General features: G+C 67.7%; 54 protein-coding genes (1 of these 54 running past the window's edge). 26 read left to right on the forward strand and 28 right to left on the reverse strand.

Going from position 1 to position 54,482, the window contains the following annotated elements; genetic code table 11:
* Positions 1-134: 134 nt before the first annotated feature.
* The 3 genes from CQ039_RS08515 to CQ039_RS08525 are packed head-to-tail and all read right to left on the reverse strand — an operon-like array spanning position 135 to position 2,957.
* Entirely contained in the window at positions 135-476 is a 342-nt protein-coding gene (locus tag CQ039_RS08515; protein ID WP_105564568.1) for a UBP-type zinc finger domain-containing protein, read from the reverse strand.
* Between the two features lie 16 nt (positions 477-492).
* Positions 493-2,190, reverse strand: coding sequence for a GMC family oxidoreductase (locus CQ039_RS08520; protein WP_199183573.1), 1,698 nt, complete (start codon positions 2,188-2,190; stop codon positions 493-495).
* The gene (locus CQ039_RS08525) at positions 2,187-2,957 is read right to left on the reverse strand and encodes an SDR family oxidoreductase (protein ID WP_105564571.1); all 771 of its coding nucleotides are present in this window, start codon (positions 2,955-2,957) and stop codon (positions 2,187-2,189) included. Before CQ039_RS08525 ends, CQ039_RS08520 begins: the two co-directional genes overlap by 4 nt.
* Positions 2,958-3,510: 553 nt before the next feature.
* Here CQ039_RS08525 and CQ039_RS08530 point away from each other — a divergent pair.
* Both CQ039_RS08530 and CQ039_RS08535 read left to right on the forward strand, forming a co-directional pair.
* Positions 3,511-6,447 (forward strand): TonB-dependent siderophore receptor, encoded by a 2,937-nt coding sequence (locus CQ039_RS08530; RefSeq protein WP_105564566.1) that lies wholly within the window; start codon positions 3,511-3,513, stop codon positions 6,445-6,447.
* Positions 6,448-6,564: 117 nt separating this feature from the next.
* On the forward strand, positions 6,565-7,356 hold the full coding sequence (locus CQ039_RS08535) for a hypothetical protein (protein WP_105564565.1): 792 nt from the start codon (positions 6,565-6,567) through the stop codon (positions 7,354-7,356).
* Between the two features lie 75 nt (positions 7,357-7,431).
* On the opposite strand, the gene CQ039_RS08540 is transcribed toward CQ039_RS08535, so the two are convergent.
* Positions 7,432-7,917, reverse strand: coding sequence for an SRPBCC domain-containing protein (locus CQ039_RS08540; protein WP_105564564.1), 486 nt, complete (start codon positions 7,915-7,917; stop codon positions 7,432-7,434).
* Positions 7,918-7,969: 52 nt separating this feature from the next.
* On the opposite strand from CQ039_RS08540, the gene CQ039_RS08545 reads away from it, so the two are divergent.
* Positions 7,970-8,299: a helix-turn-helix transcriptional regulator gene (locus CQ039_RS08545; RefSeq protein ID WP_105564563.1), complete on the forward strand. Its 330-nt coding sequence runs from the start codon at positions 7,970-7,972 to the stop codon at positions 8,297-8,299.
* 19 nt (positions 8,300-8,318) lie between these two features.
* On the opposite strand, the gene CQ039_RS08550 is transcribed toward CQ039_RS08545, so the two are convergent.
* From CQ039_RS08550 to CQ039_RS08570, 5 genes are all read right to left on the reverse strand, one after another.
* Entirely contained in the window at positions 8,319-8,612 is a 294-nt protein-coding gene (locus CQ039_RS08550) for an HPr family phosphocarrier protein (protein ID WP_105564562.1), read from the reverse strand.
* The gene (locus CQ039_RS08555) at positions 8,609-9,013 is read right to left on the reverse strand and encodes a PTS sugar transporter subunit IIA (RefSeq protein WP_105564561.1); all 405 of its coding nucleotides are present in this window, start codon (positions 9,011-9,013) and stop codon (positions 8,609-8,611) included. Before CQ039_RS08555 ends, CQ039_RS08550 begins: the two co-directional genes overlap by 4 nt.
* Before the next feature lie 108 nt (positions 9,014-9,121).
* Positions 9,122-9,553 carry an HPr kinase/phosphorylase gene (locus CQ039_RS08560; RefSeq protein ID WP_105564560.1) on the reverse strand — a complete coding sequence of 144 codons (432 nt, stop codon included), beginning with the start codon at positions 9,551-9,553 and terminating at the stop codon, positions 9,122-9,124.
* Positions 9,550-11,160: an ATP-binding protein gene (locus tag CQ039_RS08565; protein WP_105564559.1), complete on the reverse strand. Its 1,611-nt coding sequence runs from the start codon at positions 11,158-11,160 to the stop codon at positions 9,550-9,552. The genes CQ039_RS08560 and CQ039_RS08565 overlap by 4 nt, the downstream gene beginning before the upstream one ends.
* Positions 11,129-11,833, reverse strand: coding sequence for a response regulator transcription factor (locus tag CQ039_RS08570; protein WP_105564558.1), 705 nt, complete (start codon positions 11,831-11,833; stop codon positions 11,129-11,131). Before CQ039_RS08570 ends, CQ039_RS08565 begins: the two co-directional genes overlap by 32 nt.
* Before the next feature lie 222 nt (positions 11,834-12,055).
* Here CQ039_RS08570 and CQ039_RS08575 point away from each other — a divergent pair, with 222 nt between their 5' ends.
* Positions 12,056-13,768 (forward strand): hypothetical protein, encoded by a 1,713-nt coding sequence (locus tag CQ039_RS08575; RefSeq protein WP_105564557.1) that lies wholly within the window; start codon positions 12,056-12,058, stop codon positions 13,766-13,768.
* A gap of 4 nt (positions 13,769-13,772) precedes the next feature.
* Here CQ039_RS08575 and CQ039_RS08580 read toward each other — a convergent pair whose 3' ends face one another.
* The 6 genes from CQ039_RS08580 to obgE form a co-directional block, all read right to left on the reverse strand.
* Positions 13,773-14,111 (reverse strand): zf-TFIIB domain-containing protein, encoded by a 339-nt coding sequence (locus CQ039_RS08580; RefSeq protein ID WP_105564556.1) that lies wholly within the window; start codon positions 14,109-14,111, stop codon positions 13,773-13,775.
* Between the two features lie 144 nt (positions 14,112-14,255).
* On the reverse strand, positions 14,256-15,476 hold the full coding sequence (locus CQ039_RS08585; RefSeq protein WP_105564555.1) for an NAD(P)/FAD-dependent oxidoreductase: 1,221 nt from the start codon (positions 15,474-15,476) through the stop codon (positions 14,256-14,258).
* A gap of 61 nt (positions 15,477-15,537) precedes the next feature.
* Positions 15,538-15,846 (reverse strand): GNAT family N-acetyltransferase, encoded by a 309-nt coding sequence (locus CQ039_RS08590; RefSeq protein WP_105564554.1) that lies wholly within the window; start codon positions 15,844-15,846, stop codon positions 15,538-15,540.
* 81 nt (positions 15,847-15,927) lie between these two features.
* Complete coding sequence (locus tag CQ039_RS08595; RefSeq protein ID WP_105564553.1) at positions 15,928-18,654, reverse strand: TonB-dependent siderophore receptor; 2,727 nt, start codon at positions 18,652-18,654, stop codon at positions 15,928-15,930.
* 133 nt (positions 18,655-18,787) lie between these two features.
* Positions 18,788-21,703, reverse strand: coding sequence for a DNA polymerase I (gene polA, locus CQ039_RS08600; RefSeq protein WP_105564552.1), 2,916 nt, complete (start codon positions 21,701-21,703; stop codon positions 18,788-18,790).
* Between the two features lie 65 nt (positions 21,704-21,768).
* Positions 21,769-22,824, reverse strand: a complete 1,056-nt coding sequence (obgE, locus tag CQ039_RS08605) for a GTPase ObgE (RefSeq protein ID WP_105564551.1) — start codon at positions 22,822-22,824, stop codon at positions 21,769-21,771.
* A 96-nt stretch (positions 22,825-22,920) separates the two neighbouring features.
* On the opposite strand from obgE, the gene CQ039_RS08610 reads away from it, so the two are divergent.
* The gene (locus CQ039_RS08610; protein WP_105564550.1) at positions 22,921-23,646 is read left to right on the forward strand and encodes a hypothetical protein; all 726 of its coding nucleotides are present in this window, start codon (positions 22,921-22,923) and stop codon (positions 23,644-23,646) included.
* Here CQ039_RS08610 and ald read toward each other — a convergent pair.
* Positions 23,643-24,761: an alanine dehydrogenase gene (ald, locus tag CQ039_RS08615; RefSeq protein WP_105564549.1), complete on the reverse strand. Its 1,119-nt coding sequence runs from the start codon at positions 24,759-24,761 to the stop codon at positions 23,643-23,645. The genes CQ039_RS08610 and ald overlap by 4 nt on opposite strands.
* A 149-nt stretch (positions 24,762-24,910) precedes the next feature.
* On the opposite strand from ald, the gene CQ039_RS08620 reads away from it, so the two are divergent.
* The gene (locus CQ039_RS08620; protein ID WP_146112126.1) at positions 24,911-25,429 is read left to right on the forward strand and encodes a hypothetical protein; all 519 of its coding nucleotides are present in this window, start codon (positions 24,911-24,913) and stop codon (positions 25,427-25,429) included.
* Positions 25,430-25,495: 66 nt separating this feature from the next.
* Here the strand turns inward: CQ039_RS08620 and CQ039_RS08625 are convergent, their stop codons facing one another.
* The 4 genes from CQ039_RS08625 to CQ039_RS08640 form a co-directional block, all read right to left on the reverse strand.
* On the reverse strand, positions 25,496-25,633 hold the full coding sequence (locus CQ039_RS08625) for an entericidin A/B family lipoprotein (protein ID WP_105564547.1): 138 nt from the start codon (positions 25,631-25,633) through the stop codon (positions 25,496-25,498).
* Positions 25,634-25,714: 81 nt separating this feature from the next.
* Positions 25,715-27,454 carry a sensor histidine kinase gene (locus tag CQ039_RS08630; protein ID WP_199183571.1) on the reverse strand — a complete coding sequence of 580 codons (1,740 nt, stop codon included), beginning with the start codon at positions 27,452-27,454 and terminating at the stop codon, positions 25,715-25,717.
* Positions 27,455-27,457: 3 nt separating this feature from the next.
* Entirely contained in the window at positions 27,458-28,066 is a 609-nt protein-coding gene (locus CQ039_RS08635; protein ID WP_105564546.1) for a sigma-70 family RNA polymerase sigma factor, read from the reverse strand.
* Positions 28,063-28,269, reverse strand: coding sequence for a NepR family anti-sigma factor (locus CQ039_RS08640; RefSeq protein ID WP_158256019.1), 207 nt, complete (start codon positions 28,267-28,269; stop codon positions 28,063-28,065). Before CQ039_RS08640 ends, CQ039_RS08635 begins: the two co-directional genes overlap by 4 nt.
* 194 nt (positions 28,270-28,463) lie before the next feature.
* Between CQ039_RS08640 and CQ039_RS08645 the strand changes: the two genes are divergently transcribed.
* Complete coding sequence (locus CQ039_RS08645) at positions 28,464-29,261, forward strand: response regulator (protein WP_105564545.1); 798 nt, start codon at positions 28,464-28,466, stop codon at positions 29,259-29,261.
* A 65-nt stretch (positions 29,262-29,326) separates the two neighbouring features.
* Here CQ039_RS08645 and CQ039_RS08650 read toward each other — a convergent pair whose 3' ends face one another.
* The gene (locus CQ039_RS08650) at positions 29,327-29,596 is read right to left on the reverse strand and encodes a hypothetical protein (protein WP_105564544.1); all 270 of its coding nucleotides are present in this window, start codon (positions 29,594-29,596) and stop codon (positions 29,327-29,329) included.
* Between the two features lie 621 nt (positions 29,597-30,217).
* Between CQ039_RS08650 and CQ039_RS08655 the strand changes: the two genes are divergently transcribed.
* Both CQ039_RS08655 and CQ039_RS08660 read left to right on the forward strand, forming a co-directional pair.
* A complete protein-coding gene (locus CQ039_RS08655) occupies positions 30,218-31,240 on the forward strand; it encodes an NADP-dependent oxidoreductase (protein ID WP_105564543.1) in 1,023 nt (340 codons plus the stop codon).
* A gap of 13 nt (positions 31,241-31,253) precedes the next feature.
* Complete coding sequence (locus tag CQ039_RS08660; protein ID WP_105564542.1) at positions 31,254-31,661, forward strand: acyl dehydratase; 408 nt, start codon at positions 31,254-31,256, stop codon at positions 31,659-31,661.
* Positions 31,662-31,751: 90 nt separating this feature from the next.
* On the opposite strand, the gene CQ039_RS08665 is transcribed toward CQ039_RS08660, so the two are convergent.
* Positions 31,752-32,543 (reverse strand): SapC family protein, encoded by a 792-nt coding sequence (locus CQ039_RS08665; protein ID WP_105564541.1) that lies wholly within the window; start codon positions 32,541-32,543, stop codon positions 31,752-31,754.
* A 153-nt stretch (positions 32,544-32,696) separates the two neighbouring features.
* On the opposite strand from CQ039_RS08665, the gene CQ039_RS08670 reads away from it, so the two are divergent.
* From CQ039_RS08670 to CQ039_RS08680, 3 genes are all read left to right on the forward strand, one after another.
* The gene (locus CQ039_RS08670) at positions 32,697-33,191 is read left to right on the forward strand and encodes a Fur family transcriptional regulator (RefSeq protein WP_105564540.1); all 495 of its coding nucleotides are present in this window, start codon (positions 32,697-32,699) and stop codon (positions 33,189-33,191) included.
* A 5-nt stretch (positions 33,192-33,196) separates the two neighbouring features.
* Entirely contained in the window at positions 33,197-34,087 is an 891-nt protein-coding gene (locus CQ039_RS08675) for an alpha/beta fold hydrolase (RefSeq protein ID WP_105564539.1), read from the forward strand.
* 70 nt (positions 34,088-34,157) lie between these two features.
* Positions 34,158-34,649, forward strand: coding sequence for a hypothetical protein (locus CQ039_RS08680; protein WP_105564538.1), 492 nt, complete (start codon positions 34,158-34,160; stop codon positions 34,647-34,649).
* Positions 34,650-34,653: 4 nt separating this feature from the next.
* Here the strand turns inward: CQ039_RS08680 and CQ039_RS08685 are convergent, their stop codons facing one another.
* Both CQ039_RS08685 and secA read right to left on the reverse strand, forming a co-directional pair.
* The gene (locus tag CQ039_RS08685) at positions 34,654-35,817 is read right to left on the reverse strand and encodes an aminotransferase class V-fold PLP-dependent enzyme (protein ID WP_105564537.1); all 1,164 of its coding nucleotides are present in this window, start codon (positions 35,815-35,817) and stop codon (positions 34,654-34,656) included.
* A gap of 226 nt (positions 35,818-36,043) precedes the next feature.
* Positions 36,044-38,896 carry a preprotein translocase subunit SecA gene (secA, locus tag CQ039_RS08690; protein ID WP_105564536.1) on the reverse strand — a complete coding sequence of 951 codons (2,853 nt, stop codon included), beginning with the start codon at positions 38,894-38,896 and terminating at the stop codon, positions 36,044-36,046.
* Between the two features lie 274 nt (positions 38,897-39,170).
* Between secA and CQ039_RS08695 the strand changes: the two genes are divergently transcribed.
* Genes CQ039_RS08695 through CQ039_RS08705 form a run of 3 tightly spaced genes read left to right on the forward strand, consistent with a single transcriptional unit; the run spans position 39,171 to position 41,904 of the window.
* Positions 39,171-40,112 carry a peptidylprolyl isomerase gene (locus tag CQ039_RS08695; RefSeq protein WP_105564535.1) on the forward strand — a complete coding sequence of 314 codons (942 nt, stop codon included), beginning with the start codon at positions 39,171-39,173 and terminating at the stop codon, positions 40,110-40,112.
* A complete protein-coding gene (gene argJ, locus CQ039_RS08700) occupies positions 40,109-41,491 on the forward strand; it encodes a bifunctional glutamate N-acetyltransferase/amino-acid acetyltransferase ArgJ (RefSeq protein WP_105564534.1) in 1,383 nt (460 codons plus the stop codon). Before CQ039_RS08695 ends, argJ begins: the two co-directional genes overlap by 4 nt.
* Positions 41,488-41,904 carry a (deoxy)nucleoside triphosphate pyrophosphohydrolase gene (locus CQ039_RS08705; RefSeq protein ID WP_105564533.1) on the forward strand — a complete coding sequence of 139 codons (417 nt, stop codon included), beginning with the start codon at positions 41,488-41,490 and terminating at the stop codon, positions 41,902-41,904. Before argJ ends, CQ039_RS08705 begins: the two co-directional genes overlap by 4 nt.
* On the opposite strand, the gene CQ039_RS08710 is transcribed toward CQ039_RS08705, so the two are convergent.
* Positions 41,905-42,789, reverse strand: a complete 885-nt coding sequence (locus CQ039_RS08710; protein WP_105690004.1) for a methyltransferase domain-containing protein — start codon at positions 42,787-42,789, stop codon at positions 41,905-41,907.
* Here CQ039_RS08710 and CQ039_RS08715 point away from each other — a divergent pair.
* From CQ039_RS08715 to CQ039_RS08745, 7 genes are all read left to right on the forward strand, one after another.
* The gene (locus CQ039_RS08715) at positions 42,788-43,594 is read left to right on the forward strand and encodes a ComF family protein (protein ID WP_105563248.1); all 807 of its coding nucleotides are present in this window, start codon (positions 42,788-42,790) and stop codon (positions 43,592-43,594) included. The two genes, CQ039_RS08710 and CQ039_RS08715, sit on opposite strands and share 2 nt — an antisense overlap.
* 32 nt (positions 43,595-43,626) lie before the next feature.
* Complete coding sequence (gene grxC / locus CQ039_RS08720) at positions 43,627-43,884, forward strand: glutaredoxin 3 (protein WP_105563231.1); 258 nt, start codon at positions 43,627-43,629, stop codon at positions 43,882-43,884.
* Complete coding sequence (locus CQ039_RS08725; RefSeq protein ID WP_105563230.1) at positions 43,884-44,723, forward strand: carbon-nitrogen hydrolase family protein; 840 nt, start codon at positions 43,884-43,886, stop codon at positions 44,721-44,723. Before grxC ends, CQ039_RS08725 begins: the two co-directional genes overlap by 1 nt.
* Positions 44,720-45,154 carry a DUF1178 family protein gene (locus CQ039_RS08730; protein WP_105563229.1) on the forward strand — a complete coding sequence of 145 codons (435 nt, stop codon included), beginning with the start codon at positions 44,720-44,722 and terminating at the stop codon, positions 45,152-45,154. Before CQ039_RS08725 ends, CQ039_RS08730 begins: the two co-directional genes overlap by 4 nt.
* A gap of 3 nt (positions 45,155-45,157) precedes the next feature.
* Positions 45,158-45,967, forward strand: coding sequence for a helix-turn-helix domain-containing protein (locus CQ039_RS08735; RefSeq protein WP_105563228.1), 810 nt, complete (start codon positions 45,158-45,160; stop codon positions 45,965-45,967).
* Positions 45,968-46,165: 198 nt separating this feature from the next.
* The gene (locus tag CQ039_RS08740; protein WP_105563227.1) at positions 46,166-46,645 is read left to right on the forward strand and encodes a DUF6265 family protein; all 480 of its coding nucleotides are present in this window, start codon (positions 46,166-46,168) and stop codon (positions 46,643-46,645) included.
* Entirely contained in the window at positions 46,600-47,133 is a 534-nt protein-coding gene (locus CQ039_RS08745; protein ID WP_105563226.1) for a GNAT family N-acetyltransferase, read from the forward strand. The genes CQ039_RS08740 and CQ039_RS08745 overlap by 46 nt, the downstream gene beginning before the upstream one ends.
* Here CQ039_RS08745 and CQ039_RS08750 read toward each other — a convergent pair.
* From CQ039_RS08750 to CQ039_RS16890, 3 genes are read right to left on the reverse strand one after another with little or no spacing between them, the layout of a single operon-like run.
* Positions 47,120-47,665 (reverse strand): AAA family ATPase, encoded by a 546-nt coding sequence (locus tag CQ039_RS08750; protein WP_105563225.1) that lies wholly within the window; start codon positions 47,663-47,665, stop codon positions 47,120-47,122. The genes CQ039_RS08745 and CQ039_RS08750 overlap by 14 nt on opposite strands.
* Positions 47,662-48,480, reverse strand: a complete 819-nt coding sequence (gene ubiG / locus CQ039_RS08755; RefSeq protein ID WP_105563247.1) for a bifunctional 2-polyprenyl-6-hydroxyphenol methylase/3-demethylubiquinol 3-O-methyltransferase UbiG — start codon at positions 48,478-48,480, stop codon at positions 47,662-47,664. The genes CQ039_RS08750 and ubiG overlap by 4 nt, the downstream gene beginning before the upstream one ends.
* Positions 48,467-48,589: a hypothetical protein gene (locus tag CQ039_RS16890; RefSeq protein ID WP_255413100.1), complete on the reverse strand. Its 123-nt coding sequence runs from the start codon at positions 48,587-48,589 to the stop codon at positions 48,467-48,469. Before CQ039_RS16890 ends, ubiG begins: the two co-directional genes overlap by 14 nt.
* On the opposite strand from CQ039_RS16890, the gene CQ039_RS08760 reads away from it, so the two are divergent.
* The 4 genes from CQ039_RS08760 to ispG form a co-directional block, all read left to right on the forward strand.
* Positions 48,537-49,811, forward strand: coding sequence for an aspartate kinase (locus CQ039_RS08760; RefSeq protein ID WP_105563224.1), 1,275 nt, complete (start codon positions 48,537-48,539; stop codon positions 49,809-49,811). The two genes, CQ039_RS16890 and CQ039_RS08760, sit on opposite strands and share 53 nt — an antisense overlap.
* A 128-nt stretch (positions 49,812-49,939) precedes the next feature.
* Positions 49,940-52,144, forward strand: a complete 2,205-nt coding sequence (ptsP, locus tag CQ039_RS08765) for a phosphoenolpyruvate--protein phosphotransferase (protein ID WP_233194706.1) — start codon at positions 49,940-49,942, stop codon at positions 52,142-52,144.
* Between the two features lie 102 nt (positions 52,145-52,246).
* On the forward strand, positions 52,247-53,299 hold the full coding sequence (locus tag CQ039_RS08770; protein WP_105563222.1) for a RodZ family helix-turn-helix domain-containing protein: 1,053 nt from the start codon (positions 52,247-52,249) through the stop codon (positions 53,297-53,299).
* A 64-nt stretch (positions 53,300-53,363) separates the two neighbouring features.
* Positions 53,364-54,482, forward strand: the 5' portion of a protein-coding gene (gene ispG / locus CQ039_RS08775; RefSeq protein WP_105563246.1) for a flavodoxin-dependent (E)-4-hydroxy-3-methylbut-2-enyl-diphosphate synthase. It continues 15 nt past the right edge of the window; the window shows 1,119 of its 1,134 coding nt (coding positions 1-1,119); its start codon is at positions 53,364-53,366; its stop codon lies off the right edge, out of view.

Consider the following 54,482-nt stretch of genomic DNA (forward strand, 5'->3'; position numbering starts at 1 on the left):
GCAGGTTCAAATCCTGCTCCCGCACCCAAAACATCAAAGCCCCGCTGCCAAACGCCGCGGGGCTTTCTGTCGTCTGGCGCTGCGCTGGTACGACATCAGCGCGTGGTGTTCTGGCGACGGACCCCGCCCAGACGTCAGCGGACCTGGTCCATCCAGTCCCGCGGCAGCCGCTCGGTAGGACCCGGAACCGCTTGATCCACTGGCCGAGACTGCGGCGGCGCCAGGTCAGGGCCAGCAAAGCTCCTGCCGGTGGAGTAGTCGAAGAACCAGGCCTCGCCGGGTTCAAAGCTGCGCATGACAGGATGGCCGGTTTCGTGGAAATGACCGGTGGCGTGCTGGCTGGGCGAACTGTCGCAACAGCCCACATGGCCGCACTGGGCGCAGCGACGCAGGTGCACCCACCATCCCCCCGTCTCCAGACACTCCTGGCAACCGGTTCCGCTGGGCGGAGCGGCGGGATCTATCCCTTCGCGCATGATCGACTCCTGGCCTTCAAGGTTTCAGTTCGCATTGAGTTCTGTGGTCGGCGATGATGACGTCGCTGGCGCGTTCGCTGACCATGTAGACCGCGCTGGCGATGAACAGGCCGGGGATGCGAGGAAAGACACTGGCGTCGACCACCCTCAGCCCCTGGACCCCGCGGACCCGGAAGTCCTTGTCCAGCACCGCCATGGGATCGTCGTCGGCGCCGATAGCGCAGGTGCAGGAGGCGTGATGGCCCCAGGCCTGGTCCCGGACGAACTGCTCCAGCGCGGCCTGATCCTCGGCCTGGGGGCCGGGGATCAGTTCCTCGGCGATCATGCCGGTCAGGCGTGAGGCGATCCGGCGCGCGATGCGGACGCCGTCGACAACGCCCTTCAGGTCGCGCGTTTGATCGTCTGACCCTTCCTCGAAGTAGGCGAAGACGATCAGGTCCGGCTCGCCCTCGGCTACGCTGGAGCGGGCGATGAAGGCGGCCAGGGAGCCGTTGGTGCTGTAGGGACCGTCCCGGTCGACCAACCACTCCTGGAACAGTCGGTCTGCGGCCCCGTCGCGACCGGGCACGTCCAGGGCTGCGTCGGCGAAGACCGGATAGTCGTGGAGGGTGCGGTGAACCACCCCGACCTCGTAGCGGTCCTGAAGATTGGCGCCCACGCCGGGGCGATCCAGACGGACGGGCAGGCCCAGGCGCTCCAACTCCTCGCGAGGACCAATGCCGGACAACTTCAGCAGTTGCGGCGTGTTGAAGGCTCCGCCGGCGACGATCACCTCCCGTCGGGCATAGATCTCGAAGGGCGCGCCGGGGCCGTGCGCCTGGGCCGCCTGCGGGTCGGCTTCATACAGGTGCGCGCCGCCCAGGCCGGCCACGCCGACGGCGCGGTCGCCATCGAACAATATGTGCGCCGCCAGGGCGTGGTGTCGGATATCCAGACGCTCGGGATGGGCCTGTCGGGCCGCCAGTATCCGCTCGCGGGCGCCATTGCGGCGACCGTTATCGACTGCGACGGGGATGAAGCTCATGCCTTCGCCGCCCGTGCTGCCGAAGCGCCAGTCGCTGGGGTCATTGGGAAGGATGGCGGCCTCTGGCGTCGCGTAGGTCGCACGGCTTTCGGCCTCGATGGCGTTGATGATGTCGAGGAACCAGGGCTCGCGTCCGGCCAGATCGGGCCGGGCGCGGGTGATCTTCAGCCAACCGTCGAAGCCGTGACGCGAGGCGTCGCCGGGGCGGGCGGGGTTGGCGGGGTCGGGATCGGGTCCGCGCCAGGCCTCAAGGCGTTGAAACCGCGCGCGCATGGCTTCGGCCGACCAGTCCGGATCGCCGGTCAGTTTCGCCAGATAATCCCAGTCCGCGTTGTGCGGATAAAGGGTGACCAGGGCGCTGACAGCCGTCGACCCGCCCAGGGTCGCGCCGCGCGGGTAGAACACGCCCTGCTGTTGGGGGAGATATTTGGGATCGCGCCGCTGACGGGTCTCGTCGGCGTAGTGCCGCACGAAGAAATCCCAGCGCATGGCGGCGTCTTCGCTGGCGTGGGCCTGCATGATCGGCACGTCGTAGTAGGGGCAGGCGTGATCGTCTCCGGCTTCCAGCAGCAGGACGCTGAAGCCCGCCTCGACCAGATTGGCGGCCAGGGGGCCGCCGCCGGCGCCGGAGCCGACGACGATGAAGTCGTGTCGGGCCTGGGTTCTCCAGTCTGGGCGTGCGACGGTCACACGGTCAGTTCCCATTCCTCGGCCTGCTCGCGACGGGCCATGTCCAGGGCCGCCTGAGGCCGGACGGTGCGGTAGGGCGGGTGGTCCGCCTCAATCACCTCGATCATGGCGGCGATCATCTCGGCCGGATCATGCTGATGGGTCAGTTCGCGCACCGGCCAGTGTTCGACGACACGCTCGCCCTGGCTCCACCATTGATCCATCGCCTCCATGCCGGTGTCGTTGAACCCGGTGCGAAAGGCGCCAGGATTGATCGTTGCGACCTGAACCCCATAGGGCTTCAACTCTTCGCGCAGGGCCGAGCAGAGGCCCTCGACCGCATGTTTGGAGGCGGCGTAGGCGCCGTCGAACGGCACCTTCACCAGGCCGGCGACCGATGAGGTCCACACGATCCGCCCGGCGCCGCGACGGACCATCTGACGGGCGAAGCCCTGCGCCAGTTCCAGGGCGGCGAAGACGTTGGTTTCGAACACCGAACGGACGACCGACAGGGGGATCTCCACCATCGGCCCGGATTCCATAATCCCGGCGTTGTTGAACAGGACGTCGATGTTCTGCTCAAAGGCTTTGGCGCGATCCATCTCGTTCAGCACGTCCAGCTTGACGACCTGCAGGTCCAGATCTTCGGCGACGGCGGCCTGACGCAGTTCCCAGACCTGGGGCCAGATCTGACACCCGGCGATCACCTTGTGGCCGCGCCGGGCCAATCCGAGGGCGACGCCGCGGCCAAAGCCGGAGGCGGCGCCGGTGACAAGGACGGTCTTCATGACGGCGCCCTTTGGTCGCGCGTGGGAGCGGGGGCTGTCGGGCGGGCGTGAGGCATCGTGATGTCCCCGAGTTCTCATTCTCAGCGCGCGGTCGCCTGACCTCGAACGTCTTCTTCAGGTCGCGATCCAAGGGCGCCGAACCCTACTCAAACTTCAAACGGGCCTTGGCGTTCCGCCTTGGGATCGACCGGGCTCGTCGGGGCAAGGCGGGCGGGTTTGTCAGGACCTTGTTTGCCCTGCGTTCAGGGTGAGCGTCCGCTGTCGCCGTCCTGAAGGGCCAATCGGGCCCGGCCGCCACGCTTGGCGTGGGCGCAAACGTGGATGGGCGATGGCTGTTGCGATAGTGCAACGGGGTTCGTTCAATCATGGCGTTTTTGCGGTTTGGGTGGTGCAATTTGGGCGCTTTGGGAGAAGCTTGATGAAATTGGCCGTGATGGTCTGCTGCGGACGCCTTCTCTAAGGCTTCTGACGCAGCGCTCTGAATAAGGACGCCGTAATCAAGATGACTATTCGAAATCGCCTTCGTGACTCATCTTCTCTTGTTGGGGGCGCAATGGCAGCGCTTCTAGCGGCATCTCCCGCTCTGGCTCAAACGGCCGAGCCGGCTACTCAAGACGAGGGCGCGACGCAGGTCGAGGAAGTCATCGTCACCGGCTCGCGGATCCCCAAGAACGAGTTCACCAGCGCCTCGCCCGTCCAGGTGATCACCAGCGAGCGGGCGCAGGCGCGCGGGTTGAGCGATACGGCCCAGATGCTGCAGTCGTCGACTGTCGCCGCCGGTTCGCCCCAGGTGAACAGCACCATCTCCAGCGCCTTTGTCACGGATGGCGGCCCCGGCGCCTCAACGATTTCCCTGAGAGGGCTCGGCGCCAATCGAACCCTGGTGCTGCTTAACGGACGTCGCGCCGGCCCGGCGGGCACGCGCGGGGGCGTGTCCGCTTTTGATCTCAACGTCATTCCCCAGTCAGCGATCGATCGCGTCGACGTGCTCAAGGACGGCGCTTCGTCGATCTATGGGTCGGATGCGGTCGCGGGCGTGGTCAACCTGATCACCAGCCGCGGCCGAGACGGCGGCGAAATGGGCGTGTTCGCCACGGCGCCGCTGGATGGCGGGGGCGAGCAATACAATGTCTCAGGCGCCTTCGGTAAGAAGTTCGATCGCGGCTATATCAACATCTCTGGCGACTATTACCGCCAGGAGGCGCTGCGCGCCGGCGATCGCGACTTCCTGATCTGCAAGAACCAGTATGTGTTCGAGCCGGGCACTCGCAATCGCGCCGATCGCATTGATCCCCGCACGGGCAAGCCGACGTGTAACGACACCCTCTGGGGACAGGTCTATGTCTATGGGCCGGGCTTCACGGGTCGGAGCGGTCGCTTCCAGTACGACTATGACGGCGACCTGGGTCAGCATATTCCGGTGCGCCCGGCCAATCCCGCGATCGACGCCCAGTATCCGGGCGCGCCGGACGGCTTCTATCTGGTCAACTATGACGCGGCATCACGCGCCGTGGTCAACGCCAGCCATCCCTTCGCGCGCGAAGAGTCGATCGTGCCCGAGGTGGAGCGCTATACGGCCTTCATCGACGGCGCCTATGAGATCGGGCGCGGCATGGAGGTCTATGGCGAGTTCCTGCTGAACCGTCGCGAAAGCCGAACCGACAGCTATCGCCAGTTCTGGAACTATACCTATACGTCGACCGGCATGGGAGGCGGCGGGGACCCGGTCAACGGTTTCACCGGCGACTACTACCTGAGCGCGACGCCCGTCACGGACCACTTCGACCAGTCGCAACGTGTCGACTACATCCGCGGCGTGGCCGGGTTGCGGGGTGATCTGAACCTCTTCTCCAACACGTGGAAGTGGGACATCTTCGCCCAGTACAGCCGTTCCGACGGCGACTATACGTCGGATGTGATCCTGGACGACGCCGTGGCGTCGACCAACTTCAAGACGGAAAGCTGCGTGGGCACCAACCTGCCTGTCAGCGGCCGTCAGTGCATCGACATGAATTTCGCCGATCCTCGCGTCCTGCGCGGCGATCTGACGGCGGAAGAACGCGCCTTCCTGTTCGATACGGAAACGGGCAACACCCTGTACGAACAGACCTATGTAGAAGGCGCGATCGGCGGCAATCTGTTTGAACTGCCTGCGGGGCCGCTGGGTCTGGCTCTGGGTTTCCATATTCGTCGTGACGAGATCAACGACACGCCCGGCGACGTGACGCTGGCGGACAACAGTTGGGGCCTGTCGGGCGCCGGCATCACCGAGGGATCGGAGGACACGCGCGAAGCCTATGTTGAACTGGCCGTGCCCCTGTTGAAGGACTACCCCTTCATCCAGGATCTCGATCTGTCCCTCTCGGGCCGCTACACCGACACCAAGACCTCTGGCGACGCCTCGACTTACAAGGTTGGGCTGAACTGGGCGGTGAACGACGCGGTGCGGTTCCGCGCCACCCACGGCACCTCGTTCCGAGCGCCGGCCCTGTTTGAACTCTATCTCGCCGATCAGACCAGTTTCGCGGGCCAACGCAATATCGACCCCTGCCTGAACCTGGACAATCGTCTGGCCGACGGCACGGTCACGCAGAAGCTGTATGACAACTGCACCAATGCGGCAGGGCCGGGCGGCGGCGTGGCTGGCGACTTCACCGGGGGCAATTCCTCGGCCGAGGTTGTGACGGGCGGCGGTCTGGGCGTGCTGACGCCGGAAACCTCGAAAGCCACGGTCGTGGGGGTGATCATCACGCCGCCCAATACCGGGATCAGCCTGGCGGTCGACTATTTCGACATCAACATCAACAACCAGGTCACCAACCTGGGCGCCGGCGGCATCCTGACGGCCTGCTATCTGTCGGACAACTTCCCGACCGATCCGATCTGCAATCAGTTCGACCGGGACCCGACCCTGGGCATCACCCAGGTGCGCGACAGCTTCATCAACATCGCGGAACAGACCAACCGCGGTCTGGATTTCACGGCCCGCTTCGTGACGGAGACGCCTTGGGGTGAACTGACGATTGATAGCCAGACGACCTGGACCCTGGAAAACTTCACGGCTGTCTTCGCCGACAGCTCCGTCGATCCTCTGGGCGAGGTGGGCTATCCTGAGCTGGTCGGCAATATCAACGCCAGCTTCTCGCGTGGTCCTTGGACGGCCTTCTGGGGCTTCGACTGGATCGGCAACCAGTCCAGCCTGGGCGAGTATCTGGAGGGGAATGGTTCGCCCTTCACCACCATCGACGGCCGTCGGGTCGAGGTGAAGGCGGACGCCGAGTTCACCGGCTTCCACAGCGCCTCGCTGAGCTATGAGTTCGATGACTGGAAGCTGATCGGCGGCGTCGCCAATCTGTTTGACGAAAAGCCGCCGGCGGCCTCGACGATCATCGGCGAATACTCGACTACCGGGAACTCGATCCTAGCGTCGCAATACACCGAGGCCTACTACGGCCGTCGCGTCTTCGTGCGGGTCAGCAAGTCGTTCTGATCAAATCGAGCGGCTAGGTTGAGAGGGCGGCGGGTTTCTCGCCGCCCTCTTGTCCATTTCGGGCTGGGCGAAGCGACGAGCGCTGCGCTACCAATGACGTGCTGGCGGGGGAGAAGCATGGCCATCATTACAGGGATCACGGACACGCTGGACGCGCAGGTGGCGCGTTTTCCGCAGGCGCCCCTCAGTCAACCGGTCCTGCTCAACAGCGTGCCGAAGGGCGGGACCCATCTGCTGCGCAACATCGTCAGAATGTTCGTGCCGGCCGAGCAACACTATGATCAGGACTTCGTGCAGATTCCCAACATGCATCTGCACCTGGAGGCCTTCAATCCTCATGCGCCCAGGCTAAGCGCCGCCCATCTCCTGTTCAGCGACCAGGCTGTCGCCAACATTCGCACGGCCCGTCATGTCCTGTTGGTGCGCGACCCCTACGACTGGGTGCTGGCGCGCGCACGATTTTTCGTGTCGGACGCCTTCCACCAGGAAAATCTGGAGCACCTGAAATCGGGCGTGTTCAACGGCGACATGCTGCTCAACTTCATGATCTTCGGACTGCATGGAAAGACGCCGGCCCTGGCCGATGTCTATACGCACAATGCCGCCGCATGGTTGGGGACGGGCGCGTATCTGGTTCGATATGAGGACATCCTGGCGGCGCTGGCGGATTTGGACGCGCCGTCGTCCGAGCTGTATTTCCGCGCCTTGCTGGACGCCTGCGGCATCGACATGCCAGCCGACTGGAAGGCGCGGGTCCGTATCGGCTCGGATCGCAAATTGAGCCGCACGGCGCGTGAAAACCTCAAGCTTCCGGCCGGGGTGAACTTCCCGGCGACCCTGCCTGAGCAGCAGAAGCGACTGGTGGATTTCCACGCGCCGGGGCTGCGGCAGTTGCTGGGCTACGCCTGACAAACCGGCCGGTCGGCGGCTCCAGCGGGCGACGGGTTGGCGGCGTTCTGCTCAGAATGCCGCCGCGCCGCCCCGTCACCTCCGCGCGGTGCTGGTGGGAAGGACGCCGCGCATCTCGGAGGGGTAGAAGCCCTCGCGCAGGTTGATCCCGTGTTCCAGCCAGGCCTTCATGGCCGACAGCATGGCGCTCCAGCCCTCGCAGTTGGCGAAGGCGGCCTTTTGGCCCGCGGCGTCTTCGATCCAGCCGGATTCGGCGACGGTGACGAAGGTCGAGCCGTCCTCCAGCGCCTCGAACCCCATGACGATTTTCGTCTTGTAGGCGGGCTGTCCGTCGGCCGTCTCGGCGTCCCAGCGCAGCACGATGCGCTGTTCGGGCACGACCTCGTCGACCTCGACCGGAACGAGGCCCCACCAGGTGACGACAGCGCCGGCCGTCAGGGGCGCGCTGGCGCCGCCCAGGGTCGTGAAGTAGCGGCTCAGCGTTGTCGGATTGACGACCGCGTCGAACACGTCGCGCGGCGGCTTGGCGATGCGGCCGGAGACCGTGAAACCCAGAGACATGTCAGATCCTCCCTTGCTTGCAGAGGGAGACGATATGTTATAAAAAACTAACATGTCAAATGAAGCGCAAGATGATCGTGTTTTCAAGGCGCTGGCTCATGCCCGACGCCGTCAGCTGCTCGATTGTCTGCGCGATGGGCCCGTCACGACCGGGGGGCTGTGCGACCGCTTTGCCGACATGGATCGTTGCAGCGTCATGCAGCATCTGAAGGTGCTGGAAGGCGCCGGCCTGGTGGTGGCGCGGCGAGAGGGACGTGAGCGCTGGAACCACCTCAACGCCCTGCCGATCAAGCACATCCATGATCGCTGGATCAGCGAATATGCGGGCCAGGCCCTGTCGCTGATCGACCGCTTGAAGAACGACCTGGAAGGCCAGGACTGACCCCAGCCGGGCGGCGGCCTTACTGGTCTTCGTCGAACTTGCGGGCGACCAGGTCGCTGAGAGCTTCGATGGCTTCGGCGGCGTCCGGACCCTCGGCTTCAATATCCACGCCGCAGCCGATGCCGGCGCCCAGCATCAGCAGGCCCATGATCGAGCGGGCGTCCACCGTGACGCCGTCGCGGGTGACGCGGATCTCGGACTCGAAGCTGGAAGCCAGCTTGACGAACTTGGCCGAGGCGCGAGCGTGCAGGCCGCGCTGGTTGCAGATGCCGACGGTGACCTGGATCGGCCCCTGAACGGGAGTATCAGTCATTTCTCGCCCGCCAGAACCCAGGAGGCGACCGAGATGTATTTGCGCCCGGCGTCTTGAGCATGGGCGACGCAGGTCTCGAGGCTCTCGCGGGTGCGCACGCTGGCCAGCTTGATCAGCATGGGCAGGTTCAGGCCGGCGATGACCTCGGCGTGGGTCTGCTCCATGACCGAGATGGCCAGGTTGGACGGCGTGCCGCCGAACATGTCGGTCAACAGGATGACGCCGTCGCCGTCGTTCACGGCGGCCGCAGCATCGACGATGTCGCGGCGGCGCCGCTCCATGTCGTCTTCGGGGCCGATGCAGATCGCGGCCACGCCCCGCTGAGGGCCGACCACGTGCTCCATCGCCGCCAGGAATTCAGAGGCCAGGCCCCCGTGGGTGACGATCACCAGCCCGATCATGAAGGCTTCACCAAGACAATACGCCCCGCGCTTCTGCTCTCAGCGAACGCCCTTGGGGCGTCCAAACTGATCTGCAAGCCGGCCTTCATAGGCTAATCGCGCGCCGGTTCAAAGAGCCGCGAGCGCGGTTGCGACGACCTGCCCGGCGGAGGCGGGGCGGGGGTCCAGCCGCAGTCGCGGAATCGCCACGTCCTGCCAGGCCCAGGTGTCGGCTTCGGGAAGGCGCTCAATGGCCTCGTGCGTGCAGGCGACGGCCAGGACGATCCGCGCGAGAGGCTGGATCGGGACCGCGACGATGCCCAGGCCGCGCACCTCGATCCGGCCGGCGATCGCAGCCGGCGTTGCGGCGTAGAGGGCGCCGTCCGAGGCCCACAGGTGGGTCCAGTCGTCGGCGATCAGTCGCCAGCCTTTACCGATCAGACGCAGGGCCAGGTCGCTCTTGCCGACGCCGGAGGGACCCTGGATCAGGACGCCGCGCCAACCGGCGGCCGTGCGACAGGCGACGGCGGTGGCGTGGATCGGTTGCATCGGCGCGCTCATGGGCGACGTCCGGCCAGGGGCAGCAGGACTTCAAAGCGGGCGCCGACCACGGCGCCGGTCTCGTCTGTGCGGTTCTCGGCATGAACGCGACCGCCGTGGGCGTCGATGATCTGGCGCACGATGGACAGGCCCAGGCCCGAGTTGGCGCCGAAGGCCGTGCCCTTGGGCCGCGAGGTGTAGAAGCGCTCGAACACGGTCTCGAGGTTTTCGGGCGGAATGCCGGGGCCATCGTCCTCGACCCGGATGCGCAGGGGCCAGTCGGGGCGGCTGTCGTCGCGTTCCAGACGCACCCGGACCTCGCCATCGGCGGGGCTGAAGGAGCGGGCGTTGTCGATCAGGTTGCGGAAGACCTGGCCCAGGGGGATGTCGCGGCCCAGGACCTTGGCGGCCTCGGCGGTCGAGGCGAAGCGGACGCCGGCCTCGCCCGGCTTCTGACCGCCCTCATAGACGGCGATGATGTCGCCCAGCAGTTCGTTGAGGTCGATCAGGCGCGGGCGGTCGCGCGACAGCTCGGCGTCCAGGCGCGAGGCGTTGGAAATGTCGGTGATCAGGCGGTCCAGGCGGCGCACGTCCTGTTGCAGCAGATTGGTCAGGCGCGCCCTCTGCTCGTCGGTCTTGACCAGGGGCAGGGTTTCCAGGGCCGAGCGGATCGAGGTCAGGGGGTTCTTGATCTCGTGGCTGACGTCAGCGGCGAAGCGCTCGATGGCGTCCATCCGCGTCGACAGGGTGTCGGTCATCGACTCCAGGGCGCGGGCCAGGTCGCCGATCTCGTCCTTGCGGTCCTCAAGGTCGGGCAGGGAGATGGCGCGGGCGCGTTGCAGGCGCACCTGATCCGCCGCCGCCGACAGGCGCATGACGGGGCGCGCCACGAACATGTGCAGCACCAGGGCCGACAGCAGGTTCACCGCCAGGGCCACCAGGGCGAAGGGGGTCAGGGCGCGGCGCTGGGCGGCCAGGGTCTCGTCCACGTCGCCGGCTTCGAGGGTCAGGACGCCCAGGACCTGCTGGACATGGCGCACGGGCAGGGAGACGGAAACCACGCGGTCGCCGTTCTCGTTGCGGCGGATGTCGGCCTGGGGCGCGCCTTGCAGGGCGCGCTCGACCTCGGCTGACAGTTCGGCGTTGGCGCGCTTGACCCGAGCGGTTTCGCGCGGAGAAAGCGCCTCGGGCGCCAGGGCGGTGCCGGCGGGGTTGGCGGGCGCCAAGGCCTGACCCGGAATGGCGTCGGTGACGGCGAAGCTGTCGGAAACGATCAGGCCGTCCTGATCATAGAGGCGCGCGCGCTGGCCCTCGGGAATGAAGTTGTCGCGCAGCCACAGACCTGCGGCGCCGGGGTCCAGCATCGGATAGGGCTCGCCCCGCGTGATGCCCAGTTCGCCCAGCACATTGGCCAGAAGCTTGGCCTGGACCGACAGGGATTCCTGACGCGCCTCGATCAGGCCGCGCTGCCATTCGTTCAGGGCCAAGGCCCCGCCGAACAGGATCAGCAGGCTAAGCAGGTTGAGCGCGAGAATGAAGCCGCCGAGGCGCGATCCGCCGAAGCGGAAACGGCGCCTCGGCCGAGCGTCCTCGGTCTCAGCTTTCGCGGTAGCGGTAACCGACGCCATACAGGGTCTCGATCGCGTCGAATTCGGGATCGACCACCCGGAACTTCTTTCGCATCCGTTTGACGTGGCTGTCGATGGTGCGGTCATCGACATAGACCTGATCGTCGTAGGCGGCGTCCATCAGGCTGTCGCGGCTCTTCACGAAACCGGGGCGCTGGGCCAGGGCCTGAAGCAGCAGGAACTCGGTGACGGTCAGCTTGACCGGGCGGCCTTCCCAGGTGCTCTCGTGACGGGCCGGGTCCATCGACAACTTGCCGCGCTTGATGGCCTTGCCGGCGGCTTCGGCGGCCGTCTCGACCTCGCCGCCATCGGCGCCGGTGCGGCGCAGCAGGGCCTTGACCCGTTCGATCAGCAGGCGCTGGCTGAAGGGCTTGTGGATATAGTCGTCGGCGCCGAGGTTGAAGCCGAGGATCTCGTCGATCTCCTCGTCCTTGGACGTCAGCATGATGACCGGAATCTGCGAGGTCTGGCGCAGGCGGCGCAGCACCTCCATGCCGTCCATGCGCGGCATCTTCACGTCCAGGATCGCCAGATCCGGGGGCGTGGTCTCCAGCGCCTCCAGGCCCGAGGCGCCGTCGTGATAGGCCGTGACCTTGTGGCCATGGCTTTCCAGGGCCAGGGACACGGAGGCGACGATGTTCTCGTCGTCGTCGACCAGGGTGATGTTGGCCAAGGGCTTCTCCTTAGTGCGGGCGGCGGCGGTCGTTCGATCAACCGTCGCGAGTCGATTGCTCAACGCGCGACAAGCGTAACCGTTCTATTCTCTCGCGGTGACATTACGGCCACAGCAGATGGTTCGCCAGAGCCTGTCTTTCAACCTTGGCCGGGAAATGGCGAAACCTCGCCTTAAAGGCTGAAGGGCCAGGATAGCGGTCAGATACGCACGAAAGTCGCCATGGCCGGTCCGGTTCACTACGAAATCTATGTTCGCAAGACGCCGCCGGCGTCCTGGTCGCTGTCGATGGCGACCGAGGACCGCAAGGCAGCGATCGAGACCGCCGAGGATCTGCTGCGCGACGGCCAGGCCTGCGCCGTGCGCGTCACCAAGGAAACCCTGGACCCGGACACCATGGAGTTCGCCAGCGTCGTCGTCCTGACGCGCGGCGCGCCCGAACTGAAACGCAAGGCGCCGGTGCGCGAGGACAATCGCGGCCCCAGTTGTCGAGGCGTTCAGGATCTCTACGCCCCTCATGCTCGTGATCTGCTGGGGCGGGTGTTGGAGGACTGGCTGAACCGGCAGGGCGCCACGGCCTTTGAACTGCTGCATCGCCCTGACCTGGCCGAGCGGCTCGAGGCTTCGGGCGTCGAACTGCAGCACGCCATTCAGAAGATCGCCGTGCCCGAGAGCCAGAGCACGAGTCAGCCGGTCCACGACCTTGTGCGCCACTATCAACGCCTGGCGGAGCAGGCGATCGAGCGCCTGTTGCAGGCGGGGCGACGTCATCTCTTTCCCAGCCTGGACGCGCGCTCGATCGCCGATGTGGCGCATCGGCTGAGCGGGGCGGCGGATCGCGCCTTCATCATGGGCGGCGTGGTCGCCGGGGCGCTGAAGGGCCTGCCCAGCGCGCGGGCGCGTCTGGATCGACTGATGGACCTTTGCGAGCGTGCGCCGGCGGACGGACCGCCGCGCGCCCTGGTCATGGTGCCGGTTGAGCAGGTCCTGTGCGAACTGCTGGGGTCGCGCGCCAGTCTGGCCCAGATCGTCGGACCGGCGCTGGATCAGGGCGCCAGCCTGGCGGCTGTGGTGCGGATGGTGGCGCCGCGCGAAATCGCGGCCCTGATCGCCCATGACGAGAAGCTGGCGGTTCTGATCCCGCCGGTCGAAGGCGGCCCGGTGCGTCTGGGCGAACGGTTGGCGGCGGGCGAGTTCCCTCTGCTGGCCGCCTCGTTGGCGCGCATGGTGGTGCGTGAACTGATGAGCCAGCGACGGCTGCGCCCTGGCGACGCCGAGGGCGAGATCGACATTTTGCGCGCCCTGGCCATGACGCTGACCGCGACGGCGGGCCGGCTGCTGACGCTGGAAGAGGTGCAGACCGCCTTCAGCGAGCGCTCCAAGAGCCTGGTCACCGCCGACTTCGTCGCCGCCTATGTGCGCGGCTGCCCGAACGTGCTGAGCGAGGTCGAGCGTCTGGCGCGGCTGTGCGAAAACGTCACCGGCGGGGCCAACAAGCGTTCGGCGGCGCGCTGGCTGGACGCCTGCGTCACCTCGTTGCGGTTCGAGACCGAGATGCGGGCTTCGGGCCAGGCGCCGGGCCAGAAGCTGCTGATCCTGGCCGGCCTGCAGCGGGCGGTGGGGAATGCGGCGCTGTCAGAGCGCGACCGGGACGCCATCGTGACGGCGCTCGGCGTCGTCGGCGGGGCGGTCGAGGCCGACGCCAAGCTGACGGCCCAGATCGCGCGCGCGCCCGCACCTCCGCCGCAACGGCTGACGGCCCTGCTGCGTCTGGCGGCGGCCGAAGTCGGTCCGAGCGGCCCGGTTGCGGATCGCGCCAGGGCGGAGGCGGTCAAGCTGTTGCGGGCGCCGGAGGTGCGGACCGCCCTGGGCGCGGCCCCGGAGGCGGTCAGCGCCCTTCGCCCCCTGATGAAGGCGGTCGGTCTGGCGGCCTGAGCCCTCAGTCGAAGATGTCGAAGATGTCCATCCGCTTCTTCTTCTTGCGGTAGTGATAGTCGTCGTCGCGGTGACGATCGTCCTTGTAGCGCGGCGGTTCGCGATAGCCCTGCGGCTGGCCGCCCCACGGTTGCTGCTGCTGAATCGGCTGCTGATAGATCGGCTGCGGTGCGGCCTGCGGGGCGGTGGCGCGGCCTTCCTCGGCGGCGCTGGCCATCAGTTTTTCCAGCTCGCCGCGATCCAGCCAGACGCCGCGACAGGTCGGGCACATGTCGAACTGGACGCCGTTGCGGTCCAGGGTCTGCATGGCGGCGTTGTCGTTGGGGCACATCAATAGGGGCATAGGGTCCTCAATCGTCGAATGATGCGGTCCGACATCACGTCGCCGAAGCGCCGCCAGAGGGGCCCGTCCCGCTGAGGATAGAGTTAGGGATGGCGCGCGCGCCCGACAACCTGCCCAGACGCCGCAGGGGGCGGCGGCCCAGACCTAGCAGCTCTGGCCCGCCGCCCAGCCCGACGACCAGGCCCACTGGAAATTATAGCCGCCCAGCCAGCCGGTGACGTCGACGACCTCGCCGATGAAGAAGAGGCCGGGGACCGACTTGGCCTCCATCGTCTGCTGGTCCAGGGCGGCGGTGTCGACCCCGCCCAGGGTCACCTCGGCCGTGCGATAGCCTTCGGACCCGACCGGCTTGACGGTCCAGGCGTTGACCGTCTCGGCCATGGCTCGCAGCTTCTTGTCGCCGACCTCGGCCAGCTTGCCGGCCAGGCCCTCGCGGGCGCAGACGACCTCGGCCAGACGGCGCGGAATGATGTGGCCCAGCGCCGTATGCACCGCCTGCTTGCCGTTCTCGGTCTTGGCCGCCAGCAGTCGAGCGGCGATGTCCTCGCTGGGGGCCATGTTGACCGTGATGGCCTCGCCCTCGCGCCAGTAGGAGCTGATCTGCAGGATCGCCGGGCCGGACAGGCCCCGGTGTGTGAACAGCATGGCTTCTTTGAACTGGGGCCTATCGCCCTTCGGGCTACTTGAGGCCGAGTTCGGGGCGGTTTTGACGATCGCGTCCACGGCCACGCCCGCCAGCGGCTTGAGCTGTTCCAGCAGGCCGGGCTCGAAGGTCAGAGGCACCAGGGCCGGGCGCGTCTCGGTCACTCTCAGGTCGAACTGGCGGGCGACGTCATAGCCCCATCCCGTCGCGCCCATCTTGGGGATGGACTTGCCACCGGTGGCCACCACTAGAGACGCCGCTGAAACGCGCGTGCCGTCATCCAGATCGACGGTGAAACGCTGGCCGTCGCGGGTGATGGCCTTGACGCCGAGGCCTAAGGACAGGGTCACGCCCGCCGCCTTCATCTCATCCGTCAGCATGCGGATGATCTGTTTGGCGCTGTCGTCGCAGAACAGCTGGCCCAGGGTCTTCTCGTGCCAGGCGATGCCGTGGCGTTCGACCATTTTCAGGAAGTCGTGCTGGGTGAAGCGCTTCAGCGCCGACAGGGCGAAGCGCGGGTTCTCGCTGAGGAACTCAGCCCCGCTGGTTCTCGTATTGGTGAAGTTGCAGCGCCCGCCGCCCGAGATGCGGATCTTCTCGCCGGGCGCGCGGGCGTGGTCGATGACGCGCACGCGGCGACCGCGCTTGCCCGCCTCGATGGCGCACATCATGCCGGCTGCGCCGGCGCCGACGATCAGGACGTCGAGATCTGAAGACTTCATGGGCTGGCCCTAGCAGGCGCGCGCCCATGAAGCGACCTCGGGGGCCTCTTATAGGCCCCTCTTAAAGGCCAAGCGCGATGCGATAGCTGGGATGCACCACCTCGGCGTATTCGGGATGCTTCTTCAGATAGCCGGCGAAGAAAGGGCAGGTCGGCAGGATGACCAGGCCGCGTTCCTTCAGATCGGTCAGGACGTGCTTGGCCATGCGGCTGGCGATGCCGCGGCCCTCCAGCGGGATCGGCACGATGGTCTCGGTGATCAGCAGACCGCCCGCCACCTTGTTGTAGATGACCACAGCGGTCTGGCCGTCGACCGTCAGCTCGTATCGGGTGGCTTCGGCGTTGTCGTGGATTTCGGGGTCGAGGCTCATGCTTGGCTCCTGCAGCAAGGCTGGTCAGCCTAGACTGGTGGCCGGTAAAAGGGGAGGGGACGTCGCCGCCCCCTCCAGGTGTCAGAAGCTGTAGTCCAACTGGACCCAGGTTTGACGGCCGTAGATGTCGTACCAGCCGATCGAATAGTTCGGCCATCCGCCGGTGCGGTCTTCGGGATAACGGTCGGCGATGTTGTTCATGATCACCGAGACCGAGGCCTTGTCGTTCACGCGGTAGCGCACGCTGGCGTTGAACACGGCGTAGGGGTCGCGCTCCGAGGCGTAGTCATTGGTCGGAATAGTCCCGTAGCGGACGCCATAAAGGGTGGTCGTCCACGGCCCCACGTCCCAGGTGACGCTGCCCGACATGCGGTCGCGCCAGTCCGACTGACGCGACAGGTCGCGCAGATAGTCGAAGGTCGGATCGCCCTCGAACTGCTGGTACTCGTGCTCCAGAACCTTGGTGTAGGTCAGGCTGCCGCTGAGCAGGCCGTAACGCTCGAACGTATGACGGGCGTTGACGGTGGCGTCGAAGCCGCGGGTCGTCTCGCTGGCCGCATTGATCGGGTTGACCGTGATGCGCGTGACCTGGTTCGGGTTGATGGCGGCGCTGGCCGGATTGCGCGCCACCCGTCCGACATAGTCCAGGCACAGGGCCGAGTTGGGATCGACCGTCCCGCCGCTGGGCGTGCGGCCGATGCGGCAGTCGGCCTCGGTGCGCAGGATGATGTCCTCGCTCAGCGACGTCACCTGCTGGCTGATCTCCAGATCATAATAGTCGAACTGGATGTCGAAGGCCTTGGTCGGCGTCCAGACGAAGCCGGCGGTGAAGGACTTGCCCTTCTCCGGCTGCAGCTCGGCGTTGCCGCCGCGCGTGAAGTCCATGTTGTACTGGATGTCGCAGCTGGAATAGTCCTGCTCGTCCAGCCGGCACTGATAATAGTCCGTCACGCCGGGGTAGTAGCCGCGCGTCTCAGTGGCGAAGATGTAGTTCATGTCCGGGGCGCGGAAGCTGGTCGAATAGCTGGAACGCAGCATCAGGCTGGGGATCGGCCGGTACTGCAGGCCCAGGCTGTAGGTCGGGCTGTCGACCGACTCGCCACGGTATTCGTAGCGGTCGTAGCGGCCGGCGACGGTGGCGGTCAGTTGCTCCAGGATCGGCACGCGCAGTTCCAGACCTGCCGCTTGACGCTTGCGCTCGCCGCCCGAGGGCTGCGAGCCGCTGGTGTTCCAGGCGATCCCGGTGTTCAGGCGCGCGTCGGGCTGGTTCTTGTAGCCCTGCTCGCCGATCTCGACCACGGCGGCGGCTTGCAGAGGCCCGGCGGGCAGGCGCCAGAGGTCGCCGTCCACCGAGACGGTGAAGTCCTGTAGCCAGGACGTATTGTGGTCGGTGAAGCGGTCGGCGACCGTGCCGAACTCGCCCGGCGTCAGGGGCGTGTAGAGGCGGTTGGCGGCGGGCGCATAGACCGGCTGGGTGGTGCCCGCCACGTCGCGCGCGCCTTGCTGTGCGCCCAGGAACAGGTCGTCGATCCCGGTCAGCAGCCGCACACGGCTCTGGTCACTGATGTATTCCGAGCGGTTGAAGGCCGCCTCGTAGCGCCAGTCGCCGATTTGGCCGCGCACGCCCAGGACCGCGTTCCAGTTCTCCTCGTCGTAGCGGTTGCCGACGCCAAAGGCGCCGCCCGTCTCTTCCGGCGTCAGCACCCGGTTCCAGGTCTCCAGCCGCCCGGCCGTGTCGTTCCAGAAGGTCTTGTTCCAGCTCAACGAGCGCACGACGTTGTCGACCTGGGTCTTGCCGTACTGGAACTCGCCGAAGACCTCCGTGTCGTCGTTCAGGTGATAGGTCAGGCCCAGATAGGCGTTGCCCGACTCCTTCTGCGTCTGGATCGTGCGGGTGCTGTAATAGGCGTCGCTGCCGCAATAGGAACCGCCGCTGGCCGCGACCACGCGCTCGACCGTGCCGCCCTGTAAGGCGCCCAGGCCCTCGCACAGGCCGGCGGGCGGATCATAATAGGCGCGGGTGATCGGGTTGCGGTTCGAGAACATGGCCGGCGGGACCGTGCCCGGCTCGGCGTAGCGGGTGTAGGACTCGCTGATCTCGCGGTCGCCCCAGAAGATGGCGTCGCGCTGGCTGTATTCCAGGCTGCCGACCACATCCAGACGGTCCCAACTGCGGCCGCCCGACAACTGGGCGCGCCAGTTCTCGCCGCCGCCCTGTTCGGTCCCGCCATAGCGCAGCGAGGCGTCGAAGCCGTCGGTCTTCTGCTTCAGCTTGATGTTGACCACCCCGGCGATGGCGTCCGAGCCGTAGATGGCGCCGGCGCCCCCGGTCAGGACCTCGATCCGGTCGACCACGGCGTTGGGCAGGTTGGCCAGGTTCACCGCATTGACCGAGCCGTTGTAGGCCGAGGGATATTCCGCCACCCGCCGACCGTTCAGCAGGACCAGGGTGTGGTTGGGGCCGAGGCCGCGCAGGGAGATGACGTTGGCCGCCGGGGTGAAGGTGGCGCCGAAGTCCTCGCCCTGGACCGAGCCGGTGTTCTGGGTCGCCTGGCTGAGGGCGTCGAAGACGCTGCGGAAGCCGCGCGTGTCGATGGCCTCGCCGGTGATGACCGAGACCGGGGCGACGCCCTCCAGATCGACGCGGCGGATGCGCGAGCCGGTGACGACGACCTCGTCAACCGTGGAGGCGGCCTCGGGTTCGGGCGTCTCGGCCTGAACCGGCGCCGGGGCGGATTGGGCGAAGGCGGGGACGGCCGCCGTCAGGGCGATGGCGGCGACCGACAGTCGCAGCAGACTCTTTTTCACAACTGAACCTTGTTCTTGGAGTGATGTTCCAATGAGGCAAGGTTTAGGCGAAATTTTCACCCCGAACAGCCGCGATCGCCGCGCGTTTCATTTAGAAGTTTGCAGCGATCGGATAGAAAACCTCAACGGCCGGTCAGTGGGCGTCGTCCCAGTTGGCGGCGGCCTTGGCTTCGACCACCAGGGGCACGGTCAGGGCGACGGCGGGGTCGGCGGCGCCCTCCATGATCTGACGCACCAGGGCCAGGGCGCGCTCGGCCTCGGCCTCGGGGGCTTCGAAGATCAGTTCATCGTGGACCTGCAGCAGCATGCGGGTCTTCAGGCCCGCCTCGGCCAGGGCGTGCGGCATGCGGATCATGGCGCGGCGGATGATGTCGGCGGCGGCGCCCTGGATCGGGGCGTTGATGGCGGCGCGCTCGCCGAACTGACGCTCGGCCCCCGACTTGGAATGGATGGCCGGGATGTGGATGCGGCGACCGAAGACGGTGGTGACGAAGCCGTGCTCCTTCACGAAGGTCTTGGTCTGATCCATGTAGGCGCGGATGCCGGGGAAGCGCTCGAAATAGGTCTTGATATAGGCTGCGGCCTCGCCCTGATCGATGCCCAGCTGATTGGCCAGACCAAAGGCCGAGATGCCGTAGACGATGCCGAAATTGATGGCCTTGGCGCGGCGGCGGGTTTCCGACGGCATGCCCTCGACCGGGACGCCGAACATTTCGGACGCCGTGGCGGCGTGAATGTCGAGGCCGGCCTTGAAGGCCTTCTTCAGCTCGGGAATGTCGCCGATGTGGGCCAGAAGGCGCAGCTCGATCTGGCTGTAGTCGGCGCTGATCAGCACATGGCCGGGCGAGGCGATGAAGGCCTGACGGATCAGGCGGCCGGTCTCGGTGCGGATCGGGATGTTCTGCAGGTTGGGATCGGAGGAGGCCAGACGCCCCGTCGTCGCCGCCGCCAACTGATAGGAGGTGTGCACCCGGTGCGTGGTCGGATCGGACGCGGCCACCAGGGCGTCGGTATAGGTGCCTTTCAGCTTGGACAGTTGACGCCAGTCCAAGATAGCGCGCGGCAGGTCATGCGTCAGCGCCAGGTCTTCCAGCACGCTGGCCTCGGTGCCCCATTGGCCCGACGCGGTCTTCTTGCCGCCGGGCAGGTTCATCTCGCCGAACAGAATCTCGCCGATCTGGCGCGGGCTGCCGACGTTGAACGGGCGGCCCGCCAGCTTGTGCGCCTGCTCCTCCAGCTCGGCCATGCGCTGGCCGAAGGTCGATGAAAGCGAGCGCAGACGGTCGGGATCGACCCGCACCCCGGCCAGCTCCATGTCGGCCAGAACCGCGGGCATCCCCCGTTCCAGCGTCTCATAGACGGTGGTCAGGCGCTCAGAGGCCAGGCGCGGCTTCAGCAGCCTGTAGAGCCGCAGGGTCACGTCCGCGTCCTCGGCGGCGTAGCAGGTCGCCGGTTGCAGCTCGACGTGCTTGAAGCTTTTCTGGCTCTTGCCCGTGCCGGCCACGCTCTTGAACGGGATGGGCTCGTGGCCGAGGTGCAGGCGCGCCAGCTCGTCCATGCCGTGACCGTGCAGCCCGCCTTCGAGGACGTAGCTGATCAGCATGGTGTCCTCGATCGGGGACACGCGGATGCCGCGCCGGGCCATGACGGCGAGGTCGTATTTGATGTTCTGGCCCACCTTCAGGACGGCGGGGTCTTCCAGCAGGGTCTTCAGGCGTTCCAGCGCCGTCGGCTTGTGAATCTGGGTCAGCGGCTCGCGCGTCTCGCCTTGGGCTGGTTCCAGGCCGAAGTCGAAGCCGCCGCTGAGGCCAGCGTCTCCGCTCGGTTCATGCTCATGGGTCAGGGGGATGTAGCAGGCCTCGTTCGGCCCGACCGCGATGGAGACGCCGCACAGGCCGGCGTGGGTGGCCGACAGGGCGTCGGTCTCGGTGTCGAAGCCGATGACCCCGGCGGCGCGGGCGCGGGCGATCCAGCGGTCCAGATCGTCCAGCGTCTGCACGCACTCATACCTGTCACGATCGAAGTCGTGGACGGCGTCGGGCGTCGCGACCTCGGTCTGGCCATAGCGCGGCGTGGCGACCGGGGCCGAGGGCTGGCGCGCGAAGGTCGAGCCTTCCTTTTGCGGCGCCTTGCCGTCGCCGACGCGGCGCAGCAGGGAACGGAACTCCATCCGCTCAAGGAACTCGGCCAGAACCGCCGGGTCGGGATCGCGGATCAGGAAGTCGTCGACCGCCTCGGGCGCCGGGGCGTCGCAGGTCAGGGTCACCAGTTCGCGCGACAGGCGGATCTGGTCGGCGAAGTTGATCAGGGTCTCGCGCCGCTTGGGCTGCTTGATCTCGCCCGCGCGAGCCAGAAGCGTGTCGAGGTCGCCGTATTCGTGGATCAGCTGGGCCGCCGTCTTGGGGCCGATGCCGGGCGCGCCGGGGACGTTGTCGACGCTGTCGCCGATCAGGGCCTGAACCTCGACCACCTTGTCGGGGGTGACGCCGAACTTCTCGAACACGGCCTCTTCGTCCAGGCGGCGGTCCTTCATCGGGTCGTACATGACGACGCCGTCGCCGATCAGTTGCATCAGGTCCTTGTCGGACGAGACGATGACCGCTTCGCCGCCCAGGTCGCGGACCTTGCAGGCATAGGTGGCGATCAGGTCGTCGGCCTCATAGCCGGGCAGTTCGATGCCGTGCACGCCGAAGGCGGCGGTCGCCTCGCGCACCAGGGGGAACTGCGGCACCAGGTCCTCGGGCGCCGGCGGACGGTGGGCCTTGTATTGGTCGTAGAGGGTGTTGCGGAAGGTCTTTTCCGAGTGGTCGAAGACGGCGACCAGATGGGTCGGGCCGTCCTCGCCCTTCATGTCGCGGATCAGCTTCCACAACATGTTGCAGTAGCCCTGAACCGCGCCGACGGGCAGGCCGTCCGACTTGCGCGTCAGAGGCGGCAGGGCGTGATAGGCGCGGAAGATATAGGCCGAGGCGTCGATCAGCCACAGCCGGGGCGGCGGTCCGTCCTGGGTCAGGGGGCGGGCGGTGGTGTCGGCGGGCGCGTCGGTCATGGCGCGAACATAGGGGGCACGAGGCCCCCCGTCATCCGAGAGATGTCATCCGGCCATGTGATGGATTACGGCTGCCAGCCGCCCGGCGTCTCGGGGACGATGTCGTCGCCCTCGGCGACGATCTCGCCGCGGGTCTGGCGGACCTCGGCCCAGGCGGCGCGCAGCAGTTCGGTCACGCCTTCGCCGGACACGCCGGAGACCAGGAAGGGGGTCTTGCCCGACGCGGCCTTCAGCGCTTCGATCTTCTCTTCGCGTTCTTCGGGCGACAGGGCGTCGATCTTGTTCAGGGCCAGCAACTCGACCTTGTCGGCCAGACCTTCGCCATAGGCGTCCAACTCGCCGCGGATGATGCGGTAGGCCTCGGCCACGTCGTCCTGGGTGCCGTCGATCAGGTGGATCAGACTGGCCGAACGCTCGACGTGACCCAGGAAGCGGGTGCCGAGGCCGGCGCCTTCATGGGCGCCCTCGATCAGGCCGGGGATGTCGGCGATGACGAAGCGTTCCGACGGGCTCAGGTCCACCACGCCGAGGTTGGGCGTCAGGGTGGTGAAGGGATAGTCCGCCACCTTGGGCTTGGCCGCCGAGACCGCCGCCAGGAAGGTCGACTTGCCGGCGTTGGGCAGGCCGGCCAGGCCGATGTCGGCGATCAGCTTCAGCCGCAGCCAGACCCAGCGCTCCTGAAACTCCTGACCGGGGTTGGCGAAGGTCGGGGCCTGATTGGTCGGGCCCTTGAAGCGGGTGTTGCCCCAGCCGCCATTACCGCCGGACAGCAGCTTCACGCGCTGGCCCGGCTTGTCCATGTCGAGCAGGACGGTTTCCTTGTCCTCGTCCAGAACCTGGGTGCCGACCGGAACGCGCAGGATCACGTCGTCGCCCTTGCCGCCGTGCATCTGGCGGCCCTGGCCGTGGTGGCCGGTCTGGGCTTTGAAGTGCTGCTGGTAGCGATAGTCGATCAGGGTGTTGAGCCCGTCGACCGCCTCGACCCAGACGTCGCCGCCCTTGCCGCCGTCGCCGCCGTCGGGGCCGCCGTTGGGGATGAATTTCTCGCGTCGGAACGAGACGGCGCCGGCGCCGCCCGCGCCCGAACGAATGTAGATCTTGGCCTGGTCGAGGAACTTCATCGCGGGCTTATGCCAAAACTCGAGCGAAAGGGCGAGCGTCACGCTGTTCAGCGACGTTTACGACGCGTTAGGCGACGCAGCCGAGCATGTTCAGCCATGAACATCGGCTCCCTGTTTCCCGCAGTCCAAGCGGCCAAACCCGAACCGACAACGGCGCGCGAACAGCGTCAACAGGCCTTGGCCGACGCCAAGCTGAACGACGCCCGCGCGGCGGTCGAGAGCCTGAAACAGCGTACCAGCAACGCTTCGGAAGAGAAGAAGGCGGCGGCCAAGAAAAAGATCGAACAGATCAAGGCCCGATTGCAGATGCTGCAGATGGCCATGATCGGCGATCCCAGGGGCGCAGCCCGTATGGCGGCGGCGCTGGCGCGGGAACTGGGCGCGGCGGTCAAGGCCTATGCGGCGGCGGGGGGCTCAACTGCGGGTCTGGGCGGGGCCAGCGCGCCGGCGACAGGCCGTGGAGAAGCCGGAGCGGAGGCGGCCCCCAGCGAGGCCCAGGTCGAGGCGATGTCTGTTGAACAACCGGTCCCGACCGAGGATCAGGGGGCAGGGGCGAAACCGTCCAACCCCTATCAGCAGGCCATCGATGCGTCCCAGGCCCGTATCAACGACCAGGCCCGCCTCAGCGGCGAGCGCCAAGCCGACCGCGACACGATGGACGAGGTCAAGCGGCTGGCCGCCCGGATCAAAGCCATGGCGCAACGGGCGGCCAAGGACACGCCGGAGGGCGACGAGGCCGAGCGCGCCGTGGCCGGCCTGGACCGCGAGGTTCAGGCGGCGATGCGCGCCATGCCCGACGCCGGGGTCGCCCTGACGGTCTAGCCTCGCGCCCAGACGCCGAAGGGATCGCTCCACGGCAGGCCCAGGGCCTCGGCCACGGCGGGATAGGTGATCTCACCCTTCAGCACGTTCAGGCCGCGCGCCAGATGCGGGTCCTTCTTCAGGGCCTCTAGTCCCTTGTCCGCCAAGGCCAGGCCGAAGGGCAGGGTGGCGTTGTTCAGGGCCTCGGAACTGGTGCGCGGGGCGGCGCCCGGCATGTTGGCGACGCAGTAGTGGACCACCCCGTCGACGACATAGGTGGGGTCTTCATGGGTGGTCGGTTTCGAGGTCTCGAAACAGCCGCCCTGGTCGATGGCCACGTCGATCAGGACGCTGCCCGGCTTCATCGACTTCAGTTGGTCGCGACGGACCAGGGTGGGGGCCTCGGCGCCGGGGACCAGGACCGCGCCGATCACCACGTCGGCCTTGACCAGTTCCTCCTCGATGGCCCCGATCGAGGAATAGCGGGTGATGACCCGACCCCCGGTCAGTTCGTCGATCTCGCGCATCCGGGGGATGGAGCGCTCCAGCACCACCACCTCGGCGCCCAGGCCCATGGCCATGCGCGCGGCGTTCAGCCCCACGACCCCGCCGCCCAGCACCAGGACCCGCGCGGGCGCCACGCCGGGCACGCCGCAGAACAGCAGGCCCATGCCGCCGTTGTGCTTCAACAGGGTCTCGGCGGCGGAAAAGACGGCGATGCGCCCGGCCACCTCGGACATGGGGGCCAGCAGCGGCAGGCCGCCGTTTCTGTCCGTCACCGTCTCATAGGCGATGGCGGCGCATTTGGAGGCCAGCAGACCCTTGGTCTGTTCGGGATCGGGGGCCAGGTGCAGATAGGTGAAGAGGATGTGGTCCGGCCGCAGCCGCGCCCACTCGACAGCTTGCGGCTCCTTGACCTTCACGATCATCTCGCTGTCGGCGAAGACGGTTTCGGCGTCGGCGACGATGGTCGCGCCCGCCTTTCTGTAGTCGGCGTCGCTGAAACCCGCGCCCAGGCCGGCGCCGGTCTCGATGCGGACCTCATGGCCGTGGGCGACGTATTCGCGCGCGGCGGTGGGGGTCAGGCCGACCCGGTGTTCATTGGTCTTGATCTCGCGGGGCACGCCGACGCGCATGGGTTTCGTCCCTGAGTTCGCGCCCCGTCGCGCGGGGCAAGACGAAGGCTAAACCTGACCTTGGGGAACGGCTAGGCCGTAACGCTGAAATTTGAACTTGCGCCCTGATCGCGCGGCGCCCACCTCAATGCTCAAGCTTGGAGGGAATGATGACGAAGGATCGCGCCGGGATGCTCTGGTTCGGACTGGCGCTGGCTGCGGGGCTGGCCGCCGCGCCGGGGTTGCTGGCCGGGGGCTTTCCACTGCCGCCGCTGTTCCTGGCGGTCCTCGGCCTGGCCTGTGCGACGCACCGGCCCAGTCGCGCCTTCGTCATGGAAAAGCTGGGCGAGGCCTTCAGCGGCAGTCGGATTCGCTCGCTGGTCATTGTGGCCGGGGCGATCCTGATGATCCAGGTCCTGCCGGTGGAGCTGGCCCTGCTGATGGCCGGGGACGTTCTGGCCTATGTCGAGGTGGTCGCCGCCGTCAGCCTGATCGCCGGTCAGGCGCGCTGGCCCCTGGTCAAGGCCCGCATCTCGCGCCTGGGCCAGGCCGGGATCGCGAGGATGACGGCCAGCCTCGGGCGACGCCCCGCAGCGCGCGCCCGACGGGCCGCCCTGCGCCGTCGTCCCAGCCGCCCGTCGTCTGTCGCAGACGACGGAGCGGCGCCATGGGACCTGGCCTTCGCCTGAGAAGGAACAGCATGAAAATCCCCGCCGCCTGGTCGGGCGACGGGGACGAACAGCCCTGAGGTGGGACTAGTTCTTGGCGTCGCGGGCGGCGCCCTCGACGGCCGAGCCAGCGGCCTGGGTGTCCTTGCCGACGCCCGCGATGGTGTTGCAGGCGGCGGTGGTCAGAAGGGCGGCGGCGGCGGCAAGTACGAACAGTTTGCGCATGGTCGGCTCCTGTGAAAGCGGGCGGGGGGTGCAATGACCGGCCCTCTCAACACCAACGCGGGGCCGCGGTCCGGGTTCCTGTCAAGCTAATGCCGCGGCGGGTTTCAAGGCTTCGGGCGTCGCGAAGGTCAGGCGGGCGATGGAGCCGCCGCCGGGCGCCTCGACCATTTCCGCCTGCCCGCGAAGTTGCTTGGCGAAGGCGTTCATCAGGGTCCTGCCTACGCCGGTGGTGTCGCGGTCCGCCATGCCGGGGCCGTCGTCCTGAACCTCCAGAACGCTGGTGGGGCCCATGACGCGGAAGCGGACCTGAAGATCCCCGCCGCGCCCGGCGAAGGCGTGCTTCTGGGCGTTGGATACGGCCTCGACCAGCCACAGGGCGACCGGCGCCAGACGGTCGGGGTCGATGATGATGGCGTCGGCTTCGACCGAACTGGTCACCAAGGGGCCGCGCATGGCCTCGCCGGCGATCAGTTGCCCGACCAGTTCGGTCAGGAAGGTGCGCGAGTCCGCCTCGCGGATGTCCTCGCTCTGGTAGAGGGTGCGATAGATCAGGGCCAGGGCCGTGATCCGCTGGCGCGTGTCGCCCAGGGCCGAGCGCGCCGCCGGGTCGGCCACCGCCCTCTGCTGCATCGACAGCAGGGAGGAGATGATCTGCAGGTTGTTCTTCACCCGGTGGTGGATTTCGCGCATCAGCGCGTCCTTCTCGTCCAGCGAGTCGAGCAGGGCCTTGTCGCGGGTCGTGATGCTGTCGCCCAAGGCGCCCAGGGTGCGGGCGAGGGAGCGGATTTCGGCCGGCGCATGCTCGGCCTGGACGGGACGGACCGAGAAGCGACCGCGCGCATAGATGGCCGCCACCCGTTCCAGATAGACCAGCCAGCGGATGACGACGCGCTCGGACAGCAGCATGACGGCCAGGAAGGCGACCAGCCAGGCGGCCAGGGGCATAAGGAAGGAGCCGATGGGATTCAGCCGCGCCCAGGACAGCAGGCCTGAGGTCGGCGCCGACAAGAGGACGAACAGGTCGCGTCCGGCCAGGCCGGTGCCGGCGTACACGTGTCGGCGGCCCCGGGCGTCCCGAGCTTCGAACAGGGCGGCCTCGCCCTGTCGCGCCTCGGCGATCCAGGCCGTGCGGGCGACGCGGTCGGTGGCGAAGGCGGCGGCGTCGGTGGAGATCAGGACCCGGCCCTGGGCGTCGGTCACGGCGGACTGTGCGCCCGGCGGCAGGGCTGGGTCCTGGATGTCGGGTTGCAGGGCGGTCAGGGGGACTACCGCCGCGATGGCCCCCTGGAAGGCGCCGAGGGGGCGTTCGGAACGGACGGCGATGATCAACGAGCCGGCTGCGCCGGGCGCGCGGGCCATGACCACATCCTCGCCGTTTCGGAGCCGCTGATACCAGTCCTGACTGCGGACGTCCGCCGTCAGGGACGAGGCGGATTCCGGCCGCTCGCCAGATCGAGAAGCGCAGACGGGTTCGCCGGTGGCGCTGTAGCGGTGCAGGGCGGACAGGCTGTCGAGCCGCGACACCAGGGCGGTCAGGCGCGGCTCGCAGTAGAAACCCGAGGCCTCGGGCGCCAGGGCCTGCAGCAGGACCACCGTGCTGTCGATCCGCGCCTTGGCGTCGGCGGCGCTGCGCTCGGCCGCCAGTTGCAGATCGATGCGGCGGTCTTCGGCCTGACGCTGGAACTCGGCTTGGGTCTGGGCCGCGCTGAGCATGAGGATGGGCAGCAGGGCCACAGCCATGGCCAGCCCCATGCGGAAGCGAATACCCTGAACGCTGGGGCGGCTGAGCTTCAGCCCCCAGGCGCGGCCGAACCGCACCATGCGTCAGTCCTGCCTGGCGCCGCTCAGCCTGTCGGCGTCCGCCAGAATCGAGCGCATGGCGTCGCCGGCGGCCTTGCCGTCGCGCCCATAGCCGCCACGCTCCAGCGTCGCCTGCAGGGCCTTGCGAGCGCGCGAGACGCGGCTCTTCACCGTGCCCACGGCGCACTGGCAGATTTCAGCAGCCTCTTCGTAGGCGAAGCCGCCGGCGCCGACCAGGATCAGGGCTTCGCGCTGTTCCTCGGGCAGGGTTTTCAGGGCTTGTCGCAGCTCGTCCAGAGCGACCGGCGCCTCGGGGTCGTCGACCGCCACCAGGGTCCGTTCGGCGGCCTCCTGGTCCAGTTGGGTCTGGCGCCAGGAGCGGCGCTTTTCGGAGTAGAACTGGTTACGCAGGATCATGAAGGTCCAGGCCTTCATATTGGTGCCCATCTGATAGCTGGCCCGCGCATCCCAGGCCTTCATCATGGCTTCCTGGGCCAGGTCGTCGGCGGCTGTCGGGTCGCCGGTCAGGGTGCGGGCGAAGGCGCGCAGGTGAGGGATCAGCGTCACCAGCTCCTTCTTGAAGCCGGCGTCGTCGGCCGAGGGCGGTTTGGGCGGCGCGCTGGAGATGCTCACTGGCCCTCCTTGGTCGACGACCGCTCGTCGGCCCGCCGCAGGATGTCCAGGAATTCGTCGGGAACGGGTTCGTTCACCACCTGGTCGAACATGTGGCGCAGCTTCACGCCGATCGCCTGCTGCCGCAGGCGGACTTCTTCCAGCCCGTGGTCCCGAGACGCCGGCGCGTCGGGACGCGGGGTGGTTTCCTTAGCATTCATCATGGAGTTCCGGCCGCCGCCCAAGCCTAGAGGTAGGGTTCATGAAAGCGGAAAACGCCGCTTCTCTCCAAGAGTTCCTAGACCTCTGCGATTTTATGCTCAAGCTTGGGCGGCCGACGTGGAACCGTTGTGTGATCGACACGTTATGCCAAACTGGCGCGTCTTCAGATCGGAGACGCCGATGTCGGGGAATTTGTATGAGTCTATTGGCCAGGCTTGCGCCGCATCTGCCCTATGTCCGCCGCTATGCGCGGGCCCTGACGGGCGATCAGATCACCGGCGACAACTATGTGCGGGTAGCCCTGGAGGCGCTGGCGGCCGGCGAGCGCCAATTGCCGACGGACATGACGCCGCGCGTTGCTCTCTATCACGTCTTCCACGCCATCTGGTCCTCGACCGGCGCCCAGCTTGAGGACGGCAGCGGCATGGACGGCGTCGGCGACGACGCCGCGCGCCGCCTGATGCGGATCGCGCCGCGCTCGCGACAGGCCTTCCTGCTGACGGCCCTGGAGGGGTTCACGCCCTCGGAAGCCGCCCAGATTCTCGGCGTCGATCCGCGCACGGTCGAGCGTCTGATCGCCGAAGCCCAGTCCGACATCGACGCCGAACTGGCCACCGACGTTCTGATCATCGAGGACGAGGCCATCATCTCGGCTGACATTGAAAGCCTGGTCAAGGAACTGGGCCACCGTGTCACCGGCACGGCGACCACCCATGACGAGGCGGTCGATGCGGTCACGCGTCATCGTCCGGGTCTGGTTCTGGCCGACATTCAGTTGGCGGACGGCTCCTCGGGCATCGACGCGGTCAAGGACATCCTCAAACGCTTCGACGTGCCGGTCATCTTCATCACCGCCTTCCCCGAGCGTCTGCTGACCGGCGAGCGGCCCGAGCCGACCTTCCTGATCACCAAGCCCTTCCAACCGGAAACGGTGAAGGCGGCGATCAGCCAAGCCCTCTTCTTCCACCCTTCGCGCCAAAAACAGGCCGCCTGATTTTTTCAGGCCTGCTTGATGGTCTGGCCCCGACGGTTCGCTGTCGGGGCCTTTTCATGTCGGCTTCAGGTCGCGGGCGCCGCAGCGGCCGGTGCGGGCGCGTCAAAGGGGGCGACGTTGTCACGAGCAGCGCGCGCGTCGGGATTGACCGTCTGGAAGCCTCCGTTGCTGAGCAGCCACATGCCCAGCAGCAGAACCGCCGCCGCGCCGCCGGACACGATCAACAACCATAGAATCCGCACCCCGCCCCGGCCCTGGCGGACATACTGGGCCTCGATCGGCGTATGATGCTCCACGGCGTCGGCAGAATGGGAGTGGGGGTCCTGATGGGTCATCACGCTCTCCGAGACGGGGCCTCTTCGGTTCAGGTCAATCGCTCTGTTGAAACGCCGCTTACGGCGACGGCGTTCCGGTTGCGCCGTGGGCCATCCGTATTCGGGCGCCCGTGGAACCGGTTTTAGGCGCCGTCGTTATCGAGGAGCGGAGGCGACAAAGCCCCCCCGACTTGACCGGTTCGCCGGTCCGCCGCCTCCGCACCTCATTCTCGATGATGCCACCTCAAAGCGGACCCGAAACGGTCCGCTTTTCTTTTCGGCGCCGCCGGTTCGCGCCCCGTTCGCCGCCCCATTCGCCGCGTCGTTGGGTCGCATGGCCTCTACGCCGCTGACGGGGGTGAATGGATCACCCTGATAGGAGAAGGCGGATGAAGTCTTTGGTTCTGAAGGTGACGATCGGTGTCGGCGCCGCAGCCCTCTTGGCCGGGCTGGCGCTAATGGTCTGGGCCGGGTTCGCCATGTCAGCTCACGGGGGGTAGGAAGGCGACGAGGCCTGCCGATCATGGCGGGATCTCCGACGCAAGCTGACGTGGAGCGATCCGCTTTTCTTTGGAAGCCTCTCGACAGGAGCGGCGCATAGGCCACTATGGGTCTTCAAAGAAAACGCATTGGAGACGCGCCATGAGCCTTCGCAATCGTCAGTGGGTTCTTCGTCAGCGGCCGCAGGGTCTGATCCAGGACGGCGACCTGGAACTGATCGAAACGCCTGTGCCGGACCTGAAGGACGCCGAGGTCTTGGTCCGCAACATCTACCTGTCGCTGGACCCGACCAACCGCACCTGGATGAACGACAGCCAGGGCTATCTGCCGCCGGTCGGTCTGGGCGAGGTCATGCGCGGGCTGACCTTGGGCGTGGTCGAGCAATCGAAGTCGGAGCGCTTCAAGGCGGGCGACATCGTCACCCCCTTGTCGGGCGGCTGGGCCGACTACGCCGTCGTGCATGAGCAGGGCCTGCGTCCGGTTCATCGCGCGCCAGGAATGCCGCTGACGGCCAATCTGTCGGTGCTGGGGATGACCGGACTGACGGCCTATTTCGGCGTCACCGACGTGCTGAAGGCCAAGGCGGGCGAGACCCTGGTGATCTCTGCGGCGGCGGGCGCCGTCGGCTCCATCGCCGGCCAGGTGGCCAAGCAGCGCGGCGCCCGCGTCATCGGCATCGCCGGCGGGTCCGACAAATGCCGCTGGCTGACCGAGGACCTCGGCTTCGACGCCGCCGTCGACTACAAGAACGAGGACGTGGGGGATGCCCTGGACCGTTTGGCTCCCAATGGGATCGACCTTAATTTCGAGAACGTCGGCGGCGACATCATGATCGCCGTGTGGAACCGTTTGAACATCCATGCCCGCATGGCCGTCTGCGGCCTGATCTCCAGCTACAACGCCACGCGCATGCCGCCGTCGCCGAACTTCAGCCGGATCATCACTCATCGCCTGAACGTCCAGGGCTTCCTGGTGCTGGATTACGCCCACCGCGCCAAAGAGATGGTCGAGGAGATGGGGCCCTGGCTGGCTGACGGAAGGGTGAAGTGGAAGGTCCACGTCGATGACGGCCTGGAAGGCGCGGTGACCTCGCTGAACCGCTTGTTCACCGGCGACCATGACGGCAAGCTGCTGGTTCGGGTTTCGGAAGAACCCGCCGCCTGAGGAGCCTGACGGCATGACCGAACCCCTGCATGTCCATTTCGAGGATCTCGAGGTCGGTCAGGTCATCCCCCTGGGCGCCTGTGCGGTGGATGCGGGCGCGCTGGACCTCTTCGCCGAGCGGTTCGCACCCGGCTGGGACGTGGCCTATGGCGCGCCCGACGCCCTGGTCTATGCCCTGTGGAGCCGCCTGTCAGCCGAGAAGGCGGGGCATTGGGCGGGGGCCAAGACCCTGGCCGTCGATGGTCTGCGCTTCTTGCGCAATCCGCCGGCGGGCGAACTGCTGCGCGGCCGGCTGACGGTCATGGGCAAGGACCCGGTCGGGGATGAAAAGGGCATCGTCATCGCCCAGCAGGACTTGCTGGACGAGGCGGGGCGGCTGGTCTTCTCCTGCCTGACCCGCGCCTTGGTGGCGCGACGCTAGACAAGAAAAACGCCTCGCTGGTTTCCCGACGAGGCGTTTTCATTTTCCAACGGGCCTCAAGTCGCGCGTGAGCGCGGCAGGGCCACAGAATCAGGCGTTGGCGGCGACCGGCATGTCGTTGGCGCGTTGCAACGCGACCGAGATCAGGCGGTCCCAGCCCAGCAGCGACACCAGGTGGGCGTAGATCTGGCCCAGGGCGCCGTTGTCGCGCAGTTCGACCAGCTTGTCGGCCGGCAGGGCCTTCAGCTTGTCTTCCGAAATGGCGAAATACTCGGCCAGCTTCTGGACCGCGCCGGCCGAACCGTCAGGATTGCGCGGGGTGAAGGTGGCTTCACGCACTTCGAACAGGTCCAGATCGGTCAGCAGCTTGACGAAGGATTCGGTGCGAATGCGCTCTTGCTCGAAGTTGTTGCAGAACTCCATCGCATTATTGACATAGGCGCTGGGCTGGTCGCCGTCGAACAGCGGAACTTCCGCGTTTTCGCTGACGAAGGGGGCGGCCCGGTCGATGCACAGGATCATGCGCTGCTGGCTGTCGTCGTTGGCGAAGACGAACGGGTAGCGGCGCACATAGGCCGGGATGTAGGCGTCGGGTCGGAACTGGCCGTTCTCAATGAACATGTTGTCGTTCTGACGCAGGCCCATGGCCACGACGGGCTGCTTCTGCTCGCCGACGAAGATGATCGGATAGGACAGGGCGGCGGGCGCGAACTCGGTCACGGTCAACGGCACGACGTTGGTCTGCGCCACGAAGGCGTAGGGCTGGTCGGACGGCGTCACGCCCAGCTTGCTGTGGGCCTCGAACGAAATCGGCTCCGGCTGGGTGTAGAACAGGACGGTGCCGGACAGGGGGCCGGACGCTTGGGTCGTGGTGTCGGTCATGATGATCGGATCGGCTCTGAACAGAATGGTCGGGCCTTCTAGCCCATGGCCGGGCGCGCCGCAAACGCGATGGTTCGACGAACGGCGGATGCGATAGGCTCTGCGACGCCGGCGCCGGTTGCGATGCGGCGACGGACCCCTTAGCTGTGGGGCATGGGCGCCGCTTGCGATCACGATCATTCCGACAGCCGACCCGGTCCCGCCGAGGTCGAGCAGGCCATTGTCTCGGTCGAGGCCCGCTGCGCCGCAGAGGGCGAGCGCATGACGGCGCCGCGCCGCCGTGTTCTGGAATTGCTGCTGGCGGCGGGCGAGCCGGTCAAGGCCTATGACCTGATCGCCCGCTATGGTCTGGACGGTCAGGCCGCCAAGCCGCCGACCGTCTATCGCGCCCTGGAGTTTCTGGAGCGGCGTGGCGTGGTGCATCGCATCGCCTCGATCAGCGCCTATGTCGCCTGCACCGCCGCCGCCGGGGACGCCCCGGCCCACGCCGCCGCCTTCCTGATCTGCGACTGCTGCGGGGCGACCGAAGAAGTGGCGGTGGCGGGGGGCGACGCCTTCGCAGAGGCCGCGTCCTCGGCCGGCTACGCCATCGAGCGCACCACCATCGAGGGTCACGGCCGCTGCCCGGCCTGCCGCGTGGCGGCCTGACGCGGATGGACGCCCTGGCCCTTTCAGCGCCGCGGCGTCTGACGGTTCCCATCGACAACCGCTGGGGCGGGGGCGAGATGGCCGTCCTCGACTTCGGCGATCCGGCGCGACCGGTCGATCTGATCTTCGTCCACGCCAACGGTTTCAACGCCTATACCTATCGTTCCCTGCTGCAGCCCCTCTCGGGGGCCCTGCGCATCTGGGCGCCGGATCTGCGCGGGCACGGCCGGACGGGGCTTCCGGCCCAGCCGCAGGGGCGGCGCAGCTGGAAGGATCACCGCGACGATCTGATCGGGCTTCTGGACGCCGTGGACGGCCCGCCCGTGGCCTTGGCGGGTCACTCCATCGGCGGCACCAGCGGCCTGCTGGCGGCGGCCGAGCGGCCCGACCGGGTGTCGCGCCTGCTCTTGCTCGACCCGGTGATCTGGCGACGCGAGATGGTCCTGGCCATGAACCTGCCCCTGGTCGGGATGCTGGCCCAGCGCTTCCCCATCGTCCAGGGCACTTTGAAACGCCGCGCCCTGTTCGACAGCCGAGAGCAGGCGCTCACGGCCTATCGCGGACGCGGGGCCTTCAAGGGTTGGCCCGACATGATGCTGGCCGACTATCTGGTCGATGGACTGACCGAGACCGATCAGGGGTTCGCCCTGACCTGTGATCCGGCCTGGGAAGCCTCCAACTATGCGGCCCAGGCGCATGATCCCTGGCGCGCTCTGCGGCGCTATCGGGGCGGGGTCCATGTCCTGAAGGCGGAGAACGGCAGCCTGTGCGCCGCGCCGGTCACGGCGCCGGACGCCGCGCCGCGGCGGGTGAGCGCCGTCGCCGGCGGCGGGCACCTGTTTCCGATGACCCATCCCGAGATCGTGCGTGACGCCCTGTTTGACCTGGCGGTCTGACGCCATGCGGACCGTCTTCTGATCCGAAGCGGGGTTGCCGTCGCGCCGTTCGGTGCTAGGCCTGAGGGGCATGTCGTCGTCCGCCGCCCCGTCCAGTCTGTCGCGCATCCTGATCGGGTCGCTGATCGGCGCTGTGATCGGTCTGATCCTGCTGGCGTTGGGCGTGGCCATTCTGTGGAACGCCGTCGACCAGCGGATGGCGAGCCCTGCGTCGCCGACAGCGCCCACGTCTTCATCGCCGCCGCCGGAGCCGCCCAAGCCGACGAGCGAGGCGGCCGCCTCGCCTGTGCCCTATCCCCAGGTGGCGCCTGGCGCCGCGCCCGTTCCAGCCGCTTCCGAACCTGAAACGCCGCCGCGGGCGGCGACCTCGGTCTGGCGCTCCATCTTCGACGACGAAGAGGAGAGGGCGGCGGCCCCAGCTTCAGAGCCGGCAGCGGCGCCGATCCCCGCACCACGTCCTGCGGCGGCCCGGCCTGGCCCAACTCGGCCCGCTACGCCCCGACCTTCTACGCCCCGACGCCCGCCCGAGGCCCAGCGTCAGGACGACAGCCTCTTCTTCTGACGCATCAGGTCAGGCGGGCGCAGGCGTGGATCAGCCGCTCCACGTCGTCTTCGGACTGATACAGGCTGAAGCCGAAGCGGATGACGTCGTCCCGCACGTCGGTGACCACGTTCATGTGTTGCAGATCGGCCTTCCAGCGCGACGCCTCGTCCGAACGCAGGGCGAGGAAGCGGGCGCGCGGGGCCTCGCCCTCGACCGGATTGAGGATCTCGGCCTGCGACAGGGCGCCGGCCTCGCCGCCCTGAACCGCCGCCTGGAACCGCGCCTGAAGGCTGCGCGCATGGGCGGCGATCTCGGCGGTGGTCAGGCCCTGCTCGTCCAGCATCCGGCGCACGGCGTTGAGGCGATAAAGGGCGCTGACGTCGAAGGTGGCGCCCCAGAAGCGGCCGCCGTCGGTGCGGTACTGGACCCCGCCGGGCGGGCCCTCCAGATGGCCGAACTCGGCGAACCAGCCGGTGATGACCGGGCGCGGGCAGAAGCCGGGCGGGGAATGCAGGAAGCACGCGCCTTCGCCGGCCATGGCATATTTGTAGCCGCCCGCCAGATAGAAGACCCTGTCCGCCACCGCCGACAGGTCGGTCGGCGTGGCCATGAAGCCGTGATAGCCGTCGATCATCACCCAGGGGCCAGCGGGGTCGGCTAGCTCGGCCAGCGCGGGGATGGCGTCGAACAGTTGGCCGGTGCGGAAGAAGACCTGGCTGACCAGAATCAGGTCATGACCGCCGGCCTGCGCCGCCGCCACGAAGCGCTGGGCGAAGGTATTGAAGGGCTGCAGCGGCACGCGCGTGACCACGGCCTCGCCGGCCTCTTCCCAGCGTTCGGACTGGCGACGGAAGGAATGGAACTCGCCATCGCTGGACAGGATGCGGACCGGCTTCTTCTCGATGCCTGAGACGATGCGCAGCAGGATGTCGTGGGTGCTGGGCGCAAAGATCAGGCTGTCGGGCGAGGGCAGGTTCAACTCCTTCGCCACATGCTTCTGGGCTTCGGGAATGACCTCACCGAACACCAGATCCCACTTGCGATCGGCGAAGCGGTTGGCCTCGGCCCAGGCCTGGACCTGGGCGTCGAAACTGGCGTCGGGCCACAGATGATGGCTATGGGCGGCGAAATGCAGCCGCTCGGGATCCAGACCCAGGGCGCGCGAGAAGAGGGGCTTGTAGCTCATGGGGCGAAGCTAGCGGGCGGAGTGGGCGGCGTCACCTGTAGTTCCTCCGTCATCCCGGGGCCGCGTAGCGGAACCCGGGACCCAGGCGGTTGCGACTGCGCTGGTGGCGGGTCGTTCAGGCGTCTGGGTCCCGGATCGACCTTTCAGGTCGTCCGGGATGACGGCTGTTGGCAAGGAGGTGCCAAAGAAAAAGGCGGGCCGCTTTCGCGAACCCGCCTCGTTATTCCTAGATCAAACTACCGTGGCAGTGCTTGAACTTGCGGCCCGAATGGCAGGGGCAGTCGGCGTTGCGGCTGGTGCGTTCCCAGCCGACGGGCAGGGCCTCGACCGGCAGTTTCGAACGGTCGTCGCCGGTCAGCATGCCTTCCGGGTTCTGGGCCGAGGGGTTGGCCATTTCGTTCTCGCCGGTGCCGGGGTTCAGGTGGATTTCCTGGAACTCGGGCATCTCCATCGCCGGCGGCACCTCGAAGCGGAACTCGACCGTCATCAGCCAGCGGGTGACGTTGTGGCGCAGGTCGTGCAGCAGCGTCTCGAACAGGTTGAAGGCTTCGGTCTTGTATTCGTTCAGCGGGTCGCGCTGGCCGTAACCGCGCAGGCCGATGACGCCGCGCAGGTGGTCCAGGTGGACCAGGTGCTCGCGCCACTGCATGTCGATCATCTGCAGCATGAACTGCTTTTCCAGACCGCGGGTCTGGTCGGCGCCGATCTGCTCCAGACGCTCGGCGGCGCGGGAGTCGGCGGCGGCGTTGATGCGCTCCTCGATCTCTTCGTTCGAGACGCCTTCCTCGGCGGCCCAGTCCTTGAGCGGCAGCTCCAGGCCCAGGGTCGAGCGGACCTTCTCGTCCAGGCCGTCCATGTCCCACTGCTCGGCATAGGCCTTAGGCGGCATGTAGCGCTCGACCAGGTCGGAGACGACATCGAGACGGAAGTCGGTGACCAGTTCCGACAGGTCCGTGGAGTCCATGAACTCCTGACGCTGTTCGAACACGGCCTTGCGCTGATCGTTCACGACGTCGTCGTACTTCAGCACGTTCTTGCGCATGTCGTAGTTGCGGGCTTCGACGCGCTTCTGGGCGGTTTCGACAGCGCGGTTCAGCCAGGGGTGGCTGATGGCCTCGCCCTCGGCCACGCCAAAGGACTTCATGATGCCGTCCAGACGGTCGCCGGCGAAGATGCGCAGCAGGTCGTCTTCGCACGACAGGTAGAATTTCGAGGTGCCGGGGTCGCCCTGACGGCCGGTGCGGCCGCGTAGTTGGTTGTCGATGCGGCGGCTTTCGTGGCGCTCGGTGCCGAGCACGAACAGGCCGCCGGCTAGCAGGGCCTTCTCACGGTTGACGGCTATCTCGGCCTTGTACTCGGCTTCGATGGCTTCCAGCGCTTCGGGCGTGACCTCGACGGCCATGTTGCGCTGCTCCTGGGTCCAGCGCTGAAGACGCATTTCCAGGTTGCCGCCCAGCTGAATGTCGGTGCCGCGACCGGCCATGTTGGTGGCGATGGTCACCGCGCCCGGCAGACCGGCGTCAGCGACGATATAGGCTTCCTGCTCGTGCTGGCGCGCGTTCAGGACATTGTGCGGAATGCCGCGGCCCGAGACGTAGGTGACGTCATAGGCGTCATCGCCGACCTTGTTCGCTTCCTTCTCGCGGCCGGCGTATTCGGCCTTGAGGGTGCGGCCGGTCTCGACCTTGTAGTCGTAGTTCTTGAGGACTTCGGACAGTTCCTCGGAGTTCTCGATCGAGACGGTGCCGACCAGGATCGGCTGACCCTTGACGTGGCACTCGGCGATCTGGGCGGCGATGGCCGCGTTCTTTTCCTTGAAGGTGCGATAGACCTCGTCGTCATAATCCTTGCGCTGGATCGGACGGTTGGTCGGCACTTCCAGGACGTCCATCTTGTAGATGTCGAGGAATTCCTGGGCCTCGGTGGCGGCCGTGCCGGTCATGCCGGACAGCTTCTCGTAGAGGCGGAAGTAGTTCTGGATGGTCACCGAGGCCAGGGTCTGGTTCTCGGGCATGATCTTGACGTCTTCCTTGGCCTCGATGGCCTGGTGAAGACCTTCGGACAGGCGACGGCCGGTCATCATGCGGCCGGTGTATTCGTCGATCAGGACGATCTCGCCCGCCTTGATGATGTAGTCCTTGTCGCGCGTATAGAGGGTGTTGGCGCGCAGGGCCTGGTTGACGTGGTGGACCAGGCTGACGTTGGCCGGGTCGTAGAGGTCGTTGGTGTCTTCGGCGAAGTGGCCGCCGGTCTCCAGCATTTCCTCGATGCGTTCCGAGCCCAGCTCGGTCAGCAGGGCCTGGCGCTGCTTCTCGTCCAGATCATAGGTGGCCTTGTCCTTGATCAGCTCTTTCACGATCGTGTCGACGATCTTGTAGAGGTCCGAACGATCCTCGGTCGGGCCCGAGATGATCAGCGGCGTGCGGGCTTCGTCGATCAGGATGGAGTCGACTTCATCGACGATGGCGAAGTGGTGGCTGCGCTGCACCATCTCGCGGCGGTCATAGACCAGGTTGTCGCGCAGATAGTCGAAACCGAATTCGTTGTTGGTGCCGTAGGTGATGTCGGCGTTGTAGGCCGCCTGGCGCTGGCCCTGCGACAGACCGTTGACGATGACGCCGACTTCCAGACCCAGGAAGCGATAGACCTTGCCCATCGTCTCGGCGTCGCGGCGCGCCAGGTAGTCGTTGACGGTGATGACGTGGACGCCCTTGCCCGCCAGGGCGTTCAGATAGACCGGGGCCACGGCCACCAGGGTCTTGCCTTCACCGGTCCGCATTTCGGCGATGCCGCCTTCATGCAGGATCATGCCGCCGGCCAGCTGCACGTCGTACTGACGCTGACCCATGACCCGCTTGGAGGCTTCGCGCACCACGGCGAAGGCTTCGTTCTGGATCTTGTCCAGGCTGTCGCCGGCCTCGATGCGGTCCTTGAAGGTCTGCGTCATCATGCGCAGTTCGTCGTCGGAGAAGGCCTCGAACCTGGCTTCCAGGGCGTTGATCTTTTGCGCCTGGGCCTGGAAGGCCTTGACCTTGCGGTCGTTGGAGGAGCCGAGGATTTTCTTGGCGAAGCCGAGCATGGGCGATCCGGTAAAGGCGGTCGAGCGGCTGAAGGCTCTGAAACAGGAAGCGTCGTAGTCTGAAGGCCCGGATCGACACTGGTCCCGACGACCCTCGAAATACGAGGCGTGCGCAGGGGCCGCGCAGACGATCGAAAACCCCTCGACTTGGGCGCAGCCGGGACTTAAGCACCGCCCTAACCCCTGTCAACGCGAGGGGCTTTCAAGGGCTTGCTGCGACAGGCCTTCCGGTTACTGTTTTTCGCCCCTTTTTCGCCTTTGGCCGGAGCGCCTGATGCGTCTTTCGCGCCCCACTTTTCGAACCGCTGTCGCCCTGCTGGCCTCGACCACGGCGGCGCTGGTTCTGACCGCCGCCTGCGGACGCGGCGATGCAGAGGCCCCGCCCGAAAAGAATGATCTGGTCGTGGCCCGCGTTCTGGACGCCTCCGTCTGGGCCTCCGACGTGCGTCGCGAAGCCGTGGCCCAGGGGCTGATCGGCGAGGGCGAGCCGCTGGACGTTCAGTCCGAGTTGTTCCGCCGCGTGCTGGACGAGGTGGTGGATCAGAAGCTTCTGGCCGCCGAGGCTCGCCGTCGCGGTCTGGACAAGAGCGCCGCCGCCCAGCGTCGGCTGGAAGCGGTGCATGAACGCATCCTCGGCGACATGCTGGTGGAATCCGTGGTCAGCGGCGCGGTGTCCGATCAGGCGGTCGAACGTCTCTATCAGGAGCAGCAGCGCCGGGCGCAGACCACCGAGGAGGTGCGCGTCCGTCTGATCCTCTCGCATACGAAAGAACAGGCCGACGCCGTGGTCGGGGTGCTGGGGCAGGGGGCCGCCTTCGAGGCTGTGGCCGCCCAGCGCTCGGTCGACGACGCTACCCGTTATTCCGGCGGCGACCTGGGCTACTCCACCCTGGACGTCCTGCCCGACGCCTATGCCGCCGCCGTGCGCGGTCAGGCCCCCGGCGCCCTGGTCGGGCCGGTTCAGACGCCGGGCGGCTGGGCCGTGCTGCGCGTCGAGGACCGCCGCCTGGAGACGCCGCCGACCCTGGACCAGGCTCGCCCCCTGATCGTCCGCTATCTGACCTATGAGGGCGTGCGCCAATTGCTCGAGCAACTGCGCGGCAAGGCGCCGGTCGAAGTCTTCCTGAATCCCGCCAAACCGGCGGCGCAACCGGGCGCCAAGCCCGCGCCCGCCTCTCCCGCCGCCGCCCCTCCCGCCGGAACCGTCGCCTCATGAATCGTCCGCCCGCCAAATCCGGTTCGACCGGCCAGATGATTGAATCCGCCATTGAGAAGGCGTTGGATCCCCTGGCTTCGGCCTTGAAGCGCGCCACCCAGCCGACGGCGGCCAAGACGCCCGCTTCGCCCGGCAAGCCCGGCCTGATGATCTCGCCCCTGGCCGTGCCCTTCCCGACCATTCCGCCGATCGGCGGGGTCGAGATCGCCACCGCCCGCGCCGGCTTCTACAAGCATGAGCGCGACGACCTGGTGGTCTTCCACTTCCCCGAGGGTGCGTCCTGCGCCGGCGTCTTCACCCGGCACAAGGTGGGCTCGGCGCCGGTCGACTGGTGCAAGCGCCACCTGGACTCCGACAAGGGCGGCGAGGGGGTCAAGGCCCTGGTCGTCAACGCCGGATGCGCCAACGCCTTTACGGGCAAGGCCGGCGCCGACGCGGCCCGCCGCACGGCGTCGGAAGTCGCCAAGCGCTTCGACTGCCGTCAGCGCGACGTCATGCTGGCCTCGACCGGGGTTATCGGGGTGGTGCTGGACGAGACCAAGATCACCGCCCGTCTGCCCGACATCAAGGCGGGGTTGAAGGCCGATGCCTGGGCCCAGGCCGGCCTCGGCATCATGACCACGGACACCTTCCCCAAGGGCTCCTACGCGGAGTGCGAGATCGAGGGCGTCAAGGTCAAGATCGCCGGGATCGCCAAGGGTTCGGGCATGATCGCGCCGGACATGGCCACCATGCTGGCCTTCATCGTCACCGACGCCAACATCGCCCCCCCGGTGCTGAAGGCCCTGCTGAACCTGCACGTGCGCACCACCTTCAACAGCGTGACGGTGGATGGCGACACCTCGACCAACGACACAGCCCTGCTGTTCGCCACCGGCGCCTCGGGCGCGCCGCGCATCGGCCGGGTCGGCGACCGTCGCCTCAAGGATTTCTCGGCGGCCCTGGACAAGGTCATGCTCGATCTGGCCCATCAGCTGGTGAAAGACGGCGAGGGCGCGACCAAGTTCGTGCGCATCACCGTCGATGGCGCCGCCAGCCCCGCCTCGGCCCGCAAACTGGCCAAGTCGATCGCCGACAGCCCCCTGGTGAAAACCGCCATCGCCGGCGAGGACGCCAACTGGGGCCGCATCGTCATGGCCGTGGGCAAGACCGAGGAGGCCGTGGACCGAGACCGTCTGGCCATCCACTTCGGCCCCCACGTCGCCGCCGTCGACGGCGCCCCGTCGCCGACCTACGACGAGGCGAAGATGAGCGCCTATATGAAGAACGCCGAGATCGACATCACCGTCCATGTCGGCTCGGGCCGGGCCTCGGCCACTGTCTGGACGTGCGATCTGACCAAGCGCTACATCGAGATCAACGGAGACTATCGCTCGTGAGCGAGGCCGCCGCTGTCCCCACCGTCCTTGTCGTCGCCGTCGCCCTGATCGATCCTGACGGCCGCGTCCTGATCGCCAAGCGGCCCGAGGGCAAGCAACTGGCGGGGATGTGGGAGTTTCCGGGCGGTAAGGTCGAGCCGGGCGAGCGGCCCGAACAGGCCCTGATCCGCGAGCTAAAGGAAGAGCTGGGCATCGACGTGAACGAGGCCTGCCTGGCCCCCTTCGTCTTCGCCAGCCACGCCTATGAGAGCTTCCATCTGCTGATGCCGCTCTATCTGTGCCGTCGCTGGTCGGGCGTGGTCACGGCGAATGAACACGCCGGGCTGGCCTGGGTGAAGCCGAACAAGCTGGGCGACTATCCCATGCCGCCCGCCGACGAGCCCCTGGTCGCCTGGCTGCGCGACCTGCTCTGACTATTCGCCGGTCTGTTCCCTGACGCCGAGCGCATCGGCCAGTCGGCTCTTGGCCGAACCGCGTCGCGCCGGCTTCTGCTGGCTTTCGTGCGGGGCCCAGCCGGCGAGGTGCACCATCTCGAAGGTCGCCGGAATACGCCCGTCCGCCTCGGCGTGACGTTCGGCGTAGAGCTGGGCCGCGCGGGCCAGGACTGCGCGGCTCAGCGGCTTGATCGGCCCGGCCAGGACATTGGTTTCGCCCATGGCCCGCAGGTCGCGCATCAGGGCGAAGGGATCAGCATAGCGCACCGTCACCCGGTCCACGTCTGACACCGGCAGGGCGAACCCCGCCCTTTGCAGCAGGCCTGCCCCGTCGAAACCATCGGCGAAGGGCGAGACGCGGGCCTGGGCCCCGCCGTTGACCTCCAACTCGGCCTCGGTCAGCACCCCGCGCAGCTCCTTCAGCGTCGCCGCTCCGAACAGGCTGGCCACGAACAGGCCGTCGGGCCTCAGGGCGCGGCGGATCTGGGCCAGGGCGCCCGGCAGGTCATTGGCCCAGTGCAGGCCCAGCAGGTTGACGATCAGGTCCGCCGACTGGTCCTCCAGCCCCAGAGGCCCGGCCCCCGGCGCGGCGCGTTCGGAAACCGACCCCACGGCGCGGACCTCGCCCACCCGGTCACGCGCCGAGCTGTCGGCCACCGCCTGAGCAAACACGCCGGGATGGGGCGACAGGTCGACGGGCGTCTGAAACTCGCGCAGGATCACTTCCAGACTGTTCACCGCGTTCTCGGCGGCCCGCACGTGCAGGAAGTCGGCCTCGGGGAAGCGTCGGGCGGCGCGGTTCAGGCGGGCGGCGCGGCGGGCGGCGTCGAAGATGATCGGGGGACCGGAGGAGGGGGCGCTCATGTCGGATCAGGATGGGGGCTGGCGAGGTCGATTAAAAGGCGTGACGGCGCCTATAGCATCTGGCGCGCGTGATGCGGGGCGCGGTCTGCTGGATATTCTGCTGCCGCCCATGGCCCACGACAGCCGCGAGGCCACGGCCTCGGCCGGCCTGTCGCCTGACGCCTGGAGCCGGGTGGTGTTTCTGGAAGCCCCCGTTTGCGACGGCTGCGGCGCGGCCTTTGAATATGACGGCGGCGACTTCGCCTCCGACCGCTGCCTGGCCTGTCAGGTCCAGCCCTACGCCTTCGCCCGCGCCCGCGCGGCCTGCGTCTATGACGAGGCCTCGCGCGGCCTGATCCTCAAGTTCAAGCACGGCGACCAGCAGCAGTTCGCCCCCCTGTTCGCGCGCTGGATCGCCCGCTCCGCCGCCGACGTGGTGGCCGAGGCCGATGCGGTGGTCCCGGTGCCGCTGCACCGTTCCCGCCTGTTGGCGCGGCGCTTCAATCAGGCCGCCGAGATCGCCCGGCCTCTCGCTCGCACCGCCGGACTGGACTACCTGCCCGACGCCCTGATCCGCAGCGCGCGGACCGACAGCCAGGGCGGCAAGTCGGCGCGCGGGCGACGGCTGAACGTCAAATCGGCCTTCGCCGTCACTGAGGCGGGGCGGCGTCGGATCAAGGGACGGCGCATCCTGTTGATCGACGATGTCCTGACCACCGGGGCCACGGCCGAGGCCTGCGCGCGCGTTCTGATGGAGGCCGGCGCCCGCGCCGTAGACCTGGCCGTGATCGCGAGGGTGCGAACCGCGCGCGAACCGCCTAAGTAGGGGGCTAGCCTGCAGTTCAAGGAGTTCCTGAGTTGGCCGAAGTCGTCATCTACACCAAGCCCGGTTGCCCCTATTGCGTCGCCGCCATGAGCCTGCTGACCCGCAAGGGCGCCGAGTTCACCGAGATCGTCGCCTCGAACGACCCGGAAAAGAAGGCCGAGATGGTCGCGCGTTCGGGCGGCAAGGCCACCTTCCCGCAGATCTTCATCAACGGTCAGCACGTCGGCGGTTCGGACGACATCCACGCCCTGGACCGCAAGGGCGGCCTGGACCCCCTGCTGGCGGCCTGATGGACGAGCGGCTTGAAGTCGCGCTGATCCAGACGCGGACGCCGGCGACGGCGTCCGCGGGGTTGGCCCATGTCGAGCCGCTGATCCGCGAGGCGGCGGCGGGCGGGGCGCAATTGGTCCTGACGCCCGAGGGGACCAACTTCCTCGAACAGCGCAGGGGTCTGCGCGACGCCGCGCTTTCGACCCAAGACGCGGACGCCGCCGTTCTCGGCCTGCGCGCCCTGGCGAGCGAACTGGGCGTCTGGCTGCTGATCGGGTCGGCCATCGTGCGCTCGGACGTTCCGGGCGACGCGCGCGCCGCCAACCGTTCGTTGCTGATCGACCCGACCGGGGCGATCACGGCGCGCTACGACAAGCTGCATGTCTTCGACGTCGATCTGGCCAATGGCGAGACCTATCGCGAGAGCGCCTCGGTGCGTCCCGGCGACGCCGCAAGCGTGGCCGCCACGCCCTGGGGCCGCTTGGGCCTGAGCATCTGTTACGATGTGCGCTTCCCCCACCTCTATCGCGCCCTGGCCAAGAGCGGGGCGTCGATGATCGCGGTCCCCGCCGCCTTCACACGCCCGACCGGCGAGGCCCACTGGGAGACCCTGCTGCGCGCCCGCGCCATCGAGACCGGCGCCTTCGTCCTGGCCCCGGCCCAGGGCGGAACCCACGAAGACGGCCGCCAAACATGGGGCCGTTCCCTGATCATCGGTCCCTGGGGCGAGGTGATCGCCCGCGCCGATCATGACGAGCCGGGCGTTCTTCACGCCAGGCTGGACCTGAGCGCCGTGGATCGCGCCCGCGCCTCCATCCCGGCTCTGCGCCACGACCGCGATTTCGACTGGCCGTCATGATCCGCTACGCCCTGTCCTGCGACCATGACCATGGCTTCGAGGCCTGGTTCGCCTCATCAAACGACTATGACGATCAGGCCGCGCGCGGTCTGGTCGAATGCCCCTTCTGCGGCTCGACGGCCATACGCAAGCAGGTCCTGGCCCCGTCCGTCGCGGGCACGAAGAAGACCGCGCCTGCGCCCGATACGGCCAAGCAGATGCGTGAAATGATGATGCAGGCGGCGCGCGAGGTGCGCGATCACGTCGAGCAGAATTTCGACTACGTCGGCGACGCCTTCGCCCGCGAGGCCCGCGATATCCATGAAGGCCGCTCCGAGAAGCGCGAAATCTATGGCGAGGCCACCCCGGCTGACGTCAAGAAGCTGAAGGACGACGGCGTGCCCTGCGCCGCCCTGCCCAGCCTGCCGCCCGATCCCAAGAAGGCCAACTGAAGGATGGGGCAGGGGGAGAGATACGAAGAGTTCGCGCCGCCGCCGTCCTTGCGCCCTTTCATCCGCACCCTGTGGACCTATGCCGCGCCCGAGCCGTCGGGCGCGGTGCAGCGGATCGCCCCCGACGGTTGCCCCGAACTGGTGATCGACCTGGCCGCCCCCTATGAGGAGGCGGGCGACGACGGCGTCTTTCGGCCCCAGCCGCCGGTCATCTTCGCCGGCCAGATGACCCGGCCCATGGCCATTCGTCCGGTCGGCTCCGTCGAAATCGTCGCAGCCCGCTTCGAGCCGGACGGGGCGCGCGACTTCCTCGGTCAGCCGCTGGTCGACGCCACTGACCGGCGGCTGGGTTTGGTGGCGCGACTCTCGGGCTTTGCGGCGCCCGCTGGCGATCCGGCGGGACAGGCGGCGGCCCTGATCGACTGGCTGGAGGCCGAGCGCCAAGCCAAGGGCTGGCGTCTCGACCCCGCTGTCCGCGCCGAGGTCACAGCCAGTGAGCGCGAGGAGGAGGCGCCGTCCCTGTCGTCCGCCGACCGTCGCGCCCTGCAGCGCCGCTTCCGCGACCGGGTCGGCGTGGCCCCGCGCACCCTGCGCTCGGTCTTCCGGTTCCGCCGCGTCTTCGACCATGCGACAGGTCAGGACGCCGACGCCGCCTCCTGGCTGGAGGCCGGTCTGGCGGCGGGCTATTTCGACCAGCCGCAGATGGCCCGCGACTTCCGCCGCTTCCTCGGCTGCACCGCCACCGAATGGGCGCGCGAGCAGATGGAGCTGGCCCGCCAGCTGGCGTCGCAATCCTACAAGCGGGACGGCTGAAGCCGGGCTAGGCTCTCAATGAAAGGCGCCGTCACCCTCGGGCTTGTCCCGAGGGCCTATGGCGAGTTCAGGCGCTGTCGTGAGGTTGGCTGTCGTCCCCGATGTTCAGGGGCTGGCGCTGGCCGTAACGATGGGCCCTCGGGACAAGCCCGAGGGTGACGGAGTGTTTGAAGGTTCATTCTTGCTGAGAGCGATATCATGTCTGTTCTGACCGCCCTGATGGCCGCCGCTCTGTTGCAGGCGACGTCGGCCTCGACCGCCCCCGACCTGTCGTGGCTGGCCGGCTACTGGCTGGACTGCTCTGGCGGGCGCGAGGCGTCCGAGACCTGGAGCGATCTGCGCGCGGGCCTTCTGGTTGGTCATACCGTGACCGTGCGCAATGGCCGCAGCGGCTTCGAGTTCGCGCGTATCGGACCCATGCCTGATGCTGGGCCCGAGGGCGGTCTGGCCTATGTCGCCCAGCCGGGCGGGGCCGCGCCCACCTCGTTTCGCCTGATCGAAAGTGGGCCGCAGCGGGTGGTTTTCGCCAACCCCGCCAACGACTTTCCGCACCGCATCATCTATTCACGCACGGGGGATGTGCTGGCCGCCCGCATCGAAGGGGCGGATGACGATGAGACCCGGAGTGCGGAATGGACATTCAACAAGGCGCAGCTGAACGCGCGCTGCCCCAGCTGACTTGGCGGCCGATGACGCCCGAGGACATCGACGGCGTCGTCGGCGTCGCCCGCCTGTCCTTCCCCGATCATTTCGAAGCGCGCGAATGCTTCGCCGAGCGGCAGGAACTGGCGCCCGAGGGCTGCTTCGTCCTGTCTGACGAAGCCGGAATCGTCATGGGCTACCTGATGGCCTATCCGTGGAAGCGCAACAGCGCCCCGCCGCTGGACAGCCTGATCGGCGCCGTCCCGACCGACGCCGAGGTCATCTATCTGCACGATCTGGCCGTCCACCCCGATACGCGCGGCGGCGGCTACACCCGTCCCATCGTCGAGCGACTGGCTGAACAGGCCAGGGCGGCGGGCTGGAAGGAGGTCGCCCTGGTCGCCGTGAACGAGGCGACCGCCTTCTGGGAACGCAATGGCTTTGTCGTCCAGACCCCGCCCGGCATGGCCGAGAAACTGGCCAGCTACGGCGACGACGCCCGCTATATGATCAGAACGCTCTGATCGTCTTCATTACAAAGCTGAGGCGCTCGGCGACGGGCGCCTTCGGCAGTTCGATCAGCTCATAACCGAAGCGTGGATAGACCTCGGTCATGGCGTCGAAGGTGCGCTGCGCCTCGTCCAGATCCTGTTTGCGTTCGGCGTCCTGAGCGAAAATCTCTGGCCAGACGGGAGCGATGAAGACGCGCCGGTCGTAGCGGACGTCGCGCGCCGCCCGCTCGACATGGGCCGGGATCGGCTGGCCGCACAGGGTCAGGTAGCCGACCACGTCAGGCGTTCCCCGGTCGAAGAAGGCTGGCCCTGCCGCGCCCTCGAACCGGGCGTGGGCCTCCAGTTCGCGATCCAGCATCAGTTCGGCGAACAGGGCGCGGTCGCGCCACGGCAGGGCCTGACCGTCGATGGCTTGCTGGCGACGGATGACGGCGCGGCCGGCTTCGGGCGAGGTCGCATGGCCCGCCGCCGCCAGCGCCTCGATCAGGCTGGTCTTGCCCGAGCCCGGCCCGCCGGTGACGACGATGCGCCGGAGCGTCGTCATGCGTGCCGCGTCGCCATCATCATGTAGTTGATGCCCACGTCGTCGCCCTCGCTCCAGCGGTCGTTGAGCGGGTCATAGGCCAGGCCATAGGGGCCGGTGACGCTCAGGGGCTCGCCGTCGAGCATGGCGCGTAGTTCCTCGGGCTTGAGAAACTGGCGCCAGTCGTGAGTGCCGGCGGGAACCCAGCGCAGCACGTATTCGGCGGCGAACTTGCCCAGCAGCAGGCCCTTCAAGGTGCGGTTCAGGGTGGCGACGATCATCAGGCCGCCGGGCTTGATCAGTTTGGAGCAGGCGCGGACGAAGGCCTCGGGATCGGCCACGTGCTCGATCACCTCCATGGTCAGGACCACGTCGAAGGGGCCGGCGTTCGCCTCGACCATCTGCTCGACGGTGGCGGCGCGGTAGGTAATGTCGAGCCCGACCTGTTCGGCGTGGGCGCGGGCCGTGCCGATATTCTCGGACGAGGCGTCCAGGGCCGTGACCTCAAACCCCATGCGCCGCATCGGCTCGGCGATCAGGCCGCCGCCGCAGCCGATGTCGATCAGGCTGAGACCGACGAAGGGCGACCGCGCTCGAACATCGCGGCCATAGTGTTCGGCGGCGCGGTCGCGGACGAATTTCAGCCGCGCCGGATTGAACCGATGCAGGGGCGCGAACGGCCCTTTCGGGTCCCACCATTCGGCCGCCTGGGCCGAAAAGCGCGCCACATCGGCGGGATCAATGCTCGGCCCCTCGGCACGATCGGTTGCAAAGGGTGAAAAACCCTCTTCGCTTTGGGGTTTGCGCGGCTCAAGGCTGTCGTTAGAAGCGGACATGGCCGCAGGCATGAACCGCCTTGGCCGCCCATGCAAGCAGGGGACGAAACGCCACGATGACGCGGCCCGAAACGACACGACTGGTGATGAAGTTCGGGGGGACCTCCATGGGGGACCTCGAACGTATTCGTCGTGCGGCGCGAATTATCGCCGCCGAGGCCGCCAAGGGCAAACAGATCGCCGTGGTGGTTTCCGCCATGGCCGGCAAGACTAATGAGCTGGTGGCCTGGACCGACGGCGCGGGTCAGGCCGCCGCTGGATTGCCCCTGTCCGACGACGAATACGACGTGGTGGTCGCCTCGGGCGAGCAGGTGACCTCGGGTCTTCTGGCCCTGACCCTGCGCAACATGGGCTTGAACGCGCGCAGTTGGATGGGCTGGCAGATCCCGATCATCACCGACGACGCCCACGGCCGCGCCCGCATCGAGGACGTGCCGGGCGATGTCCTGGGCGCTGCTGTCGACAGCGGCCAGATCGCCGTCGTCCCCGGATTCCAGGGCGTGACCCGCGACGGCCGCATCACCACCCTGGGGCGCGGCGGCTCCGACACCTCGGCGGTGGCGGTGGCGGCGGCGCTGGGCGCCCCTTGCGACATCTACACCGACGTGGACGGCGTCTATACGACCGACCCCCGCATCGAGAGCCGCGCGCGGCGCCTGGAAAAGGTCTCCTACGAGGAGATGCTGGAAATGGCCTCCCTGGGTGCCAAGGTGCTGCAGACCCGCTCGGTCGAACTGGCCATGGCCAAGCAGGTCCCGGTTCGGGTCCTGTCCAGCTTCATCGAGCCGGATGAGAATGGAAATCTGCCGGAAAACGCCGGCACCCTGATTTGTGACGAGGATGAGATCGTGGAAAAGCGCATCGTTTCCGGCGTGACCATGAGCCGGGACGAAGCCCGGATCACGCTGCTGGGTCTGGCGGACCGCACCGACGCCCCCGCCGACGTCTTCACGCGTCTGGCCGAGGCCAACGTCAATGTGGACATGATCGTGCAGAGCCAGGCCCGCACCGAGGGCGCGGTCAACCTGACCTTCACCACGGGCCGTCGCGACGCCCAGCGCGCCGCCGAGATGATGACCGCCGCCAAGGCCGAGCTGGGCTTTGAGGAACTGCGCATCGACGCCGACGTGGCCAAGATCTCGGTCATCGGCGTCGGCATGCGCAGCCATGCGGGCGTGGCCCAGACTATGTTTAGGGCCTTGGCCGACAAGGGCGTCAAGTTCCAGGCCATCTCGACGTCCGAAATCAAGATCAGCGTCCTGATCGAGGACGCCTATTCCGAACTGGCCGTGCGCGCGCTGCATTCGGCCTACGGGCTGGACGCCCTATAGGAAAACAGCAACGCCGTCCTATCTGGTCAGTGGGCTGATCGACGGGCGGCCAGGCGGGAGGCGACATGGTGAAGGGCGGATTGACGACGAGGGGGCCTCGCAACCTCCTGCGCCAGATCCGCGAAGCCATGGCCGGCGGCGGCCCGGCGCAGGACCGGCTCGACATGGTGGTGCGCACCATCGCCCAGTCCATGGTCGCCGAAGTCTGCTCCATCTATTTGCGCCGCGCCTCAGGCGAGCTGGAACTGTTCGCCACCCAGGGCCTGAACCCCGAGGCCGTCCACAATACCCGGCTGCGGCCAGGCGAGGGTCTGGTCGGCGAGGTGGCCCGGCTGGCCCAGCCGATCAGCCTGTCGGACGCGCCGTCCCACCCCAGCTTCTCCTATCGCCCGGAAACCGGCGAAGACCCCTTCCACGCCTTCCTCGGCGCGCCGCTTCTGCGCGGCGGTCGGGCCATCGGGGTTCTGGTCGTCCAGAACCGCGCCGCCCGTCGCTATGACGAGGAAGAGGTCGAGGACATCCAGACCATCGCCATGGTCCTGGCCGAGACGGTCGCCTCGGGCGAGCTTCTGGCCCAGGACGAACTGCGCGACGTCGAGGTGGCGCCCCACCGACCCGAGCGGCTGAAGGGCCAGAAGTTCGCCGAAGGCCTGGCCTATGGCGTCGTCGTCCAGCACGAGGCGCCCCTGGCCCCCGAGCAACTGCTGTCCGACGACCCGGCCGCCGAGGAGCGGCGTCTGGCCGAGGCCCTGTCGACGCTGAAAGCCGGCATCGACGCCATGCTGGAAGGCGGGCAGAGCAAGCTGGGCGGGACCTCATTCGAGGTTCTGGAGACCTATCGGATGTTCGCCGACGACCGGGGCTGGAACCGGTCTCTGGAAGAGGCGGTGCGTTCGGGCCTGACCGCCGAGGCGGCCGTGGATCGGGTCCGCAACGAACACCGCGCCCGCTTCGCCAAGGCTCGCGACCCCTATATCCGCGAGCGGCTGCACGACTTCGAGGACCTGGCCAACCGTCTGCTGCGGGTGCTGGCCGGCGACAATCCCGGCCAGCGCGACCTGCCCGACGACGCCATCCTGGTGGCCCGAAATCTCGGCCCCGCCGACCTGCTGGAGTATCCGCGCCACAAGCTGCGCGGCCTGCTGCTGGAAGAAGGCTCGGCCGCCAGCCACGCCGCCATCGTCGCCCGCGCCCTGCAGATCCCCTGCGTGGGCCGTCTGCAAGGCCTGCGCGACCGTCTGTCCGAGGGCGACCAGGTCATCGTCGACGGCGAGACGGGCGAGGCCTATCTGCGCCCCCGTCCCGACATGCTGGCGGCGGTTCAGACCCGCATGGCCGTGCGCGAGCAGCGCCGCGCTGAATTCGACCTGCTGCGCGACACCCCTGCCGTCACCAGGGATGGCACGCGCATCACCGTCCTGACCAATGCTGGTCTGGCGGTGGATCTGGAAAATCTGGACGCGACCGGGGCCGAGGGCATCGGCCTGTTCCGCACCGAGTTCCAGTTCATGGTTTCGGACGAACTGCCGCGTCTGGACGCCCAGACGGCCCTCTACAAGCTGGTGCTGGACGCCGCTGGGGACCGCCCGGTCACCTTCCGCACCCTGGACATCGGCGGCGACAAGGTCCTGCCCTATCTCGACAACGAGCGGGAGGAGAACCCCGCTCTGGGGCGGCGCGCAATCCGTCTGGGTCTGGATCGCCCGGCTCTGCTGCGGATGCAGGTGCGGGCGCTGCTGGCCGCCGCCGCCGGGCGCGAGCTGCGCGTCATGTTCCCCATGATCGCCACGGTGGACGAGTTCCGCGCCGCGCGTGAACTGGTCGATGTCGAGTGCGACTGGGCGCGGCGGCGCGGACGGCCCCTGCCGTCCCTACTGCGCGTCGGGGCCATGATCGAATGCCCCAGCCTGTTGTGGCACCTGGACGCCCTGTTGCCGTTGACCGACTTCGTCTCGATCGGCACCAACGACCTGCTGCAGTACATGTTCGCCGCCGACCGGACCAATCCTCTGGTGTCGGACCGGTATGATCCCCTGTCGCCGCCGGCCCTGAGGGCCCTGGCCGAGATCCAGCAGAAGTGCGCCGACAGCGCCACGCCGGTCTCGGTCTGCGGTGAACTGGCCGGGCGTCCGCTGGAAGCCTTCGCCCTGATCACCCTGGGTTATACGCGACTGTCCGCCCCGGCCGGGGGGGTGGGGCCGGTCAAACGGATGATCCTGTCGGTCGACCTGCCTGCGGCGCGGCGCGGCATGGCCGTCCTGCTCGGTTCCTCGGCCGGGTCTGTGCGCGGCGAGATCGAGTCCCTGGCGCGCAAGCTGAACGTCATCGTCTGAGCCATAGACTGAAGCGGGGCTGCTTTCCCGCGTTGCCCGCATCAAGCGCCTCGTCTAAGCGAAGGGGAGGGCGCCGTCGCGTCCGCACGGACGGAACCCCGCATGGATCAGGATCGGCAGAACGCGCCGTCCCTCGAGGACGCCGAGACGCTGGGCGAGGCCCTGCGCGCCGCCCGTCTCGCTTCGGGCCGCTCCATGGCCCAGCTGTCGACCATGACGCGGGTGCATCCGCGCTACCTGACGGCGCTGGAGCAGAACGAGTTTTCGGTCCTGCCGTCGCGCATCTTCTCCATGGGCTATGTCCGGGCCTACGCCGGCGCCCTGGGTCTAGACGAACTGACCGCCGTTGAGCGTTTCAAGCGCGAGTTCCCCGAAGCCGCCGTGCCGCTTCAGGCCCCGACCGGCGCCGCCCTGCAGCAGATGCGCCGCACCTCGCCCAAGATTCTGGCGGCGCTCGGCGTGTTGATCGTGGCCGTGATCGGCTGGAATGTGTTTCAGCGCGTGGTCCGCATCGAGCCGCCGCATCCGTCCGATCTGGTCGGCGTGCCCAAGAACTGGGCCAAGGAGGCTGACTCCGAGGTCGAGCGCGCCCTCTATCTGGGCGCGCCGCGTGCGGCCCCGCCGGACCAGACCACCCCGGCGCTCTACATCACGCCTGGCCTGGAAGCCCAGCTGACCGGCGTCGATCCCGACGATCCCAATGCTGCGCCGCCGCCTGCGCCCCCGGTTCAAGCCGCCTTTAACCCGCGCGGCGCCGTCTATGGCGCATCGGCCACCACCTCCGTGGTCACCCTTCAGGCCCGCAAGCCGGCCACCCTGGTCGTGCGCCAGGGCGACGGTCGTATCCTGTTTGCGCGTCAGCTGGGGGTAGGCGAGGCCTGGCGTGCGCCGCCGAGCGTCTCGGCCACGGTGGACGTGTCGGACCCGACGGCCTTCGACGTCTATCTGAACGGCGAGCATAGCGGCGCCCTGCCTGCGCCCCAGTCGCCGCTCGGAACCTTGAACAACCGCGCCCAGGCCGAGGCTCGCCAGTCGGAAGCCCGCGCCGCCGCTGCGGCCGAAGCCCAGGCTCGCGCGCGCGCCGCCCAGGCGGCGGCTGCACTGGCCGCCGCCCCACCCCCTGTCGCCGCTCCGGCGGCCCCGCCTGCGGGATGAATCGTCGCGGGCTGCGACTGATGTCGTGGTTTTGCCGTCGTTCCTCGCCTATGTTCCGCGCGACATGAGCGACCATTCCGAACTCGGCCACATCCGTCCCTGGCGCCACATCGAGCGCCGCAAAAGCCGCCAGATCATGGTCGGCTCGGTCCCGGTCGGCGGCGACGCCCCGATCAGCGTCCAGTCGATGACCAACACCCCGACGACTGACGCGGCGGCGACGCTGACGCAGATCCGTCAGCTGGAGGAGGCCGGGGCCGACATCGTCCGCGTCTCCTGCCCGGACGTGGAGTCGACGGCCGCCTTCAAGACCATCGCGCGCGAGGCCCGCGTGCCGCTCGTGGCCGACATCCACTTCCACTACAAACGCGGCATCGAGGCCGCTCAGGCGGGCGCCGCCTGCCTGCGCATCAACCCCGGCAACATCGGCTCGATGGACCGGGTGAAGGAGGTCGTTCAGGCCGCGCGCGACCACGGTTGCTCCATGCGCATCGGCGTCAACGCCGGCTCGCTGGAGAAGGAGTTGCTGGAAAAATACGGCGAGCCCTGTCCCGATGCGATGGTGGAAAGCGCGCTGAACCACGCCCGCATCCTGCAGGACCTGGACTTCCACGAGTTCAAGATCTCGGTGAAGGCGTCCGACCCCTTCCTGACGGTCGCCGCCTATCAGCAGTTGGCCGAGGCCATCGATTGCCCGCTGCATTTGGGCGTGACCGAGGCCGGACCCCTGCGCACCGGCACGATCAAGTCGGCCATAGGCATGGGCAACATGCTGTGGGCCGGCATCGGCGACACCATCCGCGTCTCCCTGGCCGCCGACCCGGTCGAAGAGATCAAGGTCGGTTTCGACATCCTGAAATCCCTGGGCCTGCGTCACCGGGGGGTGAACATCATCGCCTGTCCGTCCTGCGCGCGGCAGGGTTTCAACGTCATCGAGACGGTGGCGATCCTGGAAGAGAAGCTGGCCCACGTCTCGACGGCCATGTCGCTGTCGATCATCGGCTGCGTCGTCAACGGACCGGGCGAGGCCCTCTATACCGACGTCGGCTTCACCGGCGGCGGCAAGGGCGCGGGCATGGTCTATCTGAACGGCAAGATCGCTGGGAAGCAGGCCAATGAGGGCATGATCGACCACATCGTCGAACTGGTCGAGGCCAAGGCCGCCGAACTGGACGCGGCGCGC

Source organism: Brevundimonas sp. MYb52 (genome assembly GCF_002979535.1).
Taxonomy (GTDB): Bacteria; Pseudomonadota; Alphaproteobacteria; order Caulobacterales; family Caulobacteraceae; genus Brevundimonas.

What these genes read in the sequence shown, in the direction of transcription:
- CQ039_RS08750 (WP_105563225.1), bottom strand. Translation starts at nt 47,665, where the DNA reads ATGACGACGCTCCGGCGCATCGTCGTCACCGGCGGGCCGGGCTCGGGC.
- CQ039_RS08660 (WP_105564542.1), top strand. Translation starts at nt 31,254, where the DNA reads ATGACCGAACCCCTGCATGTCCATTTCGAGGATCTCGAGGTCGGTCAG.
- CQ039_RS08525 (WP_105564571.1), bottom strand. Translation starts at nt 2,957, where the DNA reads ATGAAGACCGTCCTTGTCACCGGCGCCGCCTCCGGCTTTGGCCGCGGC.
- CQ039_RS08590 (WP_105564554.1), bottom strand. Translation starts at nt 15,846, where the DNA reads ATGAGCCTCGACCCCGAAATCCACGACAACGCCGAAGCCACCCGATAC.
- CQ039_RS08610 (WP_105564550.1), top strand. Translation starts at nt 22,921, where the DNA reads ATGAACATCGGCTCCCTGTTTCCCGCAGTCCAAGCGGCCAAACCCGAA.
- CQ039_RS08630 (WP_199183571.1), bottom strand. Translation starts at nt 27,454, where the DNA reads ATGGTGCGGTTCGGCCGCGCCTGGGGGCTGAAGCTCAGCCGCCCCAGC.
- CQ039_RS08670 (WP_105564540.1), top strand. Translation starts at nt 32,697, where the DNA reads ATGGGCGCCGCTTGCGATCACGATCATTCCGACAGCCGACCCGGTCCC.
- CQ039_RS08740 (WP_105563227.1), top strand. Translation starts at nt 46,166, where the DNA reads ATGTCTGTTCTGACCGCCCTGATGGCCGCCGCTCTGTTGCAGGCGACG.
- CQ039_RS08770 (WP_105563222.1), top strand. Translation starts at nt 52,247, where the DNA reads ATGGATCAGGATCGGCAGAACGCGCCGTCCCTCGAGGACGCCGAGACG.
- CQ039_RS08640 (WP_158256019.1), bottom strand. Translation starts at nt 28,269, where the DNA reads ATGATGAATGCTAAGGAAACCACCCCGCGTCCCGACGCGCCGGCGTCT.
- CQ039_RS08540 (WP_105564564.1), bottom strand. Translation starts at nt 7,917, where the DNA reads ATGTCTCTGGGTTTCACGGTCTCCGGCCGCATCGCCAAGCCGCCGCGC.
- ald (WP_105564549.1), bottom strand. Translation starts at nt 24,761, where the DNA reads ATGCGCGTCGGCGTGCCCCGCGAGATCAAGACCAATGAACACCGGGTC.
- CQ039_RS08580 (WP_105564556.1), bottom strand. Translation starts at nt 14,111, where the DNA reads ATGCCCCTATTGATGTGCCCCAACGACAACGCCGCCATGCAGACCCTG.
- secA (WP_105564536.1), bottom strand. Translation starts at nt 38,896, where the DNA reads ATGCTCGGCTTCGCCAAGAAAATCCTCGGCTCCTCCAACGACCGCAAG.
- CQ039_RS08515 (WP_105564568.1), bottom strand. Translation starts at nt 476, where the DNA reads ATGCGCGAAGGGATAGATCCCGCCGCTCCGCCCAGCGGAACCGGTTGC.
- CQ039_RS08655 (WP_105564543.1), top strand. Translation starts at nt 30,218, where the DNA reads ATGAGCCTTCGCAATCGTCAGTGGGTTCTTCGTCAGCGGCCGCAGGGT.
- CQ039_RS08645 (WP_105564545.1), top strand. Translation starts at nt 28,464, where the DNA reads ATGAGTCTATTGGCCAGGCTTGCGCCGCATCTGCCCTATGTCCGCCGC.
- obgE (WP_105564551.1), bottom strand. Translation starts at nt 22,824, where the DNA reads ATGAAGTTCCTCGACCAGGCCAAGATCTACATTCGTTCGGGCGCGGGC.
- ptsP (WP_233194706.1), top strand. Translation starts at nt 49,940, where the DNA reads ATGGCCGGCGGCGGCCCGGCGCAGGACCGGCTCGACATGGTGGTGCGC.
- CQ039_RS08565 (WP_105564559.1), bottom strand. Translation starts at nt 11,160, where the DNA reads ATGGCGTCGGTTACCGCTACCGCGAAAGCTGAGACCGAGGACGCTCGG.
- CQ039_RS08535 (WP_105564565.1), top strand. Translation starts at nt 6,565, where the DNA reads ATGGCCATCATTACAGGGATCACGGACACGCTGGACGCGCAGGTGGCG.
- CQ039_RS08760 (WP_105563224.1), top strand. Translation starts at nt 48,537, where the DNA reads ATGACGCGGCCCGAAACGACACGACTGGTGATGAAGTTCGGGGGGACC.
- CQ039_RS08550 (WP_105564562.1), bottom strand. Translation starts at nt 8,612, where the DNA reads ATGACTGATACTCCCGTTCAGGGGCCGATCCAGGTCACCGTCGGCATC.
- CQ039_RS08710 (WP_105690004.1), bottom strand. Translation starts at nt 42,789, where the DNA reads ATGAGCGCCCCCTCCTCCGGTCCCCCGATCATCTTCGACGCCGCCCGC.
- argJ (WP_105564534.1), top strand. Translation starts at nt 40,109, where the DNA reads ATGAATCGTCCGCCCGCCAAATCCGGTTCGACCGGCCAGATGATTGAA.
- CQ039_RS08695 (WP_105564535.1), top strand. Translation starts at nt 39,171, where the DNA reads ATGCGTCTTTCGCGCCCCACTTTTCGAACCGCTGTCGCCCTGCTGGCC.
- polA (WP_105564552.1), bottom strand. Translation starts at nt 21,703, where the DNA reads ATGACCGACGCGCCCGCCGACACCACCGCCCGCCCCCTGACCCAGGAC.
- CQ039_RS08545 (WP_105564563.1), top strand. Translation starts at nt 7,970, where the DNA reads ATGTCAAATGAAGCGCAAGATGATCGTGTTTTCAAGGCGCTGGCTCAT.
- CQ039_RS08675 (WP_105564539.1), top strand. Translation starts at nt 33,197, where the DNA reads ATGGACGCCCTGGCCCTTTCAGCGCCGCGGCGTCTGACGGTTCCCATC.
- CQ039_RS08715 (WP_105563248.1), top strand. Translation starts at nt 42,788, where the DNA reads ATGTCGGATCAGGATGGGGGCTGGCGAGGTCGATTAAAAGGCGTGACG.
- CQ039_RS08585 (WP_105564555.1), bottom strand. Translation starts at nt 15,476, where the DNA reads ATGAAGTCTTCAGATCTCGACGTCCTGATCGTCGGCGCCGGCGCAGCC.
- CQ039_RS08625 (WP_105564547.1), bottom strand. Translation starts at nt 25,633, where the DNA reads ATGCGCAAACTGTTCGTACTTGCCGCCGCCGCCGCCCTTCTGACCACC.
- CQ039_RS08665 (WP_105564541.1), bottom strand. Translation starts at nt 32,543, where the DNA reads ATGACCGACACCACGACCCAAGCGTCCGGCCCCCTGTCCGGCACCGTC.
- CQ039_RS08735 (WP_105563228.1), top strand. Translation starts at nt 45,158, where the DNA reads ATGGGGCAGGGGGAGAGATACGAAGAGTTCGCGCCGCCGCCGTCCTTG.
- CQ039_RS08650 (WP_105564544.1), bottom strand. Translation starts at nt 29,596, where the DNA reads ATGACCCATCAGGACCCCCACTCCCATTCTGCCGACGCCGTGGAGCAT.
- CQ039_RS08575 (WP_105564557.1), top strand. Translation starts at nt 12,056, where the DNA reads ATGGCCGGTCCGGTTCACTACGAAATCTATGTTCGCAAGACGCCGCCG.
- CQ039_RS08560 (WP_105564560.1), bottom strand. Translation starts at nt 9,553, where the DNA reads ATGAGCGCGCCGATGCAACCGATCCACGCCACCGCCGTCGCCTGTCGC.
- CQ039_RS08680 (WP_105564538.1), top strand. Translation starts at nt 34,158, where the DNA reads ATGTCGTCGTCCGCCGCCCCGTCCAGTCTGTCGCGCATCCTGATCGGG.
- CQ039_RS08745 (WP_105563226.1), top strand. Translation starts at nt 46,600, where the DNA reads ATGGACATTCAACAAGGCGCAGCTGAACGCGCGCTGCCCCAGCTGACT.
- CQ039_RS08530 (WP_105564566.1), top strand. Translation starts at nt 3,511, where the DNA reads ATGGCAGCGCTTCTAGCGGCATCTCCCGCTCTGGCTCAAACGGCCGAG.
- CQ039_RS08725 (WP_105563230.1), top strand. Translation starts at nt 43,884, where the DNA reads ATGGACGAGCGGCTTGAAGTCGCGCTGATCCAGACGCGGACGCCGGCG.
- CQ039_RS08685 (WP_105564537.1), bottom strand. Translation starts at nt 35,817, where the DNA reads ATGAGCTACAAGCCCCTCTTCTCGCGCGCCCTGGGTCTGGATCCCGAG.
- ubiG (WP_105563247.1), bottom strand. Translation starts at nt 48,480, where the DNA reads ATGTCCGCTTCTAACGACAGCCTTGAGCCGCGCAAACCCCAAAGCGAA.
- CQ039_RS16890 (WP_255413100.1), bottom strand. Translation starts at nt 48,589, where the DNA reads ATGGAGGTCCCCCCGAACTTCATCACCAGTCGTGTCGTTTCGGGCCGC.
- CQ039_RS08620 (WP_146112126.1), top strand. Translation starts at nt 24,911, where the DNA reads ATGACGAAGGATCGCGCCGGGATGCTCTGGTTCGGACTGGCGCTGGCT.
- CQ039_RS08730 (WP_105563229.1), top strand. Translation starts at nt 44,720, where the DNA reads ATGATCCGCTACGCCCTGTCCTGCGACCATGACCATGGCTTCGAGGCC.
- CQ039_RS08555 (WP_105564561.1), bottom strand. Translation starts at nt 9,013, where the DNA reads ATGATCGGGCTGGTGATCGTCACCCACGGGGGCCTGGCCTCTGAATTC.